This window comes from Spirosoma humi, assembly GCF_054776575.1.
The window spans coordinates 95,605-153,275 of the sequence record NZ_BAAHBR010000015.1 but is presented as its reverse complement, the minus strand read 5'-3'; the positions used below and the strand labels follow the sequence as shown (position 1 = coordinate 153,275).

The 57,671-nt window shown below is 49.3% G+C and carries 50 protein-coding genes (1 of these 50 running past the window's edge); 23 read left to right on the top strand and 27 right to left on the bottom strand.

Annotation, left to right across the window (positions count from 1 at the left end; genetic code table 11):
* Positions 1–251: the beginning of a cupredoxin domain-containing protein gene (locus ACYU8Y_RS16875; RefSeq protein ID WP_460939223.1), read on the bottom strand. Its footprint begins 580 nt before the window's first position; 251 of the gene's 831 nt are visible here — the first part of the coding sequence; its start codon is at positions 249–251; the stop codon falls past the left edge of the window.
* 245 nt (positions 252–496) lie between these two features.
* Between ACYU8Y_RS16875 and ACYU8Y_RS16870 the strand changes: the two genes are divergently transcribed.
* From ACYU8Y_RS16870 to ACYU8Y_RS16860, 3 genes are all read left to right on the top strand, one after another.
* Positions 497–2,035 carry a TolB family protein gene (locus ACYU8Y_RS16870; RefSeq protein ID WP_460939222.1) on the top strand — a complete coding sequence of 513 codons (1,539 nt, stop codon included), beginning with the start codon at positions 497–499 and terminating at the stop codon, positions 2,033–2,035.
* Positions 2,036–2,155: 120 nt separating this feature from the next.
* On the top strand, positions 2,156–3,367 hold the full coding sequence (locus tag ACYU8Y_RS16865; RefSeq protein WP_460939221.1) for a pyridoxal phosphate-dependent aminotransferase: 1,212 nt from the start codon (positions 2,156–2,158) through the stop codon (positions 3,365–3,367).
* Positions 3,368–3,655: 288 nt separating this feature from the next.
* On the top strand, positions 3,656–4,456 hold the full coding sequence (locus tag ACYU8Y_RS16860) for an LOG family protein (RefSeq protein WP_460939220.1): 801 nt from the start codon (positions 3,656–3,658) through the stop codon (positions 4,454–4,456).
* A 95-nt stretch (positions 4,457–4,551) separates the two neighbouring features.
* Here ACYU8Y_RS16860 and dnaB read toward each other — a convergent pair whose 3' ends face one another.
* Positions 4,552–7,176 carry a replicative DNA helicase gene (gene dnaB, locus ACYU8Y_RS16855; protein WP_460939219.1) on the bottom strand — a complete coding sequence of 875 codons (2,625 nt, stop codon included), beginning with the start codon at positions 7,174–7,176 and terminating at the stop codon, positions 4,552–4,554.
* A gap of 360 nt (positions 7,177–7,536) precedes the next feature.
* Here dnaB and ACYU8Y_RS16850 point away from each other — a divergent pair, with 360 nt between their 5' ends.
* Genes ACYU8Y_RS16850 through ACYU8Y_RS16835 form a run of 4 tightly spaced genes read left to right on the top strand, consistent with a single transcriptional unit; the run spans position 7,537 to position 12,451 of the window.
* A complete protein-coding gene (locus tag ACYU8Y_RS16850) occupies positions 7,537–8,502 on the top strand; it encodes a PhoH family protein (RefSeq protein ID WP_460939218.1) in 966 nt (321 codons plus the stop codon).
* The gene (locus ACYU8Y_RS16845) at positions 8,483–9,847 is read left to right on the top strand and encodes a M43 family zinc metalloprotease (RefSeq protein WP_460939217.1); all 1,365 of its coding nucleotides are present in this window, start codon (positions 8,483–8,485) and stop codon (positions 9,845–9,847) included. The genes ACYU8Y_RS16850 and ACYU8Y_RS16845 overlap by 20 nt, the downstream gene beginning before the upstream one ends.
* Before the next feature lie 22 nt (positions 9,848–9,869).
* A complete protein-coding gene (locus tag ACYU8Y_RS16840; RefSeq protein WP_460939216.1) occupies positions 9,870–10,322 on the top strand; it encodes a GNAT family N-acetyltransferase in 453 nt (150 codons plus the stop codon).
* Positions 10,319–12,451: a ComEC/Rec2 family competence protein gene (locus tag ACYU8Y_RS16835; RefSeq protein ID WP_460939215.1), complete on the top strand. Its 2,133-nt coding sequence runs from the start codon at positions 10,319–10,321 to the stop codon at positions 12,449–12,451. Before ACYU8Y_RS16840 ends, ACYU8Y_RS16835 begins: the two co-directional genes overlap by 4 nt.
* 95 nt (positions 12,452–12,546) lie before the next feature.
* Here the strand turns inward: ACYU8Y_RS16835 and ACYU8Y_RS16830 are convergent, their stop codons facing one another.
* A complete protein-coding gene (locus tag ACYU8Y_RS16830) occupies positions 12,547–13,995 on the bottom strand; it encodes a tetratricopeptide repeat protein (protein ID WP_460939214.1) in 1,449 nt (482 codons plus the stop codon).
* A 128-nt stretch (positions 13,996–14,123) separates the two neighbouring features.
* Positions 14,124–14,639 carry a hypothetical protein gene (locus ACYU8Y_RS16825; RefSeq protein ID WP_460939213.1) on the bottom strand — a complete coding sequence of 172 codons (516 nt, stop codon included), beginning with the start codon at positions 14,637–14,639 and terminating at the stop codon, positions 14,124–14,126.
* Between the two features lie 144 nt (positions 14,640–14,783).
* On the opposite strand from ACYU8Y_RS16825, the gene ACYU8Y_RS16820 reads away from it, so the two are divergent.
* On the top strand, positions 14,784–15,440 hold the full coding sequence (locus ACYU8Y_RS16820) for a TetR/AcrR family transcriptional regulator (RefSeq protein WP_460939212.1): 657 nt from the start codon (positions 14,784–14,786) through the stop codon (positions 15,438–15,440).
* A gap of 85 nt (positions 15,441–15,525) precedes the next feature.
* Positions 15,526–16,851 (top strand): ABC1 kinase family protein, encoded by a 1,326-nt coding sequence (locus ACYU8Y_RS16815; RefSeq protein ID WP_460939211.1) that lies wholly within the window; start codon positions 15,526–15,528, stop codon positions 16,849–16,851.
* A gap of 229 nt (positions 16,852–17,080) precedes the next feature.
* Here the strand turns inward: ACYU8Y_RS16815 and ACYU8Y_RS16810 are convergent, their stop codons facing one another.
* Entirely contained in the window at positions 17,081–18,106 is a 1,026-nt protein-coding gene (locus ACYU8Y_RS16810; RefSeq protein WP_460939210.1) for a Gfo/Idh/MocA family protein, read from the bottom strand.
* A 148-nt stretch (positions 18,107–18,254) separates the two neighbouring features.
* Here ACYU8Y_RS16810 and ACYU8Y_RS16805 point away from each other — a divergent pair, with 148 nt between their 5' ends.
* The 5 genes from ACYU8Y_RS16805 to ACYU8Y_RS16785 all read left to right on the top strand — a co-directional run bounded on the left by ACYU8Y_RS16805 (position 18,255) and on the right by ACYU8Y_RS16785 (position 23,267).
* Positions 18,255–20,147 carry a YgiQ family radical SAM protein gene (locus tag ACYU8Y_RS16805; RefSeq protein WP_460939209.1) on the top strand — a complete coding sequence of 631 codons (1,893 nt, stop codon included), beginning with the start codon at positions 18,255–18,257 and terminating at the stop codon, positions 20,145–20,147.
* Between the two features lie 226 nt (positions 20,148–20,373).
* Complete coding sequence (locus tag ACYU8Y_RS16800) at positions 20,374–20,850, top strand: deoxycytidylate deaminase (protein ID WP_460940312.1); 477 nt, start codon at positions 20,374–20,376, stop codon at positions 20,848–20,850.
* Complete coding sequence (locus ACYU8Y_RS16795; protein WP_460939208.1) at positions 20,847–21,449, top strand: acyl carrier protein phosphodiesterase; 603 nt, start codon at positions 20,847–20,849, stop codon at positions 21,447–21,449. Before ACYU8Y_RS16800 ends, ACYU8Y_RS16795 begins: the two co-directional genes overlap by 4 nt.
* The gene (locus ACYU8Y_RS16790) at positions 21,446–21,898 is read left to right on the top strand and encodes a rhodanese-like domain-containing protein (RefSeq protein WP_460939207.1); all 453 of its coding nucleotides are present in this window, start codon (positions 21,446–21,448) and stop codon (positions 21,896–21,898) included. Before ACYU8Y_RS16795 ends, ACYU8Y_RS16790 begins: the two co-directional genes overlap by 4 nt.
* Positions 21,899–22,013: 115 nt before the next feature.
* Positions 22,014–23,267: a neutral/alkaline non-lysosomal ceramidase N-terminal domain-containing protein gene (locus ACYU8Y_RS16785; RefSeq protein WP_460939206.1), complete on the top strand. Its 1,254-nt coding sequence runs from the start codon at positions 22,014–22,016 to the stop codon at positions 23,265–23,267.
* Between the two features lie 253 nt (positions 23,268–23,520).
* Here ACYU8Y_RS16785 and ACYU8Y_RS16780 read toward each other — a convergent pair whose 3' ends face one another.
* The 4 genes from ACYU8Y_RS16780 to ACYU8Y_RS16765 form a co-directional block, all read right to left on the bottom strand.
* Positions 23,521–24,897 carry a GH1 family beta-glucosidase gene (locus ACYU8Y_RS16780; RefSeq protein WP_460940311.1) on the bottom strand — a complete coding sequence of 459 codons (1,377 nt, stop codon included), beginning with the start codon at positions 24,895–24,897 and terminating at the stop codon, positions 23,521–23,523.
* A 296-nt stretch (positions 24,898–25,193) separates the two neighbouring features.
* On the bottom strand, positions 25,194–25,595 hold the full coding sequence (locus ACYU8Y_RS16775) for a hypothetical protein (protein WP_460939205.1): 402 nt from the start codon (positions 25,593–25,595) through the stop codon (positions 25,194–25,196).
* 120 nt (positions 25,596–25,715) lie between these two features.
* Positions 25,716–26,732, bottom strand: coding sequence for a bile acid:sodium symporter family protein (locus ACYU8Y_RS16770; RefSeq protein WP_460939204.1), 1,017 nt, complete (start codon positions 26,730–26,732; stop codon positions 25,716–25,718).
* Between the two features lie 47 nt (positions 26,733–26,779).
* A complete protein-coding gene (locus ACYU8Y_RS16765; RefSeq protein ID WP_460939203.1) occupies positions 26,780–27,319 on the bottom strand; it encodes a hypothetical protein in 540 nt (179 codons plus the stop codon).
* Positions 27,320–28,031: 712 nt separating this feature from the next.
* Here ACYU8Y_RS16765 and ACYU8Y_RS16760 point away from each other — a divergent pair.
* Positions 28,032–30,509 carry a glycoside hydrolase family 95 protein gene (locus ACYU8Y_RS16760; RefSeq protein ID WP_460939202.1) on the top strand — a complete coding sequence of 826 codons (2,478 nt, stop codon included), beginning with the start codon at positions 28,032–28,034 and terminating at the stop codon, positions 30,507–30,509.
* A gap of 84 nt (positions 30,510–30,593) precedes the next feature.
* Here the strand turns inward: ACYU8Y_RS16760 and ACYU8Y_RS16755 are convergent, their stop codons facing one another.
* The 4 genes from ACYU8Y_RS16755 to ACYU8Y_RS16740 all read right to left on the bottom strand — a co-directional run bounded on the left by ACYU8Y_RS16755 (position 30,594) and on the right by ACYU8Y_RS16740 (position 35,151).
* Complete coding sequence (locus ACYU8Y_RS16755; protein ID WP_460939201.1) at positions 30,594–31,916, bottom strand: DUF4270 family protein; 1,323 nt, start codon at positions 31,914–31,916, stop codon at positions 30,594–30,596.
* Between the two features lie 11 nt (positions 31,917–31,927).
* Positions 31,928–32,248 carry a DUF4907 domain-containing protein gene (locus ACYU8Y_RS16750; protein WP_460939200.1) on the bottom strand — a complete coding sequence of 107 codons (321 nt, stop codon included), beginning with the start codon at positions 32,246–32,248 and terminating at the stop codon, positions 31,928–31,930.
* Positions 32,249–32,288: 40 nt separating this feature from the next.
* Complete coding sequence (locus ACYU8Y_RS16745) at positions 32,289–33,362, bottom strand: Kelch repeat-containing protein (RefSeq protein ID WP_460939199.1); 1,074 nt, start codon at positions 33,360–33,362, stop codon at positions 32,289–32,291.
* Between the two features lie 331 nt (positions 33,363–33,693).
* Positions 33,694–35,151, bottom strand: coding sequence for a S41 family peptidase (locus tag ACYU8Y_RS16740; protein WP_460940310.1), 1,458 nt, complete (start codon positions 35,149–35,151; stop codon positions 33,694–33,696).
* Positions 35,152–35,590: 439 nt separating this feature from the next.
* On the opposite strand from ACYU8Y_RS16740, the gene ACYU8Y_RS16735 reads away from it, so the two are divergent.
* From ACYU8Y_RS16735 to ACYU8Y_RS16725, 3 genes are all read left to right on the top strand, one after another.
* Complete coding sequence (locus ACYU8Y_RS16735) at positions 35,591–36,106, top strand: gluconate 2-dehydrogenase subunit 3 family protein (RefSeq protein WP_460939198.1); 516 nt, start codon at positions 35,591–35,593, stop codon at positions 36,104–36,106.
* A 52-nt stretch (positions 36,107–36,158) separates the two neighbouring features.
* The gene (locus ACYU8Y_RS16730) at positions 36,159–37,871 is read left to right on the top strand and encodes a GMC oxidoreductase (protein ID WP_460939197.1); all 1,713 of its coding nucleotides are present in this window, start codon (positions 36,159–36,161) and stop codon (positions 37,869–37,871) included.
* A 100-nt stretch (positions 37,872–37,971) separates the two neighbouring features.
* On the top strand, positions 37,972–38,862 hold the full coding sequence (locus tag ACYU8Y_RS16725) for a sugar phosphate isomerase/epimerase family protein (RefSeq protein WP_460939196.1): 891 nt from the start codon (positions 37,972–37,974) through the stop codon (positions 38,860–38,862).
* A 141-nt stretch (positions 38,863–39,003) separates the two neighbouring features.
* Here ACYU8Y_RS16725 and ACYU8Y_RS16720 read toward each other — a convergent pair whose 3' ends face one another.
* Complete coding sequence (locus ACYU8Y_RS16720) at positions 39,004–39,126, bottom strand: hypothetical protein (RefSeq protein ID WP_460939195.1); 123 nt, start codon at positions 39,124–39,126, stop codon at positions 39,004–39,006.
* Positions 39,127–39,712: 586 nt separating this feature from the next.
* Between ACYU8Y_RS16720 and ACYU8Y_RS16715 the strand changes: the two genes are divergently transcribed.
* The gene (locus ACYU8Y_RS16715; RefSeq protein WP_460939194.1) at positions 39,713–39,925 is read left to right on the top strand and encodes a hypothetical protein; all 213 of its coding nucleotides are present in this window, start codon (positions 39,713–39,715) and stop codon (positions 39,923–39,925) included.
* A gap of 181 nt (positions 39,926–40,106) precedes the next feature.
* Positions 40,107–40,571 (top strand): response regulator, encoded by a 465-nt coding sequence (locus ACYU8Y_RS16710; protein ID WP_460939193.1) that lies wholly within the window; start codon positions 40,107–40,109, stop codon positions 40,569–40,571.
* 827 nt (positions 40,572–41,398) lie between these two features.
* Here the strand turns inward: ACYU8Y_RS16710 and ACYU8Y_RS16705 are convergent.
* The 11 genes from ACYU8Y_RS16705 to ACYU8Y_RS16655 form a co-directional block, all read right to left on the bottom strand.
* Complete coding sequence (locus ACYU8Y_RS16705; RefSeq protein ID WP_460939192.1) at positions 41,399–41,788, bottom strand: hypothetical protein; 390 nt, start codon at positions 41,786–41,788, stop codon at positions 41,399–41,401.
* An 18-nt stretch (positions 41,789–41,806) separates the two neighbouring features.
* Complete coding sequence (locus ACYU8Y_RS16700; RefSeq protein WP_460939191.1) at positions 41,807–42,142, bottom strand: DUF6686 family protein; 336 nt, start codon at positions 42,140–42,142, stop codon at positions 41,807–41,809.
* 139 nt (positions 42,143–42,281) lie between these two features.
* Complete coding sequence (locus ACYU8Y_RS16695) at positions 42,282–43,310, bottom strand: hemin-degrading factor (RefSeq protein WP_460939190.1); 1,029 nt, start codon at positions 43,308–43,310, stop codon at positions 42,282–42,284.
* Between the two features lie 20 nt (positions 43,311–43,330).
* Positions 43,331–44,128, bottom strand: coding sequence for a heme ABC transporter ATP-binding protein (locus ACYU8Y_RS16690; RefSeq protein ID WP_460939189.1), 798 nt, complete (start codon positions 44,126–44,128; stop codon positions 43,331–43,333).
* Between the two features lie 32 nt (positions 44,129–44,160).
* Positions 44,161–45,267: a FecCD family ABC transporter permease gene (locus ACYU8Y_RS16685; protein ID WP_460939188.1), complete on the bottom strand. Its 1,107-nt coding sequence runs from the start codon at positions 45,265–45,267 to the stop codon at positions 44,161–44,163.
* Positions 45,267–46,142 (bottom strand): heme/hemin ABC transporter substrate-binding protein, encoded by an 876-nt coding sequence (locus ACYU8Y_RS16680; RefSeq protein WP_460939187.1) that lies wholly within the window; start codon positions 46,140–46,142, stop codon positions 45,267–45,269. Before ACYU8Y_RS16680 ends, ACYU8Y_RS16685 begins: the two co-directional genes overlap by 1 nt.
* 71 nt (positions 46,143–46,213) lie before the next feature.
* Positions 46,214–47,599: an HmuY family protein gene (locus ACYU8Y_RS16675; protein WP_460939186.1), complete on the bottom strand. Its 1,386-nt coding sequence runs from the start codon at positions 47,597–47,599 to the stop codon at positions 46,214–46,216.
* A 77-nt stretch (positions 47,600–47,676) separates the two neighbouring features.
* Positions 47,677–49,926 carry a TonB-dependent receptor gene (locus ACYU8Y_RS16670; RefSeq protein WP_460939185.1) on the bottom strand — a complete coding sequence of 750 codons (2,250 nt, stop codon included), beginning with the start codon at positions 49,924–49,926 and terminating at the stop codon, positions 47,677–47,679.
* Positions 49,927–50,281: 355 nt separating this feature from the next.
* Positions 50,282–50,596: a transcriptional repressor gene (locus ACYU8Y_RS16665; RefSeq protein ID WP_460939184.1), complete on the bottom strand. Its 315-nt coding sequence runs from the start codon at positions 50,594–50,596 to the stop codon at positions 50,282–50,284.
* A gap of 192 nt (positions 50,597–50,788) precedes the next feature.
* The gene (locus ACYU8Y_RS16660) at positions 50,789–51,136 is read right to left on the bottom strand and encodes a hypothetical protein (protein ID WP_460939183.1); all 348 of its coding nucleotides are present in this window, start codon (positions 51,134–51,136) and stop codon (positions 50,789–50,791) included.
* 158 nt (positions 51,137–51,294) lie between these two features.
* Positions 51,295–51,642 carry a hypothetical protein gene (locus ACYU8Y_RS16655; RefSeq protein ID WP_460939182.1) on the bottom strand — a complete coding sequence of 116 codons (348 nt, stop codon included), beginning with the start codon at positions 51,640–51,642 and terminating at the stop codon, positions 51,295–51,297.
* 305 nt (positions 51,643–51,947) lie between these two features.
* Between ACYU8Y_RS16655 and ACYU8Y_RS16650 the strand changes: the two genes are divergently transcribed.
* A complete protein-coding gene (locus ACYU8Y_RS16650) occupies positions 51,948–53,096 on the top strand; it encodes an acyltransferase family protein (protein WP_460939181.1) in 1,149 nt (382 codons plus the stop codon).
* A 135-nt stretch (positions 53,097–53,231) separates the two neighbouring features.
* Here the strand turns inward: ACYU8Y_RS16650 and ACYU8Y_RS16645 are convergent, their stop codons facing one another.
* Complete coding sequence (locus ACYU8Y_RS16645; protein ID WP_460939180.1) at positions 53,232–54,329, bottom strand: hypothetical protein; 1,098 nt, start codon at positions 54,327–54,329, stop codon at positions 53,232–53,234.
* 634 nt (positions 54,330–54,963) lie between these two features.
* On the opposite strand from ACYU8Y_RS16645, the gene ACYU8Y_RS16640 reads away from it, so the two are divergent.
* Positions 54,964–55,566, top strand: a complete 603-nt coding sequence (locus ACYU8Y_RS16640; protein WP_460939179.1) for a recombinase family protein — start codon at positions 54,964–54,966, stop codon at positions 55,564–55,566.
* Between the two features lie 63 nt (positions 55,567–55,629).
* A complete protein-coding gene (locus ACYU8Y_RS16635) occupies positions 55,630–56,418 on the top strand; it encodes a hypothetical protein (protein WP_460939178.1) in 789 nt (262 codons plus the stop codon).
* Between the two features lie 28 nt (positions 56,419–56,446).
* On the opposite strand, the gene ACYU8Y_RS16630 is transcribed toward ACYU8Y_RS16635, so the two are convergent.
* The coding region (locus ACYU8Y_RS16630; protein WP_460939177.1) for a phage integrase SAM-like domain-containing protein at positions 56,447–57,671 on the bottom strand (1,225 nt) is incomplete at its 5' end.

Sequence of the window (57,671 nt, the reverse complement as noted above, 5' to 3'; positions counted from 1 at the left end):
GATGTAAACTGTTTGACGGTCATGTACCAGCCTTCCAGCTTTCCTTCATCAACGGCGGCCTGATTTATCTTTTTCCATTCACGCTCTACAGGAAGCGCATCCTGAATGGTAAGGCCGGGAGACAACTTATGGTAGATCAGATACATGTATGTTTTTTGAGGGGCTTTGGTCTGCGCATGGCCATGGGGATGGGCAATAACAAAAACGCTGATAAACAGGGTAAGACGGCTCAAAAGGGAAAACGGGTTCATTGACTAGAGTTGGTTAGGGTAAAAGTTGACATAATGCGTGATGGATGCTGATCGCAAATTTTGGCGGGTAAGCTAGCAAAAAACGATTTTTCGGACCAGTCTTGAGCCTACAGCTGTCGTCAAAAAATAATAGACTAGACAATTTTATAGCTCCCGATCGGTAGAATGTTTCCATCTGCTCTTTCGTAGGTAGTAGCCAGTCAAAAAGGGATACTAACTTGATTGTAAGTAGATTATAAACCTTGATGAAAAACTTGAAACGAACGCTGCTGGCCTGCTTGACCAGCTTATCCCTGACGACCAACCTGCCGGTGGTGGCTCAGAAAGCCAATCTTGGCCTATTCGACGGCCACGGCGACATTGGGGCTGTTCTCAAATCGGGTTCAGCCGCCTATAATCCCCAGACGCGCACCTATGCCCTTTCCGGGTCGGGCTACAATGTTTGGTTTGATCATGACGAGTTCCATTATATGTGGAAGCGCATGAAAGGCGATTTTTTACTCTACACACGCGCGGTCCTGGTGGGTAAGGGCGTCGATCCGCACCGAAAAGTAGGCTGGATGGTTCGAAGTAGTCTCGACGGGAAATCACCTCACATCAACGCGGTTGAACATGGCGATGGGCTGACGTCTCTGCAATTCAGACGGACCGAAGGAGGAAATACCGAAGAAGTACGCTCGAAACTAACCGGGGCCGACGTGATCCAGCTGGAACGGAAAGGCAATACCTATACCATGCGCGTGGCCAAGTTTGGCGAACCGTTTGTAACCGAACAGGTTACCGACCTGCCGCTTGGCGATGAGGTGTATGTTGGGTTATTCATTGGGTCGCACAATAAAGATGTGCTTGAGCGGGGCGTTTTCCGGGACGTGCGCATCAGCGTTCCGGCCTCTGACGAGCTGGTGCCGTATAAGCAATACCTGGGAAGCAACCTCGAAATTCTGGATGTAGCCAGCGGAAATCGGCAGGTGATTTTCAATTCACCCAGGTCGTTGCAGGCTCCGAACTGGACGCCGGACGGTAAAACGTTGTTGTACAACAGCGATGGGCTGATGTATACCTTTAATCTGGCCAGCCGCAAGCCGTCGGTCCTGAATACGGGCGATGTAAAAAATAACAACAATGACCATGTGCTGTCGTTCGATGGAAAAATGCTTGGCCTGAGTAGTGGTGTGAAAGAACTGGGCGGGTCGATTATTTATACCGTTCCGACAACGGGGGGGGCACCCAAACAGATTACACCCAAGGGACCATCGTACCTGCATGGCTGGTCGCCGGATAAGAAAACGCTGATTTTTACGGGGCAGCGGAACAACGAATTCGACATTTATGCCGTACCCGCTGCCGGTGGCCCTGAGGTGCGACTAACCGAAGCGAAAGGCCTTGATGATGGCCCGGAGTATACGCCCGACGGGAAATACATTTATTTCAACTCTGCCCGGACGGGAACCATGCAAATTTACCGAATGAAGGCTGATGGTACTGACCAGCAGGTAATTACAAATGGCGAATTTAACGACTGGTTTCCGCACATCTCGCCGGATGGCAAATGGCTGCTGTTCATATCGTTCCTGAAAGAAGAAGTAAAGGCGGATGATCATCCCTTCTATAAGCACGTCTACCTGCGCATGCTGCCTATATCAGGCACCGGCCAGCCCAAAGTGCTGGCGTACATCTATGGCGGGCAGGGGACAATCAACACGCCATCCTGGTCGCCGGATAGCAAACGGGTAGCCTTCATCAGCAACTCGGCTGAGTCGGCGCTCAGCCCTGTCGAAAAATGATGAGTACGGGGTAGTGGTTTATGGCAGTCCGTCGCTAGGGCTGGCTGATTGCCATAAACCACTACCCGTACTCATTTCTTTAGCTACTTTCCGTACTTTTGCGGGATGGAATTACCGGGTATGGAAATACTGAAAAGCGATAGGCTTACGCACCTTAAATATGACATTCGGGGACCGATTTATGAGAAATCCCTCGAACTGGAAAGTCAGGGATACAAAATCATCAGCCTGAACATTGGGAATCCGGCCACGTTTGGCTTCGACGCTCCCGACGAAATTGTTCATGATATCATTCTGAATATTCGAAATGCGCAGGGCTATTCGGATTCCCGTGGGTTGTTTGCCGCGCGAAAAGCCGTCATGCACCACACGCAGAACATTGGCTTGCCGGGCATTGCCATCAACGATATTTACATCGGCAACGGGGTGAGCGAGCTGATCATGCTTTCGATGCAGGCCTTGCTCAATGAAGGCGATGAAGTGCTGGTGCCCTCCCCCGATTATCCGCTCTGGACGGCTTCGGTAGCTTTTTGTGGCGGTAAGCCGGTACATTATATCTGCGACGAAGCGGCCGACTGGAATCCCGATCTGGCTGATCTGGAGCGGAAAATCACGCCCCGGACGCGGGCTATTGTTGTGATCAACCCCAACAACCCAACCGGTGCCGTATATGATAAAACCGTACTGGAAGGGCTTGCCCGACTGGCCGAACGCCATAAACTCATTGTCTTTGCTGATGAAATCTATGACCGGATCCTGTACAATGAGCATGTTCATTACCCGATAGCCAAAATGATTAATGACACCCTCTGTATCACCATGGGCGGTTTGTCGAAAAACTACCGGGCGGCAGGTTTTCGGGGCGGCTGGATGATTCTGAGTGGTGCCCGCCAGCGGGCCAAATCGTATATAGAGGGCCTGACCCTGCTGGCCAGCATGCGGCTTTGCGCCAATGTGCCTACCCAATATGCAATCCAGACGGCGCTGGGCGGTTATCAGAGTATCAATGACTTAGTGATGCCAATGGGACGCCTACATAAGCAAATGATGCTGGCTTACGAACGCATGACCGCTATTCCGGGCATCACCTGCGTGAAACCGAAAGGGGCACTTTACATCTTTCCCAAAATTGATCTGACACAATTTCGGCTGGCTAATGACGATGATTTTGTGCTTAATCTGCTTATTGAACAGAAAGTACTTGTTGTGGCCGGTAATGGGTTCAACTACATCCATAATGACCACTTCCGAATCGTTTGCCTGCCAACGGTTGATGAATTGACGGTCGCGCTGGACCGGATCGAAAACTTTTTGGAAAGCCGACGGTTATAAAAAGCTGGAGACGACGATAGAAACCTGTAATGGCCCGGAATTCCGGGCCTTTTTGTTTGGATTCAACTTTATCCGGATGCGGTCTTAAGTACGTATAAGGAGGTACGTACCTAGGAAAACATGCCCGTCCGGCGATGAAACGTTTCCCGGAAATCAGGCGTTAATTGATTCCCATTTGTAATAAATTTTGTTGGTATGGCTGTCGGCAAAATTGTAAACAGATTAATGAAATTTTATTCAATAGCCTAGTGGGTACGTTTCGCGCCCACTGCTTTTTTTAGTACGTACATGGAAGAAACAAAAGAAAATGTTCACCGCTCTGAAACGCAGAGTACCGAACGCATTGCCAATGACTTACCCAAGCGCGACGAGTTACTGCTGACGCCCGACGAACAACGCATCAAAGAGGCTTTTCAGGATCATGACTGGAACGAAATAAAAACCGCCGACTCATGGGTCATTTTTAAAGTAATGGCCGAGTTTGTGGAAGGATTTGACAAGCTGGCAAAAATAGGGCCCTGTGTATCCATTTTCGGCTCGGCCCGAACCAAACCGGATAGCCCGTATTACAAAATGACCGAAGAAATAGCGGCTAAGTTAGTTCGGCATGGCTATGGTGTCATCACGGGGGGAGGACCCGGTATTATGGAGGCCGGTAACAAAGGGGCCTTCGAGCAGGGTGGTAAATCGGTGGGGCTGAATATTAAATTGCCCTTTGAACAGCATAGCAACATTTACATCGACCCCGACAAGAGCATCAACTTCGATTTTTTCTTCGTCCGCAAAGTCATGTTTGTTAAGTACGCCCAAGGGTTTGTCGTTATGCCCGGAGGTATGGGAACCCTCGATGAATTGTTTGAAGCCATCACCCTGATTCAGACCCGTAAGATTGCCCGTTTCCCGATTGTGCTCGTCGGCAGAACCTACTGGCAGGGACTGATCGACTGGATAACCAACGTCATGCTTGGTGAGGAACAAAACATCAACGCGGAGGATATGAAGCTCATCAGCATTGTCGATACACCGACGGAGGCCGTCAAAGTGATCGACGAGTTCTACAACAAATACCTGCTGAAGCCTAACTTTTAAGGAACACGGACCATCCCGATCCCGCACCTATAGCCATAAACTGACCTTGGTTAGCCAAAAGCTATACGGACAGGAGCGGGGTGGTCCGCCTTAGTTTAAAATGGTGTCTCCTGACTCGGATCGGCGTTACCGAAATTCGACATCGTATTGGCCTTACTCTTGAAGACGCTACCCGCCGATGGGGGCGTTTCGAAGCTACTTAATCCATTGACCTCCGGTGCAAAACCCTGCGCTTGTACGGGCTCGAAATACGAATCGAGGTCACAGAACTTGGTGAACTTACCAATAAATTTAAGCTGCACCGTATCCAGGGAGCCACTCCGGTTTTTAGCAATGATTACTTCCCCGATACCAACCGTCGAGTTTCCGTTTTCGTCGGCTGTAATGTTGTAATATTCAGGGCGATACAGGAAGCAAACCATGTCGGCATCCTGCTCGATGGATCCCGATTCCCGAAGGTCAGATAGTTGCGGTTTCTTGTCGCCCCCACGGGTTTCCACCGCCCGGCTCAACTGCGAAAGGGCAATGACCGGCACATTTAGTTCTTTCGCCAGGTTCTTGAGCGCCCGCGAAATCGACGCGATTTCCTGTTCACGGTTACCGCCCCGACCACCGGATGTATCACCCGACATCAACTGGAGGTAGTCAATCACGACCATCTGAATATCGTGCTGGGCTTTCAACCGTCGGCACTTGGCCCGGAGTTCCAGAATGGACAGGGCAGGGGTATCGTCGATGAAAATAGGCGCTTCGGTCAGCCGCTGAATTTTGTGGTGCAATTGCGTCCATTCGTGCGGGGCCAGCGTTCCTTTTCTGATTTTCTCCGAATCAATTTCCGCTTCGGCCGAGATAAGACGATTGACCAACTGGACCGACGACATCTCAAGCGAGAAAATCGCGACGGGTTTTCCATGATCGACAGCCGCATTTCGCAGGGCACTAACGACAAAAGCGGTATTATGTGTAACGGTCATGTCTTCGAGAAGGAACAACCGATTTCCGTCAATAGAGAAGCCGTAATAATCGTCGACTTTATCGTACTCAACCGAAATGCCAGTGACCCGCCAGTCAGCTCGCGCTCTTAATGCCCGAGCTTTCTTCCGTTCAATACGCACGGGAATTGAATCAAGGTTGCCGAAAATACGAAGTCGGTAAACCGTCGAAACATAGCCTAATTTAGCAATAGTGCCCTGTTTCTCCTTAAGCGAGCAACGAAATCCTAACGTGTCGCACAGATACTTCAGTTGTTCGGCAAGCTCTTTATTCTTCTGCGTAATCTCGTAGCAGTTAAACTCTTCCTGATAGTGACCGTCACTGTCAATGAGGCCGGCTAAAAGCTTCAGCCGGTTTTCGGTTGAGTTGATCAGGTATTTACGGGGAATATGTTTGCTTTCAATAACGGATAGGCCCCGTAATTCAGCCTGTACATTAAATACGGGATTCCGTCCTGACTGATCACCACCACGCTGACCGGATGTAATTCCATAATTATTGGTCCGGTTAGTTTGCTGGTACGTAACCATTTTAAGACCAAGACTGTCTGCGTAAGTTTGCAGATAATCTATAACCTCAGTGTCGGTATTCGTGATACGGGAACTGTAGGAATGGCCATCTCCCAGCCACAGCCCCACAAAGTAGGGGTCGAGTGGTACGCTTTGCTCCGGGAAATCAACCGCAACTTTGTAGCCTTTATAGTTCGTTTTAAACTTGTTCGACTTAGTTAAATAATCTCGAACGGTAATATTCAGAACGTCCCCCTTGGTATGCCCCCCTTCGTTGCGACTTCGCTTAAGCGAAAGAATGTGGCTTTCGTTGACCCGGTAATCAATGCCTTTATTCTGCCTTATCCAGTACATCCGCTCCTGACCACGAGCAATGCTCAGTACTCGTCGGGGAGTCGAGTCATCACCCATCAACAGATCGCCTTCACGCACGTCTTCCACCTTGCGTAGCGATCCATCGAACATAACCACTTTAGTTCCTTTGCCAAGGCATTTGCCCATCGCGGGCCTGGCGGCCAGAATGATCAATTCGGTTGGTTGCCAGCCCGAAGTGACCCGGTCGAGGTTAGTAAAGCCGGATGGAACTCCGGTTAAGCCTTCCTGATTTTTCTTGGTTTCGAGTTCATTCAGCGCCATCCTGACAATGGTGCTCATGTCGGCATAATTCTTCTTGATGTTCGATTCCGAAATCTTGAAGAGCGATTGCTCGGTGCGGTCCAGCAGTTCAAAAACGTCCGTAGTATCCTCGTAGGCGTCGCGTAGAATCGTGGACGACATGGCGATGAGCGCCCGTTTGAGGGCCTGTTCCGACACAATACGCGCGTGGTACTCGATGTTGGCCGCCGAGTTGACCCGAAAGGTAAGCTCGGAAACGAATCCACCACCACCGACCATCTCGATTTCGCCGGTCTTACGCAATTGCTGCGTAACGGTCAGCAAATCGATGGGATCTGAATTTCCGAACAGGGTCAGGATGGCCTGGTAAATCCGCTGATGGGCTTCCTTGTAAAATGTCTCTGGTTTAAGAATATCGACAACCGATGACAGGGCATCTTTTTCAATCATCAACGCCCCCAGAACGGCTTCTTCGAGATCAAGCGCCTGGGGGGGGAGTTTGCCTAGGCCCGTATCGAGCCAATGGTTTCCGGCCTGTTGACGACCCCCGGCAAAGGCCGAAGGTTTACGAAGGTGTTGGTTGGGGCGTGCGTTATTCTCCATCTCTTAGTGCAAGTTTACGCAATCTACCCCCCACAAGGCAAGCCCGTCCTGGTTTACGTATAGACACGGCAATCGCCAAAACGGCCGTAACATTCTGGTAATGTTGACACTATCCTGCTGAAAAAAAAACGGATTTTTTAAGCAACGGTTGCGGGGTGGGTTAGCGTACATAATACAGAAGTGGAGTAGTGATCTGTACATCAGCAAGATAGAGATTATCTGGTATAAAATACTCCTTTTGTGCAAAAAAATATCGGTAAATAAGAAATAGATCCAGATGAATAAATTTTCGATAAAACGCGTTGTACACCTAAAGAAATCGCTTACTTTTCGGAATCACACTTTAACGTAATTCATCGTTTGGTCGAAAAAGTCATCACCCTCGACAATGTATCGCTCATCGACTTCCTGGGCGTGGAGAACCACAATATTAAAGAAGTGGCCGCTGCCTTTCCAATGAGCAAAATTATCTCGCGTGGCAACGAGATTCGTATTAAGGGCACTACGCCCGAAATCAGCCGCATCAGTGATATTCTGGACTCGCTGATGGAACATTATCAGAGATACGGGAAAATCACCCACGAAAATGTCCAGAGCTACCTTAGTCATAGTGGGCTGCCCATCAGTGGGACCGGAATGGCCCCACCCGTGCCGCCCGATGATGACGAGGTACTGGTTTATGGAACACGCGGGGTCGTGGTTCGGGCGAAGACGGACAATCAGAAACGGCTCGTTGAAGCCGCCGAAAAATACGATCTGGTGTTTGCCATTGGACCGGCTGGTACCGGAAAAACCTACACGGCCGTTGCTATTGCCGTGCGGGCGTTGAAAAATAAAGAAGTTAAGAAGATCATTATAACCCGGCCAGCCGTGGAGGCAGGGGAGAATCTTGGCTTTTTGCCGGGCGATCTGAAAGAGAAAATCGATCCTTATCTGCGCCCGATCTATGACGCGCTCGATGATATGATTCCGGCTGAGAAACTGAAGTTTTATACCGAAAATCGAATCATTGAGATTGCGCCCCTGGCTTACATGCGGGGCCGGACGCTGAACAATGCGTTTATTCTGCTGGATGAAGCGCAAAACACGACTCCGATGCAGATGAAAATGTTTCTGACCCGGATGGGCCCAACGTCGAAGGCAATCATTACCGGTGACCGTTCGCAGATTGACCTGCCCAACCGGCAAAAATCCGGGTTGATCGAGTCCGTCGATATTTTGAAAAACATCAAAGGGATCTCTTTCGTAGAACTGGATGGCCGCGATGTTGTCCGGCACCGTCTCGTTCGCGAAATTATTACAGCGTATGAAAAAGCAGGTCAATAGTAACCTGACCGTGGTGAATCAGACCGGCTGGCGTTGGCTGGCCGGTCTGATTTTGTCTTTACTTGTCTCATCAGGCTGGGCACAACCTATCCAGGAGGAACTGACTAATCGTTGTGGGGTGGTCGACCATGAACGCATTTTACAACAACGTGACCCCGGCCGCCTGGATGAACTCAATAAACTAAATCGCCTGATTCAACAGGCTGACGCGAAAAAACAGTCGCTCAGGCAAGCGGACGACCAAACCGTCTACCGCATACCGGTCGTGGTACACGTGGTGCATAGTAACGCGACGAATACCATTGGCGGAGCCAACAACGTAAACATTTCAGACGAGCAGATCATTTCCCAGATTCAGGTTCTGAACGAGGATTATCGCCGGAAAGAAGGGACCAATGGCTTCAATACCAGCCCAATAGGGGCCGACGCGCATATCGAATTTTATCTGGCGACAACGGATCCCGAAGGAAAGGCGACCAACGGCATTACCCGCCACTATTACGCGCAGAAATCGTCGTTCAATGTGTTCAACGACGATGTATTGCTCTCCCAAATTGCGTATTGGCCCAGCAATCGGTATCTGAACATCTGGGTTACTAAAGTGGATACGTACATTGGCTATACGCAATTTCCAACGGCAGCAGACACCTTGAAAGGGCTTCCGACATCGTCAAACGAATTTACGGATGGCACCATAATCGATTATCGTTATTTTGGGAAACGCATCGGAACGGTCAGCTCCTCATCGCTGTACGCGCTGGGGCGCACGGCCACGCACGAGATTGGCCATTGGCTGGGTCTGATTCATACCTGGGGCGATGGAAATGGGTGCGCCGAAGATTACGTAGCGGATACGCCACCCACCGAAGACCGGTCGGATGTGTCCAGGCTGCTTACCTGTACGCAGACGTATTCGACCTGCTTCAACGGGCAGCAAACCCGTGATCTGGTCGAAGATTACATGAACTACTGGCCCGACGCCTGCATGAATCTGTTTACGGCCGGTCAGGTGTCCCGTATGCGCCTGGTCATGACATTGAGCCCTCGCCGGGCACAGTTGCTCAAGTCGGTAGCCTCGCCCCTGACCGAAACGGAAGCACTTACGGTGAATCTGTATCCAAACCCAACAACAACGGACCCGTCTGTCGACGTGCAGCTAAAAGGGTTTCAAACGTTTAGTGTCGATCTGTTCGATGCAACCGGGCGTCAGATGCGAACCTATTCGTACACGAACTCCCCCAGCACCCGTGTCAACCTTTCCGTACAGGGATTAGCGACGGGCATATATATTGTTCGGGTTAAAACCGGCAGCGAAGTAGCCAGTAAACGCTTGCTGGTTCAGTAATTCAGGTTAACCAGTTCATTCTATGATTACCGTTCTACCTATTTCCAATCCCGCAGATCTACAATCGGCCTTTGCCATCCGTCGTCAAGTGTTTGTCGAGGAACAGCATGTCGATGCGCGGGAGGAATACGATGAATTTGAAGAGACTAGTACTCATTTTCTGGCTCGTGCCGATGGCACACCCTGCGGCACGGCCCGCTGGCGCCGGACATCGAACGGCGTGAAGCTGGAACGCTTTGCCGTACTCGCCGACTTTCGGGGCCTAGGCGTCGGGAAGGCGTTGGTGAAGACAGTTTTAGACAGTGTGTTCAGCCAGCAACCCGAGCCTATCGAACGAATTTACCTGCACGCGCAGGTAACCGCCATGCCGCTCTACGCCGGTTTTGGCTTCGTTCCGGTCGGACCGATGTTCGAAGAGGCTGGTATACAGCATTATAAAATGGTATTGCCTGGCTCCGCCTACGCCAAAGAATGAAAGGTAACCCTTTTGTTCGCTATGCCGGTGCCCTGATTGCGGGGATCGTGCTGTACGAGCAACTTCCCAATGGGTCACTGCTTCCGCTGATAGCCTTTTTCCTGGGAATTTGTCTGCTTGGGTGGGGGATGTACCAGCAAGCTGGTAAGCGCGTTAAGCCGATACAGATTACCTCCGGTGCGGGCGGTTTGTTAATGCTTGTGGCGCTCGGCTGGGCCATTACCTACCAGCATACGGCGAGCAATCAGCCGACCGATATCGTTCATCTTACCGATACGCTCAGGGCCTACGAAGGCGTTATTGCTGCTCAGCCCGAAGAGCGAGCCAAAACGGTGCGGGTTGAATTAGCCATCCGGCGCGGAAACTGGAACAATCGGTGGCAACCCCTCAGTGGCCGGGTAATCGTTTATGTCGACAAGGCAAACGGAACGTCGATCCAGCAAGCCATGCCTCGTTATGGCGAAGTCTGGTTGGTATCGGGAGCGCCCCGGCCTATAGATCCGCCGTTAAATCCCGGCGAGTTTGACTACAAACGATATCTCAGCTACCGGAATATTTACCATCAGCAATACCTGCGAACCTACCAGCGAACGGTTTTGGGTGTTGACCCGCCCAGCCGAATAACCAACCTGGCCACGATCGTAAATCGGTGGGCTGACAGCGTTTTTACGCATCAGGTTGGGAGTAAGGCTGAATACGGTCTTGTCAACGCCATGATCCTGGGTGTGCGCGACGATCTGGACACGGAGTTGTACCGGGCGTACTCGGCTGCGGGTGCCGTGCATATTTTATCGGTGTCGGGGCTTCATGTCGGCATTCTGTTTGCGGTACTGACCTACTTAATAAGCTTCCTCATCAAGCGGCCACGGGGTAAACTGCTGATGGCTTTTCTGCAGTTAAGCATGTTGTGGTTCTACGCCCTCGTTACGGGCTTTTCGCCCCCCGTACTACGGTCGGCAGCCATGTTTTCGATGCTCATTGTCGCCAGCGCGACGGGACGTCAGCAGCAGTTGGCCAATACGCTGGGAGCGTCGGCTTTTTTCATTCTTTGCTTTGACCCCTATGCCCTGTTTTCGGCAGGATTTCAATTGTCTTACCTGGCCGTGGGCGGTATTCAGGCGTGGCAATCGTCACTTTACCAATCTCTGACCTTTCGCTATACGTGGGCAAACCGACTCTGGGAATTAACGGCCGTAGCCCTGGTTGCCCAATTAATTACCTTTCCGTTGGGCGTTTATTATTTTCACCAGTTTCCCACGTATTTCCTTCTGGCGAATCCAATCGTAATTGTGCTGTCCGAAATGCTGTTGCCATTAGCGATGGCGACGTTACTGTGTAGCTGGATTCCTTACCTGAGTGATGTCTTGGGCTGGCTGCTGCATAAGGTGGCCTGGATGCTCAATTATGCGGTTACACAAATGGGCCAGCTACCTGGGGCGGCCTGGGACGGTCTCTGGCTTTCGCCAACGGCAACGGTGCTGATTTATGTAATCATTTTTAGTGGGGTGGCTTTGCTGCTAACGCGTAACCGATTGTATCTGTGGGTTTCCTGTGTTGCTGCTTTGTTGCTGGCCGGAGTGACCCTGTGGGGCGATTATCAGCAAGCCCATCAGCAACGGCTGGCCGTCCATTTTCTTCCACACCGAACGGCGGTAAGTCTGACAGATGGCCATAGAAGCCAGTTGGTAACGGATCTTGATCAGACGGATACGCGTTCATTCGATTTTTACCTTAAAAATACCTTTGGGAAATGGGGCGTTTCGGCCCTGAATATTGCCCATGTCAGCCGAAAAAGCAGCGCTTCTGATTCACGCAGTACGATCCCTGGGTACTACCAAACCCCGGACTATAGTTTGTGGGTCTGGCAGGGGAAAACGCTGTTGCTGGTCAACAAGCTGAATGGGCGAAATCGGTGGCGGTTACCGGCTGCGGTGGATTACCTTATCGTGCGCCGAAATGCGCTGCAAGACTGGAGTCAACTCACCGGGCGCGTCGTAGCCAGGCATATTATTTTCGATGATTCAAACAAAACTCCGTTGACCGACCGGCTTTTGGCAGAAGCAAAAGAACGAAAAATTGCCTGCTATTCGGTACGGCAGATGGGCGCATACGTCGCGGAGCTGCGGTGATAAACATAGGCCGGTTATCCGGATATAAGTAAGGCCGTTAGCAAAAGATCAACTTTTGCTAACGGCCTGATCAATTACGTTCCGTAGGGCTTCTTCTACCGAGTATACAGGGCCCCTTTGGCTATGGTTGATTCGTACTCGAAGTTGATCGTTTCCAAAAACTTGCCGGTTACCCAACCTACATCAGCATTTCGGACGAAGACAAATCGCTTCGGTTCGCCAGGCATGGCCGAGTATGTTTTCAGGATGGAGTCCAGCCATAAAGCCCCGGCAATAAGTTGTTTTTCAGTAAGTTGATTCTGAATGGTGCTTATGTCGCTCTCTGCCTGGGCTTTGATCTCCGGATTGGCGATACCGCTCAGATTAGGCTTCGTTAAGTCGCGGTAATCGGTCAAGGCCAGTCGTTTGAAGCGTTCCACATCGTCCAGCGTGACCGCCACGGCCGTTATGCCCGCTTTCTCCGGATGCAGGTACGTGATAAGTGCCCACACGATGTCGCCCCCCACACCCACAGTTCTGCGGTTCTGTAACCCTTGATGCCTGGTGTTCAGACGGGGTGCCAGCTCACGGTCGGCAATCGTTTTGATAACCCGTTGCGCTTCCTTTTTATAGGCATCCAGGCTCATCGACTGCTTGTTGTCGATCTGGCCAACGAGCGAGTTGAGGCCGATGGGAACATCGATGCCATGAAACGTTTTGCTGGCGGATCCGGCAGCCTGTTCGAAGTACCCACCCAAGGTACTGTTGTTGCCTATGTTCAGGGCAGACGTTGTTGGCCAAACTTTGCGGGGAATAGCACCGATCGTAAATAGTTCGGCCTCTCGATTGGCGGTGAGCGAGGTATCTATTTTCAAGGTGCTGGTTGGCAGTACCCGCGACAATTGATCGTAAATCTTCTTTCTGTTCTGCGGATTTCTGGCCAGTTCTTCCCGAACGTCGTTACTGAGCACGATAAATACCCGTTCGTTGGGGATGTTATAGCGTTGAATCGAGTCCAGACAAACTTTCAGGGCATCCTGAGTAGGACGGTAACCACCGGAAGCATCGGCAAAAAACGTAGCCGATGGGTTGGCTATATTGACCGTCGATTTGATTTCTTTTTCGTAGAAATCGGTCTCGTACCTCGTTTTGAGAATCGCCAGTTTAATCGTCGACGTGCCAATTTGAATCCCGGCATACAGATTCTTATTGGACAGATTCCGAACGACCTCATTTACGCCCCAGGCACTGGCCACGTATTTGAGCTTAAGGTACTGGGCGCGGGCTTTCTCCAGATAGCTGATGGCCGTTGTGCTGTCCCGCAAATCCATGTACGACAGACCCAGCAGCTCGTTGGCAACGGCTTCCCAATAGAAATTGGTTTTCTGAACGGCCGGTATCGCCCGTTTGATCAGGCTAATGGCCTCATCCGATTTTTCGACCGCACGAAGGGTGTTGGCTAACTTAATGTATCGGATGGCCTGGGTAGTGCTTTGGGCTGGTTGCGCTAGCCCAATCGAACACCAAAGACAGAATAAAAAGAGGAACGTGGATAAGCGTTTCATAAGCTGGATAAATTAAAATTTGGTATATCCCAGCACTTACGTAATAACTTGATCCTTAGACTTATTAGTTAGTTATAAAATTGGGGTATTTAATGAGAAAACAATCAACTGGCTCACTAACTGGGCGTTCAGTTAGCCGCCCGGCTCGTTGAGTCTTTCTTGGGGGCCGCCGGCCGCCAGCCACCAATATCCTTTTGCATGGCCTCTTTTTTGGATTGGTAAAGCGACCATTGCTCCGGGGTCAGAATCGGCTTCAGTTTCTCTTCCTTTTCTTCATTAAACATCAGCATTACGTCGCGCACCTGCTTGATTACTTCCGGAGAGGGGCGGCCACCGCCCGTGCCGATGATGTCTTTAATGGCATCCTGCTGCTGACTGGCATATTCGTTGTTAAGTTGTTTGACGGATTTAGCCTGCTCTTTCGTTAGCTCAAGATTTTCTTTCAGCCATTTGGTTTCCTTCTGGGCCATGTCGCCGGCAATATTGGGTACCGAAGCTCTTGGTGGACTACTGGGCATGCTTTGGCCCATACCACGACCGCCCATGCCTCGACCATAACCACCCCCATATCCACCATACTGACCAAAGCTATGCAGGCTGATAAACAGCGCCAGGCAACACAACCACATTGTTAATTTATTCATGACAGGTACAGAAAATTAATGAATTAGCGTCCGCGTACCGATTGATTTCTTCGGTAAAGTCTGGCAAAAATACAGGAAGTTATCGGGCTTTCAGATGCAGAAAACCACTAAACTTTTTTTGTGAACGGGCCGTTGTTCTTTTGTATGGAAATGCTAGAAAAAATCCGCAAAGCGTATACGGAGTACGTACTCGAACATGGCAAACAACCTACCTCCGTTTTTCAGTTTGCCAAGAAGCTAAAAATCGCCGAGGCTGACTTTTATACCCAGTATACGTCGTTCGACGCGATTGAAGCCGATATCTGGCTAGCTTTCTTTAAGGATGCCCAAACAACCGTAGAAGCCGACGAAACCTATCAAAGTTATTCCGTTCGGGAAAAGCTGCTGGCCTTCTATTATACCTGGATCGAGTTACTCAAAGCGCAGCGCAGTTTTGTCGTTTATAGCTTTGGTCGGTTGAAGGATCAGAGCAGGGGGAAAGGCCTTCGGAGCCTGACGCCCAAAATTCCTATTCTAAACCCCTTCAAAGACGAGTTCTTCGATTACGCCCGCGATCTGCTGGCCGAAGGTCGGGAGAGTAAGGAAGTTGAACCCCGTCCGTTTGTAACCGACCGTTACCCGGATGCCCTCTGGGGGCAAACACTTTACCTGCTCGATTTCTGGGTACGCGACGTTAGCAAGAATTTCGAGAAAACTGACTCCGCTATTGAAAAATCAGTCAACACCGCATTCGATCTCATTGGCCGCTCGCCATTGGATACCCTGTTCGACTTTGCCAAGTTTATGTACCAAAATAAATGAGTGAACGAATGAACGAGCGAAAGAGTAGTTACCTGCCGGATGCATTCACTCTTTCGCTCGTTCATTCGTTCACTCTTTCCATAGTATGAAGATCCAGACATCCGTTCCGACGAGTAAGGTTGCGCGTGCCAGTCAATTCATGAAAGCTGGGGTAAAGGTTGGTGGTAACTATATAAAACATTATAGTAAAAAACTGCTCGACCCCGGTTTGTCGAAGGAAGAGTTGCACAAGGACAATGCGGCCGACATCTATGATGCCCTGAGTGAGCTGAAAGGGTCGGCCCTGAAGATGGCCCAGATGCTGAGTATGGACCGCGGTCTGCTACCCGTGGCCTATTCCGACAAGTTCACGATGGCGCAGTATTCGGCACCACCGCTATCGGGGCCATTGGTCGTCAAGACATTCAAGATGTATTTTGGCAAAACGCCCACGCAACTGTTCGATAAATTTAGCGTCGAAGCCGTCAATGCCGCCAGCATCGGGCAGGTACACCAGGCCTGGAAGGATGGAAAAAAACTCGCCGTTAAAGTCCAGTACCCAGGTGTGGCCGATGCCGTCAGTTCGGACTTGAAAATTGCCAAGCCGCTCGCCGTTCGGCTCTTGAACCTGAACGAACGGGATATAGACCGGTACATGGGCGAAGTAGAGTCGAAACTGCTGGAGGAGACTGATTATGAACTGGAGCTGAAGCGGTCGATCGAGATTTCAGAGGCCTGTGCCCATATTCCGGGTCTGGTGTTTCCCAAATACTATCCCGAATTCTCGTCAAAGCGTATTCTGACCATGGACTGGCTCGACGGGATGCACCTGAAGGAGTTCATGAAAACGAACCCGTCGCAGCAAGTTCGGGACAAGATCGGGCAGGCGCTTTGGGATTTCTATGATTTTCAAATTCACATCCTGCGCCAGGTTCATGCCGACCCGCATCCGGGTAATTTTCTGATGCGGGCCGATGGGACCATGGGTGTAATCGATTTCGGTTGTGTAAAGGTCATTCCTGATTTTTATTACGACAATTATTTCCGACTGGTCAATCCGGATACCATAGACGACGATCAGTTAACCGAAGAGATTTTCGAAAACCTCGAGTTCCTTACAGACGAAGATTCGCCTAAAGAACGGGCCTTCTTCTCCGAGTTGTTCAAGCAGATGACCCGGATGCTGGCCGAACCATTTGCCGTCGACTCCTTTGATTTTGGGGATGATGCCTATTTCAGTCGGGTGTATGCCTTTGCCGAAGGATTGGCCAACGTTGACGAATTGAAAAACTCTAAAGTTGCCCGTGGATCGCAGGATGGGCTGTACGTAAACCGAACCTATTATGGTCTCTACGCCATGCTGAATGAGCTGAAAGCCCGCGTCACAACGACTAAGCCAGCATGGCTGCGTTCGACTAAGGCGCTGGTCTGATCGCGAAAGCGTACGTATAAATTAGAAGCACAAAGAATGAGGGAAGTTTCTCCATTCTTTGTGCTTCTGTGTTTGTGAGAATTTCACCCCCCAACCCCCTGAAGGGGGCTTTGCTCGACTATTCTCAACTTAAGCCCCTTCAGGGGGTTGGGGGATGAAATCCCAAAAGGCCAAGAGACCTAATTTATAGGTACGTCCCTTTAATGCTTTTTTTTGAGGTAAAACAGCGTCACGCTTTCTCGGCAGACTGATAAATTCGCTCAACGATGGCCTGCAACATAGCACCCTGTTCGGCGGTGCAAACCGTAGATGGTTTCCCGTCGCAGGCATCCAGAAACGCAATTGTATTTTTGAGCTGGATATCCGCTTCCTCCAGATACGGAAATTGAACATCTGCTAACTCCCCGGCTATCTCGGTATGCAGCGAAAAGGGGAAGAGCTTAATGCCACCCTTGCTGCCGAAAATTTCCAGATTTCGATCCTTGTCAGCCTGGGTGTTCAGGGCAAAAGACGCCGACAGCATGATCGATATGTTGTTCGGAAACGAAAGGTAGGCCGTGGCGGCATCTTCAACCTCAAACGCATTTGGGTCCCAGCTACCCATTAGCCCTTTGCCGCCCGCTTTGCCGATTAGGTCATAGGTATGCCCCAGCACCCGGTCTGGCGTTGGGTAACCCAGGACATACAAAGCCAGATCAAGAACGTGAACGCCAAGATCCAGTAACGCTCCTCCGCCCTGCATGGCTTTGTTGGTAAAAGAGCCCCAGCCCGGAATCCCCCGCCGACGGAGAAATTGAGCCTTGATATGGTAAATGTCGCCGAGTAATCCATCAGCCCGGCAACGCATCAGCAATTCCCATTCACTTGTTTGCCGAAGCTGAAAGTTATAGGCCAGTGTTAAGCCTTGCTGAGCGGCCAGATTCGCCATATCCCGCGCCTGTTGAGCCGAAATAGCGGGGGGCTTCTCGCAGAAAACGTGGCAGTTATGCGCCAGCGCTTCCATCGTTTGAGTAAAATGCAGGTTGTTGGGCGTGCAAATGACCACGATATCCGGCGCACACTGCTCATACAGCGAACGGGTGCTGTCGAAGGCATGAGCAATGCCGTGTTTATCGGCCAGCGCGCGGGCTTTCGCTAGATCGCGACCGCAAACGGCGACAAGCTCAACCCGGTCGGCTAGTTGCTGAAGGGCTGGAATGTGATTTGTATCGGCAATGTGGCCGCCACCAATGATAGCTGCTTTTAGTAAAGGCATCGGGATGATGTTATGAGTTGGTCAGGACGAAATTGATCAAAATGGCTGAACATTCCGTCGCGAATGCGTTCAGACTAAACGATTCATGTTCATTCCGTGAATTATTTCGTAATTTCGATGTTTTTCAGGTAGATAATAACATAGACTCATGATTGAAAGACCCATTACAGATTGGTTACCTCTAACGATGAAGGAGGTCGAAAAAAGAGGTTGGGACGAAGTAGACATCGTGCTGGTTTCAGGCGATGCCTATGTAGACCACCCGGCTTTCGGAACCGCTGTGATTGGCCGCATCATGGAGAGCGAAGGCTTTCGGGTGGCGGTTGTTGCACAGCCCAACTGGAAAGATGATCTGCGGGATTTTAAGAAATTCGGTAAGCCTAAATATTTCTTTGGGGTTACGGCAGGCTGTATGGATTCCATGGTGAACCACTACACCGCCAACAAACGGCTGCGCTCCAACGATTCGTACACCCCCGGTGGCGAAGCGGGCTTCCGCCCCGACTATGCGACGACGGTCTACTCTAAGATTCTGAAAGAACTGTATCCGGATGTGCCGGTGCTCCTGGGTGGTATTGAGGCTTCTCTGCGCCGGGTAACGCATTATGATTACTGGCAGGATAAGCTGATGCCGTCTATACTGGTTGATGCCGGGGCCGATATGCTGGTGTATGGTATGGGTGAACAGCCCCTGCGCGAGATCCTGAGACTGACGCGCCAGGGTGTACCCTTCTCGTCTATGCGGAACATCAACCAGGTGGCGTTTATGCATGACGCGAGCGCTCAACTGGGCGACTACAACGACTGGAGCACCGTTGAACTGGCGAGTCATGAGACCTGCCTGAAAGATAAGATCAAGTATGCGGCCAACTTCAAAATTGTAGAGGTCGAGTCGAATAAATGGCAGGCCAACCGCATTACCCAGGAGGTAGGCAATCAGGTACTGGTCATCAATCCGCCCTTCAAAACGATGGAGGAAGCCGAGATCGACAAGTCATTCGATTTGCCGTACACGCGCTTACCCCACCCGAAATACAAAAAGCGTGGTCCGATTCCGGCCTACGACATGATTAAATTCTCGGTGAATATGCATCGGGGTTGCTTTGGCGGTTGCAGTTTCTGTACCATCTCGGCGCACCAGGGTAAATTCATTGCCTCGCGGAGTGAGAAATCCGTGCTGAAAGAGGTGGACGAAATTACGAAGCATCCTGAGTTCAAGGGCTACATTTCCGATCTGGGAGGCCCGTCGGCGAACATGTACAAGATGAAGGGCAAAGACGAATCGATCTGTGCCCGTTGCCAGAGTCCGAGTTGTATTCACCCGGTTATTTGCTCCAACCTTGACACATCGCACAAGCCCTTAACGGAGTTGTACCGCAAGGTCGATGCAAACCCGTCTATTAAAAAAGCATTTGTTGGCTCCGGGGTGCGGTATGATTTGCTGGTCGATGATTTTAATAAAAATAACGACGACGGTAACCACGACGAATACATGGAGCAGCTTGTTACGCGCCACGTGTCGGGTCGCCTGAAAGTGGCCCCTGAGCACACCGCCGACGACACATTGCGGGTCATGCGGAAGCCCTCCTTCAAGTATTTCAAATTGTTCAAGAAGAAGTACGACCAGATTCAGGAAAAACACAACCTCAGGCAACCCCTGATTCCGTATTTCATCTCCTCGCACCCCGGCTGCGAGGAGCAGGATATGGCCAATCTGGCCGCCGAGACCAAAGACCTTGGTTTTCAACTGGAGCAGGTGCAGGATTTTACGCCAACACCCATGACCGTGGCCGAAGTGATTTACTATTCTGGTGTTCATCCATATACGTTGAAGCCTGTTAAAACGGCCAAAACACGTGACGAAAAGCAGGCACAGAATCGTTATTTCTTCTGGTACAAGCCCGAATACAAAGACTGGATCCGGAGCCGGCTGAACAAACTCAATCGGCCCGACCTGGTTGAACGACTGCTGGGCAGTAAACCAGGAAACACGGGTAAAACGACCGCTTCGGGAAACTATTCGGGCAGAAAAAAACGGTAGGGGCGTCTGCGTATCCTGGTTCAATAGCAACTCGTTCACCCTGAAGTTTGGCGACTTAAAACGCAGATTTCGTGGTGAACGATTTTTTTAGACTGATCTTTACCAAATGGTACCAACCACCGACACAACCGTAACAAGTACTAACCCCGACGCCATTCAGGCGAATGCGCCCAAACTAAATCGTGAGAGCGGACCCGCAGCCAAGCCCAGGTTCGACGATATTTTCATGGAGCTGGCCGTTAATCTGGCCAGGCGGTCACACTGCATCAAAGCGCAGGTTGGGGCTGTGCTGGCCCGTGATACCCGAATCATTTCAATTGGGTACAATGGTCCCCCCGCCGGGACGCACAACTGCGACGAGGAATTTCCGGACGTGGGCTGTCCGCGCGATTCGAAAGGCTCGTGCTCACTGGCGCTCCATGCCGAACAAAATGCCATTCTGTATGCTGCAAAAAACGGTTCCGAAATCGAAGGGTCAACGATTTACGTAACGTTGTCGCCCTGTATTGCCTGCGCCCGAATTATTTACAGTATGAAGATTGCCCGGGTCGTATTTCTCAATTCATACGCTGAATACAAGGGGATTGCGTCCGATGAAGGCGTCGATTTTCTCCGTCGGTTTGGGGTTCTGGTTGAGCGGTATGTGCCATCGGAGGGCGTCGCGCTGGCATCTGAGCCATCAGTAGCTAAAAAGACGGCATGAATATACTGGCGCATGGCTATCTGTCGAATCGAAACACGGGCATACTCATAGGAAATTTTATCGGCGATTTTATAAAAGGAGATCCGGCCAATCCTCGCCATCACCTGTCACCCGAAGAGGTTATGGGCGTTCGTATACACCGCGCCATCGACTCGTTTACGGATGCCCATCCGGACGTAGCCCTTGTTCGGGATCTTCTGCATCCGCGCTGTCATAAATACGCCGGTGCAGCCGTAGACATCTTTTTTGACCATTTTCTGGCGCTCAACTTTGAGTTGTTAACGGGCGAATCCCTGCCTGACTTCATCCGGTATTTTTATCAGACCCTGCTGGACAATGAAATGCGTTTGTCGTCAGACGCGGCCCGCATGGCCGATTATATGATACGGCAGGACTGGCTGACCAGCTACCAGTTTATCGAAGGGGTTGATCGGTCGCTCAAAGGGGTTTCGCGCCGGACAGCTTTCCCGTCAGGACTAGAGACCGCTATTCTGGATTTGGAACGATACTATGACCTGATTGGTCGGCATTTCACGTATTTTTGGCCTACCTTAGTTGAACACGTACAACAGACGCGCATCGCGTTGATACACTCATGATGAAACCGACAAAAAACGTTTTCCCCCTCGCTCTGGTAGCCCTGCTGCTCGCTATCTTGATTGGCCAGGCTGGCTGGAAAAAAGCGGAGCCCTGGAGCCCAGATCAATTACTGGAACCCGCTGATTTAGCCCAGGTAATTAATGATCCATCAGCAGAGAAGCCTCTCATTATTAGTATCGGGCCAGCCGCTACCATTAAAGGGTCGGTGGGTATTGGACCGGGTAGCGAAGCCGAAAATCTGGCGAAACTGGAGAAATTGTTAAGTAAAGAACCGAAAGACCGGTCCATCGTGATTTATTGCGGTTGCTGCCCATTCAAAAATTGTCCGAACGTCCGTCCGGCGTTTACGAAATTGAATGAACTGGGTTTCAAGAACCACAAATTGTTGAATCTGGCCAAAAACCTCAAGACCGACTGGCTCGATAAGGGATATCCGGTTGCTGAATAAATTGGGGTCCATGCAGACTGCTTGACAACGGGTAGTCTGCATGGGCTGTGTAGTTCTGATCAATTCTACTTTTAGCTGCCCTATAGCGAATGAGCTAGCGAACCGGGCATGGCCAATGAAGTCCAAATACCGCCTGATCGCCTTCGTGCTGGCGCTCGTTATCATTAACGGGCTCGCGTTCAGCATTGCTCTGGTTGACAAGACCAGCTACAAAAATGCGTTGTTCTATCGCTTCACCCGGCAGCGTTTCGCCTGGATTGTATCGAGTCCACCGCCACAGCACGCTATCAACGCCGGGTGGGCGAAGGCGAGTCTGAACGCGGCTTTTTCGACAACGAAATCGGCTCAGACAGGGCTATCGCCAGCCGACTCGATTTTCACACGGGCTATCGTGTTCGATAACGGAACGACCAAAGCTGCGCTTATTAGCATTGATCTGTTGATGATGCCACCGTTGGTAGCCATTGAGTTGCAGAAACGCCTACCCAAACTTGGCTTCGACTGGAAAAATGTATACCTGGGCGCGACGAATTCGCACCAGAATCTGGGCGGGTGGGCCAACGACTACATGAGCAGAAAGAGTTTGGGTGACTATGATGAAATGGTAGTCGACAACCTCACAAAAGCGATACTGCAAGCTGTTGCGACTGCTCAGAAGAATAGTGCCGTTGTGCAAACGGGTTATGCACAGGCTGAGAACGCCCATTTCCTGAAAATACAGAAAGGATCCGGCGAGTCGGCTATTATTTTCTCGACCAATGCGCCACAACTTTTTGCCGATCTGACCGATTCCTCTACGCAGCGTACCGCTGGCAGTCTACTGGCGACCCAACTGGAGAAAAGTACCGGAAGCTTTTTGCTCTATTTAGCTGGTGGGGTCGATCCGCCGAATACGACTGCTCCTGCCGGGCAGGCCGATAGCCTGCTGGCACGCGTTACCCCCGTGCTGAAAAGCCTGCCACTCCATACAGATAGCGTACTCGTGGCCCAAACGGTACCGCTTATCCAAAGTGATCCACAGGTACGGATCAGTAAAAGCTGGCGGTTAAAACCCTGGCTTGTGAAGGCAATTTATGGTGATTATGGTGCGGATATGAAGGCGCTACGCATCGGCAAAACCGTTTTTGTTGGCAACCCGGGTGCCTTTTCATCAGCGTTGGCATTAGCGCTGCAAGCGACGCCCACCGGCGAACGGAACAACCTGGTAATCACGAGCTATAATGGCGGGATGATCGGCCAAATCGTCCCGGATAGCTATTATTACGATCCCCAAAGTCCATACGATATCCGGGATATGAATCGGTTTGGGCCGCACACGAGTGCCTTCATCACCGAGATGGTTCAAAATCTGGTGAGCAGCCTCAAATGAGGTTCGCTCTGGTTTAGATCGAACCGAATCGGGCAAAAGGCCTGGCCGGTAAGGTCAGTCAATCTCGATGGCCAAATTAATGGCAGTCACCCTGGGTTTCGGTGAATAACGGTTGCATCGTTGGTGAAACGGGTCTGCTTCTTAGCGACGCCGGGATTTAAACTTGATTGCCCGCGCGATTGTGGCTTTAAGCAGGCCATGCAAAGTTTGCGCAACGCAATGAATGTCAACCGTGTTTCACTAGTTCCTAGCATTAACCCACAGCAAGAGGATGAGTGTTTGCCAGGAATTGTTGAAACCAGCGCCCCGATGCTTTGACGATTCGCTGTTGCGTCCGAAAGTCAACATACACTAGCCCGAAGCGGGGGCGATAGCCCTCGGCCCATTCGAAATTATCCAGGAATGTCCAGGCGAAGTAGCCCGCAACCGGGATGCCCTCCTGCTTGGCCCGCAATACTTCCCGGATGTAGTTCTGGTGGTAGTCGACCCGAGCTGTGTCCTTGACCTGTCCCTTTTCTACGGTATCGTAAAAAGCGGCTCCACTTTCAGTAATGTAGATTTTTTTGACGCCCTTGTACTGACTGAACTGTTTGATAATCCGATACATACTTTCTGGATATACCTCCCAGCCCATTTCGGTAATGGTCTGGACATTGCGCCGTAAGGGCGACACATCTTTAGCCCATAGGTAAGGCATAAAGTACGATTGTTCGACAACGGCCCGAAAATAGTGTTGTAAACCGATGAAGTCGAAATCAAACGCCAGTCGGTCAAAATCACCGGGTTTAGCAACTTTTTTGGCAATGCCACCCAGAAATGGAAGTTCATTGACGGGATAGCCTAAGCCAAGGGATGGTTCAATGTACAGCCGGTTCAGCAGGGCATCCACACGGGTAGCTGCAGGTTGATCGCGGGGGGTAAACGGGTCAATGGGCGAGCAGGAAAACGTAGTGCCTACCTGGGCATCGGATACGTTTTGCCGGACAATCCGGCCTCCTTCGGCCTGTGCCAGCGCGGTGTGGTGAATGGCGGGTAAGAGGTTTCGAAAACTACGCCGTCCGGGGGCATGCTGCCCCGTGAAGTACCCCAAAATGGACGAGGCCAGTGGCTCATTCAGAATTATCCAGTGCTTGACTTTATGCCCGAATGCTTTCGTGGCGACATCCACAAAATCGCCGAACCAATCCACAATCTGGCGGTTAGGCCAGCCCCCTTTGTTTTCGAGCGCCTGCGGTAAGTCCCAGTGATACAGTGTAATCCAAGGTGTAATGCCAAGAGCGAGACAATTGTCGATGAGCTGGTTATAGAATGTGATTCCCAACGGATTGATACGACCGCCGTGGCGTGGACCAGTGCCTTCGGGCAGAATGCGGGACCAGGACAGCGAAAACCGAAAGGCGTCGAACCCCAGTTCTTTGTGGAGCTTCAGATCCGACGCATAGCGGTCATAGAATTCGCAGGCTGTATCGCCATGTTCGCCGGTTTTGATTTTTCCTTTCTGGTGGCTAAACGTATCCCAGATGGATGGCCCTCGTCCGTCACGGTCGACTGCGCCTTCGATCTGGTAAGCTGCTGTGGCCGTTCCCCAACTAAAATCAAGGCCAAATTGGGCACGTGTGAGGAGCGGCACCGGGGTTTGTGGCTCGGAAATAAGGCTCTGTTCGGGCAAAACTAAATCAGTAATGACTTAGTGATAACCGCAAAGAAGTCTGTTGAGTTTGGCCGTAACAAAACCTTAATGTAAAGGCACATGTCATCCGAAGAATCTGTACATCAAAAAAGCCGATGCAGCCGCGTGCGTACGGCCTGGAAATAACGCCCGGCCGGGGAAGTCCGGATCTGATGTCATCGCATTAAACGGGCTCCCCCGGTTGATTCTCGCAACCGGAAGGAGCCCGTCAAGGTCAGTTGGAAAGCTAATTAACCCTAGCCTCTGCGGCCGTAGGGAGTAGGGCGGTTGTTGTAGCGATTGGATTGCTGAACGGCGAATAAACGGTCACGTTGTGCGGAGTTTAACACGGCCAGCATATCCTGACGTTTGCGCAGCTGAAGCTGACGGTAGCCATCGGGCGTCATACGGCTGCGGGCCATGAGCTGGTCGTAGTTATTTTCGATTTTGCGAAGCTGCTTTTCCTGGCGACGGCTCAAGCCGACAATGGCATCGATACGATCGATTTTTAATTCGTCCTGGAGCCGGTCGTTGTTGTACTGAGCGCCTTGCACGGGCACCGGACGATTCTCAAAAGGTCTTGAATAAACGCCTTGAGCGAAGGTAGCACCCGAAGCGAGGGTGAATAAAGTAAGGGCGGCTGCGATTGTCTTTTTCATGATCCGTTGGTTGTTTTTATGTGTTACTTGATCGTTAGAGACAAATCGCAGAGCTGCGTTTAATGGAGGAGTCGAGGCATGTTGCTGAGTGCCCGGTTTTACTTCCCGAATAGCCTCAATTTACGGCCGAATGGCCTTTTCTTTTTCCAACTGCCGATGCGCCATAGATTGGGCCAGAATGCTGGCCACAATAAGTTGAAGCGCGTGATACATCATAATGGGTAGTAGGACGACCCCCGCAACCGATCCCGGAAACAAGACATTCGCCATGACGCTTCCCTGTACCAGTGATTTCTTGGATCCACAAAACAGGGCTGTGATCCGATCTTCACGACTAAATTTCAGCAGACGGCTAAGGGCATGAATGAATCCATAGATAAGAAAAAACAAAGCCAGCATCATGCCCGCCAGTTCTACCAGATCCGCCGGTGAATAGCTGGCAAATAAATTAAGCGAAAACGACTCACAAAAGGCAGTATAGACAATGAGCAGAATGGTAAATTGATCAAAGTAGCGCAAATACGCCTTGTACCGTTCGGCAAACCAGCCCAGCTTACGGTTCAGCAAAAGCCCCAACACGACCGGTACAATGACTTGTAGCGTTAGTTTGCCGATAACACTGGTCAGGTCATAGTGTCCGTTCGAGCTGGAAAGCAGAAAACTCATCCAGAGGGGTGTGATGAATACGCCGATCAGGCTGGAAATGCTCGCGTTGAAAATGGCTGCCGGTATGTTGCCATTCGCAATGGAGACCATCACCACCGACGACGACACGGTGGAGGGCAGGGCTGCCACGTAAAAAATGCCCAGCCAGAGGAGTTCAGTATCGGGGGTGATGAGTAACGAGCGAGCCGCCAGTACTACCGCCGGAAAAATAATAAACGTGGTTATATGGATGACCAGATGCAGCCGATAATTCCTTAAACCAGCCTTCAGGTCATCGAAATTCAGGCGCAGCCCGTAGAAGAAAAAGATTAACGAAACTCCGTAACCAGCCAGAGACGATAGGGACAAGGGGCCTTCCTGAATGCCGGGACCGGGCCACACCTTGGCTAGCCCGATCATGCCCAGTAGAGCCAAAATAAACCAATCGAGCCCGACGCGGGCCAGTAGCGAACCTAGCGATGATCGTACCATAGAAAGAATAACCGCTCCGGGTTCAATTCCGTTTTGATTTAGCCGGTTTACCTTACTTTAATAATTTCGCCAAAGTAGTTCATCGTCACCAGGTAATCGGACGTTTTTCTGCTTTCAGGCTCAACAAGGCGCATCGAAATAGTTATGTACCGCTGTCCGTTGAAGGTGGGCTTGTAGGTAACGCTCTGGAGAATGGCCTGTTCAACGGGCTTGTCATTTTTGGTAAAATACAGCAAGTCATCTTTTAGCAGCGTTCGCTTGAACACCTGAGTCCCTGTTTTCTTCGTTGCCTGAATCGTTACCGTATTGTTGAAATAGCACCCGTCTGCTACCCGCATGGAACTGGTATCCTGATTGACCGTTATCGAAACGGTCAACGCTTTCGCCGACTCCTGATAAACATCCGCTTTGCCCAGTTTATCCGCTTTTGTTACCGACTGACAGTTGTCTGTTTTGGGCGATGGGGGAGTTGACGTGGAATCGACAGAAGCCTGAGCCGCTTGGGTGGTGTTCTCCTGTTTACTTTCTTTTTGTCCGCAGGCTTGTAACAAACAAACGGCAAACAGCGCTATGAATACGTTTTTCATGCCGTAAATTTCTTATTTATCCCCCAACAAAACAGCATTAGGCGCTTCATTTTAGCTTCAGCACAAGAAATAAGTACGTGCGTTACTTTTTGAATCACCACCAGTCAAAACAGTTCATTTGGCCGAAAGGGTTATCAATAAGCCACTGGTTTAGGGGGCCTTTCTTACTTAAAACAAAATTTATTCATTTGAACAAACCTAAACGGGCTTATTTTTCGTTTATTGAACTATACTGCTTTTAATTTGCACTGATATGAAACGGTTTCGCTCCATCTCGCTTGATCCAATTAACACCCTTGCCTGGACGGGTATCCTTGTCCTTTCAGCTTTATTTGCTTTTGGTCTCGCTACAATCCTGTTCTAGCTGGTTAACAACTAGTTTTTACGAACAAATTTTGCTTGCCAAGTCCGATGCCGCCAGATGGCTGGCAGTGGGTCTTATTTTCATGGTAAGATTTAATCACTAGCCAGTCAACTCCACGTATTGATGTGGATGAATTTGTGCATTTCTTACCTGATGCGTAGGCATCAGGTTGAATCACCGTATTCCAGGCGAAGGATCACTTATGATCAAAAAACAGATTAGTTGTTCCCTTTTTTACAAAAACTCTTCACGTCTTTCAGGGTAAAATCAAGGATGTCTGCTTCTTTACGGACTGACTGGCTATATTGAAGCGCTAGTTTAGTCCTGTTTAACATTCATTATCCTGACATGAGGCCAAATCACTGGTTATTTTTCTTTCTGTTTCTTTCGCCATCTCTGTTTGCTCAATCAAATCTTAAGCTCTGGTACAATCAGCCGGCAGCCGCCTGGACTGAAGCTTTGCCTGTTGGCAACGGACGTATAGGGGGGATGGTATTTGGAAATGTTGACAATGAATTAATCCAGCTCAACGAGAGTACGCTCTGGTCGGGTGGCCCGGTAAACGGAACTGTCAATCCAGAATCACCTTCGTATTTGCCAAAAGTTCGTGAAGCGCTGGCTAGGGAGGATTACAAGCAGGCCGTTGATCTGGTGAAACACATGCAGGGGCTTTATACCCAGTCGTACATGCCGCTGGGCGATTTGTCGTTGAAACAGAATTTTAATGGCGCAAAATCGACGAGTTACTATCGGGATCTGGATATCCAGAAGGCCGTGGCCACCACCCGATTTACTGTGAATGGCGTAGCGTATAAACGGGAAGTATTCGCTTCGGCTCCCGATGGTGTGCTGGTTATCCGGCTGACAGCCAGTAAACCTGGCCAGCTTACGTTCGATGCATCGACCAAAAGCCCGTTGCGCTTTCAGAATACTACGGGCACAAATGGTGAGTTGCTGATGAAGGGCAAAGCCCCGGCCCAGGTTGACCCTAATTATTATAATTCAAAAGACCGGCAGCCAATTATTTACGAGGATGCCGACGGCTGTAAAGGCATGCGCTTTCAGGTACGCCTGAAAGCGCTCAACAAAGGGGGCAGTGTCCACACCGATAGCGTGGGCATCCATGTTCGAAAGGCAACGGAAGTTTTGCTGCTGGTGGCAGCAACGACCAGTTTCAATGGGTATGACAAGTGCCCTGATAAGGACGGGAAAGATGAGAACAAGCTCGCCGATGACATCATCCGGCAAGCCAACAAGCGTGATTATCAGACGCTGCTCGCCCGGCATATGGCCGATTATCAGGCCTATTTCAACCGGTTCTCGCTTCAGGTAACTGATACAACGACCAGAAATGCCAATGCTGTACTGCCCTCCGACCAGCGTTTGCAGGGATACAGCGAAGGGGCATATGACCCCGGAGTCGAAACGCTTTATTGCCAGTACGGGCGTTATTTGCTGATTTCCAGTTCCCGTGTACCAAATGTGCCCGCCAACCTACAGGGAATCTGGAACAAGGAGCTACGCGCTCCGTGGAGTTCTAACTATACGATCAATATTAATACCCAAATGAATTACTGGCCGGTCGAGGTCACCAATCTTTCGGAGTTGCATCGGCCTTTGTTGGGTTTTATTGGGCAGCTGGCCAAAACGGGCGCTTTGACGGCCAAGGAGTTTTATAACATGAAGGGTTGGGTAGCGCACCACAACACCGACATCTGGGCGATCGCCAATCCCGTCGGCGACCGGGGGCAGGGTGATCCAAAGTGGGCAAACTGGAACCAGGGAGCCGGTTGGTTGAGCCAGCATCTCTGGGAGCACTATCGGTTTACGGATGATAAAAATTTCCTGCGTGAAACGGCCTATCCTCTGATGAAAGGAGCCGCCCAGTTTTACCTGGATTGGCTTGTCGAAGACAAAGATGGGTATTTGGTGGTATCGCCATCTGTATCGCCGGAAAATGATTTTATCGACTCGAAAGGTCAGCCAGCCTCCATTTCGGTAGCCACAACCATGGATATGTCGATCATGTGGGACCTGTTCACCAACCTGATCGATGCCTCGACTGTTCTGAATACCGATGCCGAATTCAGAACGTTGCTCATGGAGAAACGGAAGAAATTTTACCCGTTGCACATTGGTCATAAGGGTAATCTTCAGGAGTGGAGTAAGGATTGGGAAGATGTCGATCCACAACACAGACACGTATCTCACCTGTTTGGATTGCACCCCGGCCGACAAATTTCGCCCATCACAACCCCCGACTTTTCAGCCGCTGCCAAAAAGACGCTGGAACTTCGGGGTGATGCCGGAACGGGTTGGAGCCGGGCCTGGAAAATTAATTTCTGGGCCCGGCTGCTCGATGGGAACCATGCATACAAATTACTGCGGGAGTTGTTACGGTTTACCCGCGAAACCAAAACCAATTACGGCAGTAAGGGTGGGGGTGGTACATACCCCAACTTTTTCGATGCCCATCCTCCCTTTCAGATCGATGGTAATTTTGGCGGGACCGCAGGTATGGCCGAAATGCTGATTCAGAGCCACTTAAGTGACATTCATTTACTGGCTGCGCTACCCGATGTCTGGAAAGATGGCCAAGTAAAAGGTCTGAAAGCGCGTGGCGGATTTGAGGTGGATATGAACTGGAGAAACCACCGGTTAGCTACGGCTACGATTAAGTCTACCTCTGGAAAGCCCTGCAACGTGAGAACCAGCCGCCCCATACGCATACAGGGGGTTAAAACAACGTCAACTAAAACCGATATAGGGTATGTAACATCCTTCACGACGCAAAAAGGTGCTGTTTATACGCTGACGGGTTTATAAACCAAAGGTTAATTGGTGCAAAAACGAAGCGGGATCTGATTGTCTAATCAGGTCCCGCTTCGTTTTTGCATTATCATCGTTTACCTACGAACCCGACGTTATAAACAGTTGTAATTTCATCTGGTCATTCGGGCGGAGCTGATCACCAAGCGTCACCCGTTGAATATAAGGAAGAAGAGTATTAAAACCGGAGGATGTTGGAACCGTTAAAATCAACGGTTGGCTTAACGCTTTTTTCTTGATAATTTGACCGATATAGTAGGTTAAATCAATGGTGTAGCTATCGGTCAATAAAATTGCTTCGGGATTTGCAGAGTAATTTGCTCCAGCCGGGTCAGTTCCTACTGCTCCCCCCGGAACCGTAGCAACTATTTCATTCAAATTGTTGGTTTGATAAAGCTGTAGACTCGCAGGAGGGTTCATATTGTCGCGTAAATCGCGACGAACAGGGCTAATGACCAAAAGTGCCCGGTTAATATCGGCAAAAGTCGCTGGTCTAAAAAAGTCGTTCAAATACGGAAATTCGATACGGGTCTGAATCCCAGCACCAAGTGACACAACCGTGGTTTTATCTGTAAGATCGCTGGCAACCATATCCGACCGGTTTTTCAACGCGCTTAAAATTGTACCGGACCGGTCATTTTTTAGATTGGTAAAGTGCAGCGACGAGATCGAAAATAAAAGATTCGATGGCGTTCTGTTGATATCCGTATCATGGTAATACATACGAATGCCACTTACAGAGGCACTGGTAGTAAAGCCAAGAAAGGTATTCGACGTTGATTTGCCTAGAAGTGAAAATCCAGGCAGAAAATCGTTCAGAGTGGTATTGTCAGCGATTTCACCGCTACTGATTTTCTCGAATAAGGTCTGGGCAAGTTCCGCCGGTAAACGAATCTGTACTAACCGTGTGTTACTATACTGGTTCGGTCTGAACGACTGCTTCACCAGTGGCTTCGCAGCGTAGGCAACGGTGCTGGTGTTGTAGTAAAACTGAGATTGAAGGGGTCTGTTAAGCTGGTAAACCTCTAGATCGAACGTTGACGTTGTGTCACCATACGTAAACGAATAACCGAGTTCCAACACTAAAGAATCTAATTGAAAGTTAGTCTGGGAAACTAACGAATTCGACGGGTAGTCGATGGCTGCAAAAGCCTGCGCCGTTTGCAGCCCGGTGTATGTATCTTTCCATTGACCCACAACCATATCGGCGATCGTAGGTCCTGATGTGACGAACGAGTCCGTCCGCATTACCGTCGAAGTCTTCACCGTCATCGAGTCAACCGATTGAATCTGCAATTGCTGCGGATTGATAACAGACTGTCCCACGTTGAGGTCACCCGATTGGCAAGCAAATAGCACTATACCGGCCAGCCAAAGCAAACCGGCGTACCAGAGAGTACGCATAAGCAAATAATTCAGGGAATTTTTACACCTAACTGGCGTAGTTCGTCATTCGTCAGGGTAGGCAGGGCCTTCTCCCGTTGTATTTTCTCAACCACCCGTTCACCAACCCGCTGGGCTTCTGCTTCGGAAGCAAAGCCTACAATTCCGGGCTGACCTGGAATTGTAGGCTGATAAATGAATGGTTTTCCGTTGTTTAGTATTGAGTAACCCCAGCCGCCTTTTGTCGCGAAAGCCTGAACTTGGTAGTGATTTTGCCGCTGGTAAATGAGCCAGCCTGTGAGGATGGCTAGTATCAGCAAAACAATAATCAATCCCTTGCGCATCAGATTCATTCCTGACGGTTGACTGGTGTTTAACGTCGCATGATGCACCTTACAACACCTGCTCTACGGTTGGATCGAAATCCCACAAATCATCAAACGGAGTCGTACCGTTCAGTCCTGTCGTTACGTAGCCTTTATTGCCAATAGCAAAGCCAACGGCATAATTACGGGCGGCACCTTCAAAGGAACCCAGGGTTGTCCAAGTATCATCAGCAGGATTGTACTGCCATACCGCCGTGTTTGCATCACCAAGGGTCACATAGCCTTTCCCGTTGATCGTGAACGCAACGGCGTTACTGCGCTGTACGGCCTGGTCCGTCAGGAAATCAAGTTTCTGCGTCCATACATCCGTTGCTGGATCGTAGACATACCAGTCTCTTTGGGCTGTATTATTATTATTTCCTGTGCCCGCATAAGCCTTTCCGTCAATAACGAACGCTACGCCACTGACGCGTTTCTCTCCACCATAGCTGGCTACTTTAGTCCAGGCGTTGGCCGCTGGATCAAAAGCCCACATGTCTTTCAGATAGTTACCATCATTACCTGTCCCAACATAACCTTTGTTGCCAATCGAAAACGACAGCGCACCATAACGGGCAGTGCCACCAAAATCAGCTACTTTGGTCCAGGTATTGGCCGTTGGGTCGTAGGCCCAGAAATCTTTCAGCTTATCGCTGTTGACATTGATGCCCGTACCGATATAGCCTTTGTTGCCCACGGCAAAGCCGATACCCGAGTAGCGAGCAACACCCCCATAATTGGCTTTTTGTGTCCAGGCATTCTTGGCGGGATCATAGGCCCAGAAATCCTGTAAACGTTCATTGCTGGCGTTACGGCCAGTACCCATGTACGCAATATTATTAATAACGAAGCTGGAAGCACCCGAACGACTTACGCCTTCAAATGCAGACTTTTTTGTCCAGTCGCCCAGTACAGATACCGTAGATGAACTATTACAGCCCACCAGCAAACCAGCCCAGCCAATGGCCACCACACCGAGTGCCCAGTTGATGCGCTGCTGATTTTTGGTTTTCTTAGTTGCAGAAGAGAACGAGGTCTCGGAAGCTACGGATTGCGGCTGGGAATTAGTTGCCGAGAATAATCGGAATGGTAAATGAATCATGAAAAAGAGCGTAAACGAACGAACTAAAACGTAAAGTTATACCAATTTGAGTTAAAAACGACGATTTTGACATCCCGACCGGGAAGAGTCAACCCATAAAGAAGTCTTTGGGAGTCACCCGCAAGTCGGCTTTGAGCGAACCTGGGTGATGGAGTGGTCAAATTCGTCACACAAAATTACGTCAAACCAGTCTTACATACCAACGTACCCATCTCATAAAAATTCTTAATTATTGCCATATTCCTGAAAAGGTTGCTGCCGAACGAAAACGACGACAACACAAAGACCCGCTTCGTGTTGTCGTCGTTGGAATGAACATCGAAAAAGCAACTTATAACTTTAAGTTCTTCAGCGTACGGATCATGGATTGACCGCCAGCCTTTTTCTGGAGAGAAGACCCCAGTTGTATAAGTGGGTTCCGTACGGCCGCTGCCCGACGGCCACTGGCAACATTGCCCGAAATCTGGTACAGTGCTTCGTTGAGGAGTGGCTCGTTAACGTCGCCCAGGGGCAACAGGTTGATGGGTTCCTCGACCTCGACCGTGGGCGTAAAGCCAGTCGAGTAATCCGATTGTCCCGCGCTGTTATACGACTTGAACACGATGGGCTGCAGACCCCACTTGATCTTGCCCGTTTCGTCGTAAATGGTGGTCGATCCTACATTTTTACCGTACGTGGTTGTCCCTATGGTCGTTACGGGCATGTAGGGACGAAGTCCATTGATGATCAGCTCGCTGGCCGAAGCTGTATGGTCGGTTGTCAGGACGAATACCCGGGAGAGGTTGCTACCTATATTCTGCGACTTATCAAGAAAGTTCTGAATGAAAAAGCTTGGACCGTAATCTGGGTCATTCAGAAGTATTGGCGTAATCGTCTTGTTCCACTCTTCACGGAAATAAAGCTGACTGGAACTGATGCCTTTGCCAATCAAACTGGCCAGATTCGCCGATGAGGACGTGTAGCCGCCGGGATTGTAGCGTAGGTCCAGTACGAGTTCATTGACGCCCTGGGCCTTGAAGTTGCTGAATACGGCATCCATCTGGGCATCATATTCCTTGGCATTGCTGCCATTGGCACCCGGCACAAACTGATTATACACAAAATAGCCGACTTTCTTGGTACCAATTGTATAGATAGAATCAAGAAAAACCGGATTCTCCTGAAATACCGTAGCCGTTACGTTCCTTGTCTGATCGGAATCGACCAGTGTTGACCCGTCAACGGTTGCCAGACCAAAGGTATAGGTGTTGCCCGTCGATAACAGATCCGAGTAATTTGTTGTGTTGAGCAACTGGCCATTCACTTTAGAGATGATATCCCCCCGCTTCAAGCCTGCTTTCTGAGCCGGAGAGCCGGGCAGCACATACAGCACCTGAGCAATGACACCCGTTGATCCCGTTGCCCGCAGGTAAAGGTTGTAGTCCATTCCCGTTGTCACCGACTGGCCGCTTAATTCGGCTTTCAGCGAGGTCGCGTCGTTCTCGATCCATGAGAAACGGTCGCCTGTTGGATTGGTGGTGGCGTCAAACTTATTTAGGAGCGAGTCGAAAAATAAATCGGGCGTCAGCGTCGTATCCGGATTGGCCGGGATCTTGTCGTTCCAGTAATAGGCTTCCCGCATTCTGCTCAAAATCCAATCGTTGACCGTTGCATTTTCACTGGTCGTTGATGTCGTCCCGGACTGGGGGCTAACATCATCTGTCGTTTTTTTACAGGAGGATAGCGACAAAATAAACCCAGCCATCACTAACCACGGCAACGACGATTTTTGGGTAAAAAACGGATTCATAGTAGCCCGTCTGGCCTTGTTCACAACGTGTTGTATCATAAATAGATTGGGTAAGCAGAAAGTGACTTACCTACCTATTTTACGCTCATCAAACGCTAAATGTTGCAGGCGAAGATGAGAAAGTGAGGATTTAATCGTCATTTAATCAATATTTTCTATAGAGTAAGTTAATAAATTGGAAAAGGGTTGATTCGTTTAAAAGTGTAGCGATGAACGGGCATATTCTATAAATCGTCAGGGTTTATTTTGTATCTTTGACATAATAAACCCTGACGATTTGTAGCGTTCGGCTTTTGGCGATTCTTCAGGTTTTACTGATTTGTTTATCAGTTGAGTAATTTCCTGAATATCACTTCGCCACGCACCTGACCGCCAGTCATCAGTATATAAATTCAGTTGACGTAACATTCCAGTGGAAAGACGTAATGCGTTAAAAACAATGGCTGGGGCTCTTGGTGGGCTGATCAGCCTGCCAGCCTGGGCCAACGGCTGGTCAACCGATACGGTCCAGTCGACCCGACAAATTCTTTCTGTGGGTCAGGCCGAGCAACTAGCCGAGCTGGTCGAAACCATTATTCCGGTTACCGACACACCGGGTGCCAAAGCCCTGCATGTGCACCAGTTTGTGCAGAAAATGGTGGCCGACTGTTATGATAAAGCCACTCAGGAAAACTTTCAGAAGGGCCTTGATTCACTCGATGGCCTGGCTAAGGCATCCTTCAGCAAGCCGTTTGCCGAAGGAAATACCGCACAGCGCACGGCCCTGCTGACGGAATTGTCGAAATCGACCGATACAGCCCAGAAAGACTTCTATGCGCTGGTGAAGAACCTGACCATTCGGGGCTACCTGACATCGGAATATGTTATGACCAATCTGACGCATTACCAATTCATTCCTGGCCATTATTATGGCTGCGTTCCTGTCAAAGCTAAGACCACTTCTCAACCAAAATAGGTGTTTGGTCGGCGGTGATCCGTGGCCACAACGAATAAAACCCACTCGATAAATGTCATACCTGAATATAGACGCTCAGGCGCTCAACACATACGACGCTATTGTTATTGGATCGGGCATCAGCGGTGGCTGGGCCGCTAAAGAATTGACGGGGAAAGGCCTTCGGACACTCGTTCTGGAACGGGGGCGCGATGTTCGGCACGTAACCGATTACCCAACTACCAACATGCAGCCCTGGGAGTTTGAACACCGTAACCAGCTTAAGCGGGACGTGCGGGAAGCGAACCCCATCATCAGTAAATGCTATGCTTTTTATGAAGGCACGGAGCAGTTTTTCGTCAAAGATGCCGAGCATCCGTATATCCAGGAAAAACCCTTCGACTGGATACGGGGCTATCAGGTGGGCGGTAAATCCCTGATGTGGGCGCGGCAAACCCAGCGGTGGAGCGATTTTGATTTCGACGGCCCTGCCCGCGATGGCTTTGCCGTGGACTGGCCAATCAGATATGCCGACATTGCTCCCTGGTATAGCTATGTAGAAAAATTTGCGGGTATTTCGGGAAACAAAGACGGGCTGGCTACCCTGCCCGATGGTGAGTTTTTGCCTCCTCATGAATGGAACTGTGTCGAAAAACATTTTCAGCAAAAAGTAGCGGGTAAGTATAACGATCGGCACGTGATCATGGGTCGGGCAGCCCACATCAGTCAGGCCAAGCCCATTCATTTTCAACAGGGCCGGGCACAGTGTCAGCACCGGACAATTTGCGAGCGGGGTTGTCCCTTCGGTGGGTATTTCAGCAGTAACTCGTCTACCATTCCCTGGGCGGCCAAATCGGGTAAAATGACGCTTCGGCCTAACTCGGTCGTTCATTCCATCATTTATGATGAAAAGAAAGGCCGGGCTACGGGTGTGCGGGTCGTGGATGCCAACACGAAGCAAATGACGGAATACTACGCCCGTATTATTTTCCTGAACGCAGCTGCGCTGAACTCCAACCTGGTCCTGCTGAATTCAACATCGCACCGCTTCCCGAACGGTCTGGGTAATGACAGTGGTGTGCTGGGTAAATACGCAGCGTTTCACAACTATCGGGCGGGTGTATCGGCGGAGTACGACGGCAACCTCGAGTCGACGACCGACGGACGCCGTCCCAACAGTCCATATATTCCCCGTTTCCGAAATGTACACAAACAGGAAATGGGCTTTCTGAGGGGATACGCGGCTGGTTTTTCGGCCGGACGTGGCTCGCGGTCTGACCAAAGTGGGGTGGGAGCCGACTTGAAAGAAAGCCTGCTGAACCCTAAACTGGGTGGCTGGTATGTAGGCTCTCATATGATGGGCGAGACGATACCGAAAGAAAGCAATTACCTGGCACTCGATTCCGCGAAGAAGGATCCGTTCGGTATTCCGCAACTTAAAATTTCCATTGCCTACGACGACAATGACGATAAAATGGTGAAGGATTACCAGGAGCAACTGACCGAGATGTTTACCGAAGCGGGCTTTAAAAACATCCGCGTTCGGGATAGTCACGCCAGCCCTGGCCTCGACATTCACGAGATGGGTGGTGTTCGGATGGGACGCGACCCTAAAACCTCTATGCTCAATAAATGGAACCAATTGCATGCCGTTAAAAACGTATTCGTAACCGATGGTGCCTGCATGACGTCCACATCGACACAAAATCCGTCACTGACATACATGGCCCTCACCGCCCGTGCCGCCGATTATGCCGTGAAAGCCATGAAACAGGGCCTGGTATAGGGGCTGCTATCAGTATGACTACTGGTTCGGATGCTTCTGTACCTTTACGAACAAAACGCACGGGTGCGATGCTCGTTTTCTTACTCATTTTCACTATCGTATGAATCAGTCTTCTAAAATTACCCGCCAGCAGTTCCTCAAATTGGGCGCTCTAGCTACGTCGGCGGCTTTATTGCCCCAACTGAATGCGTTTGCGGCATCGGCTAAAAAAGTGGGCCTGCAGTTGTATACCCTGCGCGACCTGATGGCGAAAGACCCTGAAGGCACGCTGCGGAAAGTAGCTGAAATTGGCTACAAAGAAGTAGAGCCTTATGGGTATTCCGATGGCAAATTTTTCGGCAAAACGCCCAAAGAATTTGCTGCGTTGATCAAAGAGTTAGGCATGACGGTACCAAGTGGCCATTACACGACCGGCAAAACGATGCCGAACATGAAAGGTACCCTGACAAATGACTGGAAACGGGCGGTTGATGACGCGGCTGCCATTGGTCAGAAGTACATGGTATGCGCCTACCTGTTTCCAAACGAACGAACCAAACTGGATGACTACAAACAGTTTGCCGACCTGTTCAATAAGTCGGCAGAGGTGTGCAAATCGGCTGGTATTCAGTTTTGTTACCATAACCACGACTTTGAATTCAAGGAAATGGACGGTAAAATGCCCTATGACGTGTTGCTAAATGGCACCGATAAGAATCTGGTGAAACTCGAGCTGGATCTGTACTGGGCAACTATGGCGAATCAGGATCCCGTCGCTCTGTTTAAAAAGCATCCCGGACGTTTCCCGCTCTGGCACGTGAAAGACATGGAAAAAACGGCCGAACGTGCTTTTGCCCCCGTTGGGACGGGTTCGATCGACTTCCAGCGTATTTTCGACGCGAAGAAAACGTCGGGCATGACGCATTACTTTGTGGAACAGGATGTATGCAAACTGCCGCCTTTGGAGTCCATTGCAATTAGCTATAAAAACATTCAGAAGTTAACAGTATAGTACGAGTAAAGCGTATCTAGATTCGGAGTCCTTAACAAAGCTGCCCGTTAGAAACCAAGTGAGTTTCTAACGGGCAGCTTTGTTAAGGATAAAGCTTAAGGCATGACTACCCTACAGCCGAGTATGATTTAGAACCACATATTACAGCAGCTTGACAACGCCATACCAGAAGAGAGCGGATGTAGACAATAGAATAGACCAGGCTGCTAGGTTCTGAAGGTCAGTTGTCGTTAAGCTGGTTGTTACAATAATACGGATTTTCATGGCTAAAAAGCTTGGTTAGTATAATTAACTACGCTTGTGCAAACACTATGCCAAAAAAGAGAAACCATGTTAGCATTCGAGTTTTACAGAATGAGTGAATTTGTTAAATAGCAGACTCATTTGTGGGAAATAAACTCACCGTTTTTACAAAAATTTATGCTGTATATTCTATAATTAGGTAAAGGCTAAAGTTGTTGACTGTCAAGAATTTACAAATAGTCAGTATGGCCTAATTTAAGCTATCTTTTAGTGCATTTATTAAAATTATTAAATATTTTCTAATATTATGCAAAAGTAGATAACTAGTTTTAAAAAAAATCAATAAAGTATATTATTGTATACCCTATTGATTTTAGCATTTAATTATATCAATAGATGTGTTTGCTTTTTTAATAAATTAGTTTCTGTTGTTAAATAGAACGTCAAAAACGGTGTTTTATGGTAACTATTTAATGATGGATAGCTTAATGGTTTATTGCAAAATCATTGCGTAGACTTGTACAAATACTTTTATTCACCAGACACTTTCCATTCGCAAGATCAGCATTTATAGTCATAAGAATAGGGTTGTCTAATTTGATAGTGCATGAAACATCTGTCCGATTTGGGCCTTGGTTCGGCCTCCCCCGACCACAGGCAGCAGGAGGAAATGTCGGGGAGCCTATTTTCTCAGCGGCCAGTTCCCACTCCTCGTCACATCCATCCCCAACTGGATTTCGCCCAGCTTTTCGCTCGCTACAAACGGGCAGGTTATGAAGCGGTTGAACATTGGGAACAAACTCAGCGCGTAAATAAGTAAACGGCATTAAAGTTTCACTGGCTTCGGTGCTGTTGATACAGACAGGCTGTTCGCATCAACGGCAGTAGCCGGCCGTTTGGCGCAGCGGGTGTATTCAGTGCAATGGGCTGATATTTAGATCAGTATATTAAACGGCGATCAATTTCTATCCTCAATAACGATCACTAAAAACTACTTGTACATGGCTATGACGATTGCACCCAAGCTCCGGAAAGTTCGCCGGACTCCAGTTTTAGTTGTAGAAAGTAACCCTGATCAGTGGCTTATTATTCGGGCAGCCCTGGCTCAATCCTTTCCGGAAGTTGAACCTATCTGGAAAAATCACCCGCTTCAGGTATTGTCCTTTCTGGATGAGTGTACAGCGGATAGTCGTTCTGTTCCCCGCCTGATCCTGATGGAACCGTATTTGCCTACCCGGAAAGATGGACTGGACTTACTGGGAAAAATAAAAGCCCATCCCCGACACCAGCTGATACCTGTGGTTATCATGAGCCATTCTGACCGAGTGGAAGATATTACCGAGGCTTATTCGCTAAATATCGCGTCCTATATTACCAAACCAACGACCTACCACAAGTGGGTAACCTGTTTTCAGACGCTCCGGCGCTATTGGTGGGAAGTAGTAAGCTTTCCGACATCCGTTTAACAAACGCACCCGTCTGTAACATCTATGTGTAAACTAATACAGTCAGAAAGGGTTGTCTGTCGTTGTTCAGCATACATACGTTACCAAATTCTGAAACGTATTCTGGTGGCCGTTACGACTAGTAACCACCAGAATACGTTTTCTGCCTGTGTTGACTAACGACGCTTAGTGTCAATGGGCTTGTTCCGCCGATATCCGGGCCGTATTGTCCAAACAATGCTTTCTCGGCCAGGCTGCCTGGTGAAACGCCCGCTTGCATACGCTGATTTCCTGTTGTCCGATCGGGGTCGTGACGCGTTTGGTCACACCCTGAAACGTCAGACCCTTGAGCCGCCTTTTGCTGTAAGTACTGGTCGTATCTTCAGCAGTCAGTTCGTTAACACTGGCGATCACTTATAAATCATCCTGAAATTCGTCGAGTCCTTTTTTACCTGTAAGAAATAAATGGTATGCGGATGAGCATAAATACTTTATATAGTATATAATTTTCTTCATTGGCTAACTATACAATAGGGCCGTAAAGATAATGCTGAAAGGAGGCAAATTGCTGATATCCACATTAAAATAACCAGTAGGAACATTAATGCCAACTCAGTGTAGCCTGTTTTTATGATGAGTACTATTGCTTATGGGTAATAGCGTTGGTTCAGACAAAAGAGGTGTCAAGTCTGATACAAAGCTTAACATTTGTCAACCTGTAGGAGGAACCTAAACAAATCTAATTTACTATAAAGAGGCTGAATGAGAAATTTCCCGATGAGCGGGATGGGCGTTCTCTCGGATTTAGATTAAGGAGAAATGAGAAGTCGTGGTACGCTCAATCAGCGTTACTCTGCCTCGGCCCGTTCAACCGTTACGGTTGATGACTTGGTTGCCGGATTGACTTTCCCTATCCGCACCTCACGTATCGTGACCGCTGATCGGGGCTCTATCGGCTGAGCAACAACGTACTTCGCTGAGTCGATGCGGTGGTATTGGGCATCGTAGTAGTTGAAGCGAATTTGTATCTGGCTGTAGCTATGCTGAGCGGAGGTGTTTGTAATGGTAAATGTGTGCTGATTGACCAACGTATCCGGGTGACCGTTTGTGGACAGTGGTTTCCAGAAGACCCGGTCAATGAGCAAATCACGAACGGCGGTGGATTGGGAAGGTTCATGACGATGGCCGCCTTGGCAAGCCAGTGCCATCGTCAGAAGAAATAAATAGCTTGCTCTCATGAGTACCAGGGTGGTGCATTACGTCTGGCGATTCGTAGCCAGAATACGCTCAGCTTCCATAACGGGAGCTGCTTCAGACAACAGCGCACAAAACTGATCTAGTTCCACATGGGAAAAGAGCAGGAAATAATTTGGCATGGGCGTCGGTAAGAGAAAATCCTTCCCATGAGTGGTCGAAACGGGACGCATCGCTACCCGCTCGAACACCATCTCATTGAATGCGTTGAACTGACTGATGGCCAGACAAAACAGAGAATTTTGAAAGGCTATGTTAACGGTGCGGCACACTTCGCAGATGCCGACATACCCTTGTTCGCTTTCCGCGATGGTATGAAAGTGATGACTGTGCGACATGGTTGACAATATGGATTGATACGTTTACAGAACGTTGACGCAACTTAAAAGCCGGAGAGTGAGCGGGCTGTCAGAAAGACGGTGGGGCGCAATCGCTATGCTCTGATCTGCGCCCGCCCCTTTTTCCAGTTACAATTGGTTATTGTACTCCAACTACTTCGTTTACAGCTACCTGCCACTCTTTCAATTCAGGAACACCCGGCTTACGCTTGCCAAATAGTAACGCAATGCTATTGCCTTGCTGGTCGAATAAATCGATGCCCGTCACAATGCCGTCTTTCGTTGGTTTGCGGGTTACCCAGATGTGATGCACCTGATCTAAACGCAAATGCATATTAAATTCAGGGTCCAGCACATTATACCAGGGGCCCATGGTGACCAACTTCTTGACCGGCCCGGTATGAATCTGGATACAGCCAGCGCTTGAGGCAAAAATCATAATGGGTAGTGCCCGTTCGGCCACCGTCTCAAAGATCGTTTTGAGCTGGTCGGCTGAAATCAACTGGGCGTATCCGTTCGGTGCCAGCCGAAGGCCCTGTTCGCGTTCGAGTTTATAGCTGCGCAAAAGGCCGAAGAACTCATGCGTATCCTGCATGGCTAACCAGGCAGCCTGGAACCCCTGAACATCAATGTCTTCGTCGGGGATACCGGCTGCTTTTTCGGGGTAGGGTAGTGTAACGATTGGGGTTGTCTGATCGGTAGCCAGGTATTTTTTTACCAACAGATCATACGCCGTTTCGTCCGATTTGTCCGTCAGGTATATTTTGTGGACGGCGGACCCATCAAGGTCAAAGAACTGAAGGCTCTTTCGGTCATTTTCGTTTACGGCAAACCCAAAATGCCAGCGCGACATAAACAACCGCAGGTCGATATCGGGACCCAGTACCAGCCCTGTCTGATCCTTGAACGATACTTTTTCGTATACGCCCTTACGCTCATGCACGATGCTGTCGTTGCGGGTTAGCGCCATAACATAGCCCAGCGTTGATACCTCTTTCAGCAGATCCCGAAAGTCACCTTCCAGTCGCAGCACCGATTCGCCAACCTGCGTTTCCAGTAATTCAGCTTCGCTTACGCCCAGTTGTTTTGCCGCATCGCGGATTCTGGTTTTTGGGTTTTCCAGCTTGAACGCGGTCCAGCGCTCGTGGAGGCTTTGTGTTGTAATCATGGTATATTGTTACGTTACTATTATTGTTGACTATCCGTAAATTGATGATGTTGAGGAACGATCATGGGGCAGTTCATTTCGGGGTGTTCCATGAGCCATACGTTCAACTTGAATACGCGCAGAATGGTGGCTGCCGTCATAACATCCCGGGGCGTTCCGGCGGCTTCGACCTGGCCTTCCCGCAGCATCACGATCTGATCGGCATACTGAGCGGCCAGGTTCAGGTCGTGCAAAATGACAACCACGCAAAAGCCTTTCCGGGTAAACTCGCGGGCTAGTTCCAGCATCTGGTGCTGATGCAGCAAGTCGAGGCCTGTGGTCGGTTCATCTAGAAACAGGATGCCCTGTTCCACATCCCAGATTTGTGCCAGCACCCGCGCCAGCTGTACCCGTTGTTGTTCGCCACCCGATAAGGTGGTAAAAATGCGGGAGGCAAATGGCCACATGCCCACTTTTTTGAGGGCCATCTCGGCAATGCAATAATCGTGTTCCGATGGGTGAAATTCGAAGTGAGGATACCGGCCCATGAGCACCAACTCACTGACCAGAAAGGGAAAGACAACCGAATTTTGCTGCGGTAGAACGGCCCGAAACAGAGAAAGATCTTTGGCTGAATAGGCATTGATAGCCTGGTTACATAGCCGGATCTCGCCGTCCGAAGCGGTCAGCTCGCGGGTGCACAACTTGAGCAGCGTCGATTTGCCGGCTCCGTTAGCACCAACGATGGCCAGCAATTCGCCTGGTCTGGCCTGGAACGAAACGCCATCGAGCAATTTTCGATTCTGAATACGGTAGGACAGGTTGTTGACCTCTAGCATAATCGGTAGATGAATTGAGTCGTGAGGGTGGGTCAGGCTACTTTTCGGCTTCTCTCCCGAAATAGAATCCATAAGAAAACGGGTGTCCCGACCAAAGCGGTCAGGATGCCAATGGGCAGTTCGGCAGGCGCGACCAGTGTACGGGCGAGCGAATCGGCCAGGGTGAGGACAATGGCTCCGCCCAGGGCCGAGCCCGTCAGCACACGGCGATGATCGGACCCAACGCCCATCCGAATCAGGTGCGGAATCACCAATCCAACAAAGCCAATGATGCCCGCCACGGCTACCGACGTACCCACGGCCATCGTAGCAAAAACAATAACCTGCCGCTTGACACTGGTCAAATTTACGCCGAGCATACTGGCCTGACTTTCGCCCAGCGCCAGCAGATTCAGCGATTTTGCCAACCGGGGGATGCCCGCCAAAGCCACTACCGTAAAGGGTAAAATGCCCAAAACGGATGTCCAGCTGGCGCCCCCCAGACTACCCAGACTCCAGAACGTAATGTTGCGAAGTTGCTCATCCGTGGCCAGATACGTCATAATGCCGGTCAACGCCCCGGACAGGGCGTTAATGGCGATGCCCGTTAGCAACATCGTTGTAATGAGGTCTTTTCCGGCCATGCGCGCAATTCGATACACGAAGAAAGCCGTTACGCAGGCACCCGCAAAGGCCACCACCGACAAGGCATACATTCCCAGGATGCCCGTGAGGGTTTGGAAGAAGTTTACTTCCAGCACAATCATCGTGACGGCAGCCAGTGATGCGCCTGCCGAAATGCCGATCAACCCCGGGTCGGCGAGGGGATTCCGGAATAGACCCTGAATAGCGGCTCCTGAAATGGCCAGTCCGGCACCAATCAGCACGGCCAGGCAGACGCGTGGCAACCGAATCACCAGCAGAATGGCTTCCTTTGTCCCGTCGACTTCCACCGACTCACCAATCATTTTGCGGAGAATGAGGCCGATTTCGTAGGGTGTTACCCGCACGGCACCCACGCCAACCGACAGGATAATCGTTACCGCTAGCACAGCCACCAGCGCGGGAAGCAACCACGGATTAGGGGTTGTTCTAAGGACGGATTTCTGGATTGGTCGCAGGGTTTCCGGCGAGTTGATCGCGGTGCTGGTCAGGCTCATTACGCTTTCGGTTTCAGGGTAAGTTTCTGAGCTAGTTCCTGTAAGGCTTTTCCTAATCGGGGTGAAAATCCGCTCAGTAAGTGGCCATCCATATCGATGATCCAGCCATTTTTACCGGCATTCGTCTGGGCAACGCCCTGCACTTTCAATAGCCCATCCGCACCCCCCAGACTGGTAAGGCCACTGTCGAACAGCAGGATCACATCGGGATTGGCCGTTACCAGAGCTTCGGCCGTGAGGGGCTTGTAATTCTCGAAATCAGGCGTGGCATTGACGCCCCCGGCCAGTTCGATCATTTTGGCGACCTGCGTCCCCCGGCCCGATACCATCATGGTACCCGTTCCCCGAGCGTAGATGAACAGTACTTTCGGTCTGTTGACCGCTTTCCGGACCTGGGCCAGATCAGCGTCCAGCTTCTTGATAATCGGGTTGGCTTTGGAACCAACCTGGCAGGTGGTGGCTACGTCCTGAATAAGCTTTTTTGCCCCGGCAACGCTGTATTCCTGCTGGAAGGAAATAACCTTGATGCCAGCGGCTTTGATCTGGTCGATCACTTCCGGCTTTGTCCCTGCATTCTGGGTCGTCAGCACCAGGGTTGGTTTCAGTGAAATGACCCCTTCGGCCGAAATGCTACGGTTGTGGCCCACTTTCGGCAGACTCTTCAGCGACTCGGGGTACGTACTTGTGACATCCACGCCGATCAGGTGCGATTGCAGGCCAAGGTCGCACAGAATTTCACTGACCGTGCCATCGAGCGACACAATGCGAACGGGCTCATCTTTAGGCGGCCGAGTCGCAAGCGCCGGTGAGCTACCAACAATAAGGGACCACAAAAGGCAGAGAAGACCCGATATAAGCAGAAATGATTTAGTCATGGAGATTTCAGAGTTACAGAATGTTCAGGGTACAGGCCGTTTCGTCGTTAAACGACCTGTATAACAACGGGTTAGCTGCCTTGTTTAACCAGCTTGAATTCGAATTTTGGGTATCCGCGGGTACCGCCATCATTGGACGTGAAGCTGAGGAACTTCAGTTTATACACAGTTCCGGAAGCATCCTTTATGACATAGAACCGATCTGTTTTTACACCAACGGTACCGGTCGTTGCCCGCCAGTTTGAGCCGATGACGGAGCGGTCGCTTTTGAAGGTTGTGGTGGCAATGTTGCTTTCGACGTATGCATCGTAGGTAACCGCGCTGGTCAGCACTTCTGCCGCCGTCACACCGGCCAGGAAGTTGATATACACCTGATCGGAGAAATAATACGGAATGTTGTTGGTGCCATCGCTGGTCAGGTAAATGCCACCGGTCCATTCGATATCCCACCGGGCTTTGGCTGGTTCAACGGCAATGGCCGCTCCCGTATCGAACGACACATAGTTGAAATTGTAGGCAGCGTCTTTGGTAATCGAAACGGTCTTGAACGTCGTTTCTTTAATGCCGGCATACTGAAGCGTGTAGCCGGTCGTGCCATTGCGCAATACCCTGATTTTCATCCAGCCTCTGGCCGGGGTTGAGCCGCCCGTGCCCCGGTTGATAATGTACACTTTGTTGTCTGCGTCGGTAGCTGAGATGGCTGGAATTACCGTTTTTGTCAGATCACCCGATACATCGTCTATCAATTTCAACCCGGCCGGATTAAAATCACTGGTACTCAAGACAAGCCCGATTGTATCGGCCGCCGTCACCTGGGTTAGATCATTTTTGGCCAGGGCAATGGCTGCCGCCCCCGTCATATTGTTGAGGATAACCCGGAAATCAGCGCCCGAATAGAAGCCTAAATCCCAGCTCGACCGCTTCACGGAACTTTGGGCGTTATTGCTCAGATCGACAAATACCGCATTGATGGCACTGGAGCCACCCGTTCCACCATCCAGCGTCAGAGTGGTGCCCGTTGAAACAATAGACGTGAATTTAACCGTAAGCTGTTTTGTCGTTCCAACCAGAACCGGGCTGCCCGCCGATGCAATGGCGAACGCAACGGTTTCCGTCCCGGCCAGGAAAAGATTATCCGCTTTGGTCAGTTTAAACGAAGTTTCGCTAGCACCCGCTGGAACGGTCAGGGACAAGGTATTCCCCGTGATGGCGGGCGTCGTCGTAAACTGGGTGCCGCTGGAAATCCCGCTAGGGGTCACTTGCAGGGTTACGGGCGTGGCAGCATCAACGGCCCTTGATAATTTGAGTTTGATGGTCGCTTCTTTGGTCGTCGCATCCAGCCCCTGCTCCGCGCTTTCAAACTGCACCAGATTATCCGGGAGTGGCGGATCGGATTCTTTACAGGCATTTAATGTACTTACCGCCAGCGCGAACATGATGATGAAAACTTTTTTCATGGGATTATTGACAATTGACAGGATTAAAAGACAGTGATGGGGTTTGTTGGTGAGGGGGTTCATAAACCCTGTAGGCCCTAGTTTTTATACCATTGAAAACTGAGTCCCAGAAAGTAAGAGCGCCCGTAGCTATAGGGTACTGGACCGCCCGTACTATGGGCGCTACCCGTATCGGTAGAGGTATTGGCCAGACGGGTAACATTGAGCAGGTTTTTGACGCCTGTGTTGAGGGTCAGGTACTTGCTGAGGGTTTTGGTGAGGGTGGCATCCGCCCAGTGAAACGCTGCGATCTCGGTCAACGTGGCCGATACCTGATTGTCGGCCGTTGCGGTCGCCGTATAGCTTGGTCGCCGACCCGTGTATTTATAGAAAACGCTCAGCTTCGTGCCGATTTTTTTCAGGTTATACGTGAGGTTCGTATTCACCTCCGGCGACCACATGAACGTAGGCAACGACCCGTAGGCGGTGGTGTCGGCAAGCAGATTATTGTAGCGCCCAATGTAGGAGAGACCGACGGTAACCTGCAGGTCTTTCCAGGTGAAAATGTTTTCCAGGGTAGCCCCCGTCGTTTTAAATCGATCGATGTTAATGGTCATCGAGATACTTGGGTTGGTCGGATCGACACCGTAGGCAATCAGATTGTTGAAATCATTGTAGAAAAAACCGAGTGTCGATCTGAATTTCGAGCTTTTCTGCCAGGCTAATGAGCCGTTGAAACTGTTGGAGGTTTCGGCTTTCAGGGCAGGATTGCCGCGAATCGAGTGGCTGGCATCGAAAAAGTTGAAATATAGTTCGCGGAGAGCCGGTGAGCGAAACCCACGGGCGTAGGCTAACCGAAGATCCAGCGTGCTGCTCAGCGCAAATTTGGTATTGAGGGAAGGAATAACCGGGGGCGCATCGTACACCGAATTCCTGATGAACCGTAAACCCGGCCGAATGTTGATGCGAGCCGTTGGACTAATGGTCGACGAAACGAAAAACGCGTAATCGCTGATGGTCGGTGACCCCGAAATCCGGGCACCCGCAGCTCCGTCCAGGTTGATGTCGATGCCGGGTTGCAGCGAAAAAACCGGAGAAACGGTGTATTGGGCCGTTGCCCGGTACGTCTGGCTGGTAAATGTCGAGACATCCTGTTCGCCCGTTCCGAGCGACAGCGTACGTAAGCCGGTGTTTAAATCCAGAATCGTCGTTTGCGTCCGGCGCTGGTAATCCGTGTAAGAAGCCTGCCCGGTAAACTGCAATCGGTTGTTCAACTTCCAGTCGCCCTGCAACTGATGCACGTAGCGATTGGTCATGTATTTCTGATCACGCGCCTGATTCGTATTTACATTTTCAGGGCCTTGACTAAGCAGGTTTTCTTTCAGGGCATCCAGGCGATAATAAATGTTTGCCGTTGCTGACCGATAGCCAAATTTGCCGTGGCCAAACAGTTGATCTTTAGGCAACCAGTCGTTTACGCGTCCTTCTGATTGGCCCTGCCAGCCGCCGAACGTGTTATTGGTCACGCCCGCCGATACATTCCAGCCTTTTTTTTGCCAGGTAGCGCCTACATTTTGTAGATGAACGCCCTGTTTGGTCAGCACCGTATAGTCGGTGCCCGCTGTTTCTTCCTGAATTCGGGCTGTAACCCCAAGGCGTTCGGCACCCGGTTTTTTGGTGATAATGTTGATGACGCCTGCCAGCGCATCCGAGCCGTACGAAACGGACATCGGCCCCTCCACAATTTCAATGCGTTCGATGCTGTTTATGTCGATCTGGTTCAGACTTTCCCGCGTATCACCCCGGTCAACCATGGGCAAACCGTCCAGCAGAATTTTCACATTGCGCCCCGACATCCCCATGAGCTGGACATCGGTTGTTCCCAGCGTAAGGTCATTGGAAAACCGGAAACCCAGTTCGTTATTGAGCACGCCCATTACGTTTAGGGCACCCCGTAAACGAATGCGCTCGCTGTTGATCACCCGTACCTGATACACCGATTTTTTAATCGATTGAGGTTCATACTGCCCCGTCACGACCACTTCATCGAGTGCGTTACTGGCGGCTTTCAGGCGAATGGTCATGGTGGCTGGTTTATTAGTGTCAACCTGAATGGATTGACTAACGGAAGTGTAGCCAACCATTGACAGGGTTATTTCGTGTTTACCTACTGGAATATCGACTATGCTGAACTGGCCGTTTCCATTGGCCAGGGTGGCTTTCTTCAGGCCTTTGATCTGCACCGTGGCAAAGGCGCCGGGTGTTCCATCGGCCAGCAAAATTGTTCCCTCTACGCTACCCACAGCTTGTTGCGCCCAAAGCGTCGTGGTATGCGTGAGCAGGAGCATAAGGTGAACTGTACAAAGCAAATAGGTACATGTCTTTTTCATAGTAACCAGAGCAGAATCGTGGGAAGCCAGTGGGCTCAATGTTGTCTATTGCACCTGCCGTTCGTATGAACGCCTGACAGAATAAAAAGAAGTAGTCATCGATGTCGACGCCTGATTGTCAATGCAAAAACGCCGAAACGAGTGTAATTTTTATTTAGACAAATTATTAATAGTTTGCAAATGTAGGGAAGTAGGTGTTGTTTACAATCGTTATTTAGAATTTTTCTGAATAATAGGGTTTATTTCTACGAATGCTCTTCTATCGAGAGCTGCTGACTAGAGCTTCTTCTATTCCTGAAAAGGTTATAAAAGGTCAGCGGATTGCATACAAGGCCGTTTGGTGTCCGTCCACTTTGTCCATCTTCTTATAAACAAAACCGGCCTCAACCAGCCAGATCAGGGCCTTGTAAACAGTGGCTCTACTAACCTGAATACGCTGTTCGCGCATAGACAACCACAATGTATCGGCGTCTGTGTAGCCAGCTTGGTCGCTAAGTGCCATAGCCACCGCAGTCCGCTGGGACGACGGCCAGTAGCCTGTATCCTGACAATAGCTCGTTAGCCGTTCTTTCCATTCGCTGGGGTCAGCGGCTCGTTCATCAGTCGATACAGCCTTTTTTTCCATCATTAATCAAAGCACCTGGTTTCAGTACGGTAGGAAGAGTGAGGACTAATGTTAGCCTCACGCGTACTGGTTTTCAATTAACGGTTTACTATATACGTAAATGTAATTACAGCACGATCTATCTTAGATAAGCGGTCGTCTCTAAATATGTGAATCAGCCGTCACCGGCTTCTATAGTCTATTGATGTGCATTCATCAATCACGAACCTGGAGTTGATTGTCGCGCAGGAAATCATGTAAGTCCGTCATTGCCAGTGAGCCATTCACCAACGCCTGCAAGTCGAGTAATTCATCGAACGAGAACGCATACATAGCTCCATCAGAACCCGGTGGGCACAGTAGAAATGGTTGCGACAATGCCCTGTCATGGGTTCGCTCCGATACGTTCACCAACTGGTTTACCTTGCGGGCCAACTGCCGGAGCCGCTCGTGACAAACCCAAAGCAGCATATCGCCAAAATCAATCCTTAACCCGCCACTGTTCCGGCAAATGGTAGACTGCCCGTAACAACTTCGATAGAGTATTTCGTTGGTCTGGTTCATTGTTGGTCAGGTCAGCGTAGGCGTCAGTTGTCATAATGGTTAACGGATTTAGGAAAGTCAGTTTATTGAGTTCAGTGCCCGTAGGCGGTCAATTTTCAGCATAGGCCTGGTCTCAGATGGTCGTCTGAAGAACAGGCCGCATGGGGTTGGTCGCCGGATCAGTTAACGGAATGCTGAGCTCTCGATAAGCACGTCACCATCAGCGCGGCTTTGCCCATCAGGTTTTTCAGCTCCAGAAGTTCACCGCGGTTCAGCAGGCCAAATAAGGAAATCATGATCGCTTTGGGCGAAGACGTTTCTTTATCCAGTCGGCTGGGTTGTGTAGATAGCTCATCCAGGCCGACGCTAAGCGTGGAGTTATGAATCAGGTGGAATTGCTCAGCGGTTAACAGTCGGTGTAAGGTGCCAAAACGCATGGCATACCTGAATTCGGCATCAGTATGTAATACGACTTCGCCCTGTCGGGTACGGGCAACCAGTAGGGGATTTTTTATCCAGTTGTTCATAATTACCTGATTTTATGCCTGGGCAGGCGACCGATATAAGGTCTGATTTCGCCAGCGGTACGACGAGTAAAACAGTTTATGACTGCTTAATACGCTACAAACGTACTCCTTGTTTATATTCATTCCAAATAGAAATTTACATTATTTATAATTTTTCTAAATTGACGGTGGCAGATTAGGGTATGATGACGCCTACAACGACCAAGCTGAAGGCCGACTAATCCATCAGCCATATCCTGGTCAAAGCAGTTGTTTATCTTTATCACTTTTTGTCTAATCTTGTGAATCGCTCTTAAATAGCCGCCATGCCAACCGCTGTCTTTTCCCCGCTGGTCAGTAGCGCCCAACCAAAAATTCGCTATATCGATCACATCAGGGTACTGTTAACCATACTGGTCATTCTGCACCACGTTAGCATTACCTATGGGGCTCCCGGTGGCTGGTATTATCGCCAATCCACTACCCAAGTAGCGGCTAAGTTTGGTCTGACGCTGTTTGTGGCCACCAACCAATCGTTTTTCATGGGGCTTTTCTTTTTGCTCTCGGCTTACTTTATCGAACCCGCTTACCAGCGCAAAGGAGCCACCTGGTTTGTGCAGGATCGACTCAAGCGGCTGGGTATTCCGATCGTATTTTACTCCTTTGTGCTCTCGCCAATCATGAACTTTCTGGTTTACCGCTACGGGCAGCATCAACGGGCCACCTTCTGGCAATTTCTATTGGGTTACGACGACTGGATCGATCCGGGCGTGCTATGGTTTACGGCGGCTTTGCTGGTATTTACCCTGATCTACGTGGTTCTTCGGCAGCGTTTCTCGCTCCAGTATACCGTCAAACTCCCCCCACTGAGCGGTATTCTCTTATTTGCCACGACCATTGGGCTGGTTAGTTTTCTGGTTCGATTGGTTTTCCCGGTTGGCTGGGTAGTGCCTGGACTGGGTTTTCAGCTTGCTTACTTTCCGCAGTATATAGCCCTGTTCGCTGCGGGTGTACTGGCTCACCAGAATACCTGGCTCGATCAATTAACACTCCGGGAAGGAAAGCGGTTTGGCTGGTTAGCTTTGGTTCTGGTTGGGGCCGGATTCCCGTTGTTGTTTGTGGTAACGACTAAACTACAACTGCCTCTTGGCAACTTTAGTGGCGGCTGGAACGGACAATCCCTGGCCTTGTGCCTCTGGGAGCAGCTAACGGGTCTATCCCTTAGCCTGGCCTTGTTGAGCTACGGTAAATACCATTGGGATACAAAGAATGCGTTTCTGGACAAGCTCGCTCGAAGTGCTTACGCGACCTACGTTCTCCATCCACTGGCCATTATCGGTTTATCCCTGTTGTTAGCCGAGGTACCCCTGGATCCCTTATTGAAACTCATCTTCGTAGCCCCAGTAGCCGTAGTCGGATCATTCGCTATTGGCCAACTCGCCCTGAAAATTCCCAAGGTCGACGCGTTTCTCTAGCCAAAATTTTAAGCCGGGAAGAACAATGACCAAGTTTTGTCAGATGAATACGTTAAGGAGGTATAAACGTTTGCCGAGGAGGTGATTACCAGCTAAAGGCCATCATCCAATAAAATTAATATTTTAAAAATAAGGTTAATGCCTGCCCAGGTACACGTCAGGTTTTCTCAAAGAGGCTTTTTTTATCAATTCCAGTACTTCTGACATATCCATGTTGGCTATATCCATTTTGCCGTAATTAGCAGTTGGCCCCGCCTGAGACCGATGGTCAATATAGGCATCGTCCATTTCTAAATAACTATGTTGTGAATCATATTCACGAAGCTCCGGAGCTAATAAGAATGGTTTACCCACGTGCGCTTCAAGTGAATAGATTTTTCCACCAGAAGCGCCAAAAGACGTTTTCGCATGGTGACCATATCCGAATTTAGCATCCGAGATATAGAATAATGTATCCTTACTTGGTCCAGAATCTATTAAATCCTGAAGAGCAATTCTTATTTGATTATCATCTAATTGCCCACGTTGTATCTCATTCCATAATTTTGCCATAGGTGCTACCTCTAATTCACCAAGAAGCCTACTGGCAAATTTTCCGCAGTCGTTAGGAACAGTTCCACCAAACACAATAACACCCAATTGCTTTTGTTGCTCCGTAATTAAGGAGGGAACTGGGCTGTCTGGGTGTAAATTTCGATACTGATTTACTAGACCATACCGCAAGATACTTTCCTCATCATTTTGAATCAGATGATCTCTTAGCGTATAAATGGCAGTTGTAAGTTCCCCACGCCATTTGTTAAGGTTGTTCCGGTACTCAACTCCGTCCTCACTTTCATCTGTGAGCTTATAGTCGACAAAGGCATAAAGATCATTTGCCTTTTCCGCATAAGCCTCCAGCTGATCTAAAGTGGTTGGTACTTCGCTAAATTTCAACTCATTAAACAAATGAGTTGTCTCAGCAAGTTTGTCGTCTCTGATAAATTCTAACATTTCTGAGACAATTTCTTGGAGGGGTTTAGCCGCATTATCTCTCCCGCCGTTTCTCCGATTTGCTATATCATGCATGTGTTGTCCCTTCTCAACAACACTGCTCTTTTTTTTGAAAAAACTAAAAAATCCTCCTCCTTTCGGCTTAGTTTCTTTTTTACCAGTATTATCTTCCGGCTTCTTGGTATTGAACCTTGATTTCCCGGCATCTTTAATCTGCTTACCTTTTAACCCGTCTAGCATATACATTATGAGTTTAAATAGTTAAACCAAATTAGTAAACAGTCAAATCAATCGAATTGTCGGAAAATGCCCTTCCTTATCAAAATCGGTTATACCTAAATCTTGCTTGAAGTTTGTCATAATTGTCATTCATAGCAACCGCTTTCTAACAACTGGTACACTAAACTGAACACCCGGTCTGAAATTCATTTGGGGTTGTGATGAACAGTGGATCGAACAACTTCATGGGGGTCCTCTAAACAGCCCTGCTTTGTTGCCTACAAATGACCGCTCACTCAATAAATCGGTAAGCGTTCTTCGCTATCCTTATTCTACAGTTATCCGTTCAACCCGGAACAAGTCGCTGACTTTCCTTTCGGTGGGCAGAATGCCTCTAATCTGCTACCTAAACCCCCAATTCATCAAAGCTAATTAGATGATATTGTTTCTCTTTGCCCTATACCAAGCTATTCCGACTGAAGTAAGTTTAGCCCGGATATAAGCTTAATGGCAGTATCCAAAAACGGTTCCTATCGGATACCACGCTTATCTGGAAAACCTTGTCCATATTTTCCCGGAAAGCGGTATACAATTGTTGTTTACCTAATCAAAGTATACTAAATTGGGATTTGTACCCTTTAACTATACCGTTCGCATGATTATTGGCTACGGTCGTGTGTCTACCACAGACCAGAATTTACACCTGCAAACCGACGCACTCACCAAGGCGGGCTGTGAACGCATCTACTCCGAAAAATTTACCGGTACGACCAAAGATCGTCCAGAATTAAACAAGTTGATCGAACATCTTCGTCAGGGCGATACACTTATTGTCTGGCGGCTGGACCGGCTAGGCCGTTCGACAAGTGATCTGATTGATCTGGTCAACACATTTGAAAAAAAGGGAGTCGTTTTCAAAAGCATCATGGAAAATATCGACACGGAAACGGCTTCAGGTAGATTGTTTTTTACCTTCTTTGCGGCAATGGCTGAATTTGAGCGAAACCTGATCCGGGAGCGAACCAACGCAGGATTGGCAGCGGCTCGTGCTCGCGGCCGGGTGGGTGGCCGCAAAGCCGGGCTATCTAAAGAAGCAGATATTAAGGCAGCTGCGGCCAAAACTCTGTATGAAAGTGGCAATACTGTGCAAAAAATCTGCACAATGCTCAACATTGGCAGCAAGCGTACTCTTTACAAATATCTCAGGGCAAAAGGGGTGAAAATTGGAGTCGAGCAATTCGCTTTAGATATGGGGTAGACTTTACTTGATGAATAGCTATTTGTTAAAATTTAGAAATATCTAAGATATAATAATAAAATAATGGCACAAAAGTGGTACGAAAAAGCTTCAGTTCAAGCAACCATACCAGCGTCCGTAATAGCAATAGGGGCCATAGTTGTTCAAATTTGGTTGGCAAAATGGCAAATTAATCTAAGTATAGAAACAGCAAAAAAACAAGCGGAAAAAGATAGCGTAAATTCGGTCGAATCTTCAATAAAATATCATAATGATAGCTCTTTGGCAGCTAATCAACTAGCATTAAATAAGCTACAGTTGAAAATAGCTAGTCAAAAAAGAACAGATGACATTGAATTAAACTCACGTCAAGAAAGGATAAGTAGAAATGAGCTTATTATATCTGAAAGACAATTCTCGATTCAAAAAAGGCAGATTACTTTAAAGAAATACAATGATTTAATTGAGTTGGGGAAATCTATAAATAGATTAATAATTCTTGGTTACAGTAACCATTTTGCAGATCATAGGAAAAATTTTGACGGTACTAATACATGGGTACAAGATGTTATTAACGTAATGGAAAAGGAATTGACTAACCCAGTGTTAATAGAAAATAAAGAAGCTTACTCAAAGTGGTCAGATGCTTTATCCAAATTGAAATACCAGCAATGGATGTTTAGTGTGTTTTTAAAAGAGATACATCCTAGTCAGATTCAGGAAAGACTTGCAGAGGATAATTATAAAATAGAAAGGGACCTTGAACAAGTATCACTAAATTATGGGTCTTGGTTATCGTTTATGAGTGTATACTACCAGGTTAAACTAGAGTCTGATTTGCCATCTTTGCAAAGGCAATTGATAGAGGATTAATACTATTTAATATTAATCCTCTAATAATTTAATTTTTTTTACGCTTTTGAAGTACTTTGCTTTGTTCCATTTCGCCAATCACCCGACGCTCGTCTGGACGGCCATAGACTTCAAGTCCTTTATCCGTTTTGCGGCCTAGTACTACTTTTACCGAGTCGGTGCTTAGCAGCAACGTGTTATAACACCAGTCGGTAAATGTCTTACGACCGGCTTTGCTGGAGAGGTCTTCGGGTAGGTCCAGCTTTGCGGCTATCACTTTTAGCCAGGCATTAAATTTGGTCAGGGAAGTTAGTGGTAGCTTTTCCCAACCACCGTATTTGTCGATGATTGTTTTCACTTCGTCAAACTGGGGCACTCTGATCGATACCTCAGTTTTAATCCGATCCTTTATTAGCCAAGTTTCACCGTCGATGCCTTTCCGGACAGCCGTTTTGTTTTTTTGAACAAAATCCTTCAAGTCCCCATAGTGGAAGCCAGAGCGGCATAAAATGACAAAAATGTCAGCAGCCTGCTGAAGATGAATGTTATCAAACTTGTGCGATCGCAATGTCTCAAATTGATTCTCGCTCAAAAAAACTGGATCGTCATATTCAGCATTTTTAATGCGCATTCCGTCAAGTGGATTACTATCAGCTATCTTTTTCAGCTTTGCCCAGGTTACCACATTCTTAATGGTTTGAGTGTGTTTAACGACGTAAGAGTCAGCGTGGCCAATCTGCTCGCCATCGAGAGGAAACTGCTTCATCCAGCGTCGGTACTTTTTTACCCAGGTTAAATCGAAATCTTCTACTAATAAATCCAGTGAATTTTCGCTGATCAGGAAGTCGACTAGTTTTTTTCGCACATTATCGTAAACGGTTATGCTGGACTTCTTTAGATTTCGCTCCGGATCATGGGCACTGTCAATCAGATACATCTCGAAGGCTGAAAGGAGGGAAACGCATTCGCTACCGCTAAGAAATATACGCCTGATTTTGGCAGCGGTTATCTTTTCTTTTCGTCGGAACAGATCATTAAAGATGGCCCGGAGCTGGTCCCTCATGATACCAATCTGTTCATTTTTGAAAAAAGCTTCCGGATCCTGATTGGTGATTTGCTTACCGTCCCAGTGATCGTGCCAGGCCGTAATGCCGGTACTGCCTACATCCACCCGGTCACCCCCAACCGTGACTCGGCAGTAAATTTGAATTTTGTCCTTCTGCCTGCTTTTGCGACGCCAGAAGCTAATTTCCATACGTTTGACAATTTTCATT

What these genes read in the sequence shown, in the direction of transcription:
- ACYU8Y_RS16870 (WP_460939222.1), top strand. Translation starts at nt 497, where the DNA reads ATGAAAAACTTGAAACGAACGCTGCTGGCCTGCTTGACCAGCTTATCC.
- ACYU8Y_RS16865 (WP_460939221.1), top strand. Translation starts at nt 2,156, where the DNA reads ATGGAAATACTGAAAAGCGATAGGCTTACGCACCTTAAATATGACATT.
- ACYU8Y_RS16860 (WP_460939220.1), top strand. Translation starts at nt 3,656, where the DNA reads ATGGAAGAAACAAAAGAAAATGTTCACCGCTCTGAAACGCAGAGTACC.
- dnaB (WP_460939219.1), bottom strand. Translation starts at nt 7,176, where the DNA reads ATGGAGAATAACGCACGCCCCAACCAACACCTTCGTAAACCTTCGGCC.
- ACYU8Y_RS16845 (WP_460939217.1), top strand. Translation starts at nt 8,483, where the DNA reads ATGAAAAAGCAGGTCAATAGTAACCTGACCGTGGTGAATCAGACCGGC.
- ACYU8Y_RS16840 (WP_460939216.1), top strand. Translation starts at nt 9,870, where the DNA reads ATGATTACCGTTCTACCTATTTCCAATCCCGCAGATCTACAATCGGCC.
- ACYU8Y_RS16835 (WP_460939215.1), top strand. Translation starts at nt 10,319, where the DNA reads ATGAAAGGTAACCCTTTTGTTCGCTATGCCGGTGCCCTGATTGCGGGG.
- ACYU8Y_RS16830 (WP_460939214.1), bottom strand. Translation starts at nt 13,995, where the DNA reads ATGAAACGCTTATCCACGTTCCTCTTTTTATTCTGTCTTTGGTGTTCG.
- ACYU8Y_RS16825 (WP_460939213.1), bottom strand. Translation starts at nt 14,639, where the DNA reads ATGAATAAATTAACAATGTGGTTGTGTTGCCTGGCGCTGTTTATCAGC.
- ACYU8Y_RS16820 (WP_460939212.1), top strand. Translation starts at nt 14,784, where the DNA reads ATGGAAATGCTAGAAAAAATCCGCAAAGCGTATACGGAGTACGTACTC.
- ACYU8Y_RS16815 (WP_460939211.1), top strand. Translation starts at nt 15,526, where the DNA reads ATGAAGATCCAGACATCCGTTCCGACGAGTAAGGTTGCGCGTGCCAGT.
- ACYU8Y_RS16810 (WP_460939210.1), bottom strand. Translation starts at nt 18,106, where the DNA reads ATGCCTTTACTAAAAGCAGCTATCATTGGTGGCGGCCACATTGCCGAT.
- ACYU8Y_RS16805 (WP_460939209.1), top strand. Translation starts at nt 18,255, where the DNA reads ATGATTGAAAGACCCATTACAGATTGGTTACCTCTAACGATGAAGGAG.
- ACYU8Y_RS16800 (WP_460940312.1), top strand. Translation starts at nt 20,374, where the DNA reads ATGGAGCTGGCCGTTAATCTGGCCAGGCGGTCACACTGCATCAAAGCG.
- ACYU8Y_RS16795 (WP_460939208.1), top strand. Translation starts at nt 20,847, where the DNA reads ATGAATATACTGGCGCATGGCTATCTGTCGAATCGAAACACGGGCATA.
- ACYU8Y_RS16790 (WP_460939207.1), top strand. Translation starts at nt 21,446, where the DNA reads ATGATGAAACCGACAAAAAACGTTTTCCCCCTCGCTCTGGTAGCCCTG.
- ACYU8Y_RS16785 (WP_460939206.1), top strand. Translation starts at nt 22,014, where the DNA reads ATGAAGTCCAAATACCGCCTGATCGCCTTCGTGCTGGCGCTCGTTATC.
- ACYU8Y_RS16775 (WP_460939205.1), bottom strand. Translation starts at nt 25,595, where the DNA reads ATGAAAAAGACAATCGCAGCCGCCCTTACTTTATTCACCCTCGCTTCG.
- ACYU8Y_RS16770 (WP_460939204.1), bottom strand. Translation starts at nt 26,732, where the DNA reads ATGGTACGATCATCGCTAGGTTCGCTACTGGCCCGCGTCGGGCTCGAT.
- ACYU8Y_RS16765 (WP_460939203.1), bottom strand. Translation starts at nt 27,319, where the DNA reads ATGAAAAACGTATTCATAGCGCTGTTTGCCGTTTGTTTGTTACAAGCC.
- ACYU8Y_RS16760 (WP_460939202.1), top strand. Translation starts at nt 28,032, where the DNA reads ATGAGGCCAAATCACTGGTTATTTTTCTTTCTGTTTCTTTCGCCATCT.
- ACYU8Y_RS16755 (WP_460939201.1), bottom strand. Translation starts at nt 31,916, where the DNA reads ATGCGTACTCTCTGGTACGCCGGTTTGCTTTGGCTGGCCGGTATAGTG.
- ACYU8Y_RS16750 (WP_460939200.1), bottom strand. Translation starts at nt 32,248, where the DNA reads ATGAATCTGATGCGCAAGGGATTGATTATTGTTTTGCTGATACTAGCC.
- ACYU8Y_RS16745 (WP_460939199.1), bottom strand. Translation starts at nt 33,362, where the DNA reads ATGATTCATTTACCATTCCGATTATTCTCGGCAACTAATTCCCAGCCG.
- ACYU8Y_RS16740 (WP_460940310.1), bottom strand. Translation starts at nt 35,151, where the DNA reads ATGAATCCGTTTTTTACCCAAAAATCGTCGTTGCCGTGGTTAGTGATG.
- ACYU8Y_RS16735 (WP_460939198.1), top strand. Translation starts at nt 35,591, where the DNA reads ATGGCTGGGGCTCTTGGTGGGCTGATCAGCCTGCCAGCCTGGGCCAAC.
- ACYU8Y_RS16730 (WP_460939197.1), top strand. Translation starts at nt 36,159, where the DNA reads ATGTCATACCTGAATATAGACGCTCAGGCGCTCAACACATACGACGCT.
- ACYU8Y_RS16725 (WP_460939196.1), top strand. Translation starts at nt 37,972, where the DNA reads ATGAATCAGTCTTCTAAAATTACCCGCCAGCAGTTCCTCAAATTGGGC.
- ACYU8Y_RS16720 (WP_460939195.1), bottom strand. Translation starts at nt 39,126, where the DNA reads ATGAAAATCCGTATTATTGTAACAACCAGCTTAACGACAACTGACCTT.
- ACYU8Y_RS16715 (WP_460939194.1), top strand. Translation starts at nt 39,713, where the DNA reads ATGAAACATCTGTCCGATTTGGGCCTTGGTTCGGCCTCCCCCGACCAC.
- ACYU8Y_RS16710 (WP_460939193.1), top strand. Translation starts at nt 40,107, where the DNA reads ATGGCTATGACGATTGCACCCAAGCTCCGGAAAGTTCGCCGGACTCCA.
- ACYU8Y_RS16705 (WP_460939192.1), bottom strand. Translation starts at nt 41,788, where the DNA reads ATGAGAGCAAGCTATTTATTTCTTCTGACGATGGCACTGGCTTGCCAA.
- ACYU8Y_RS16700 (WP_460939191.1), bottom strand. Translation starts at nt 42,142, where the DNA reads ATGTCGCACAGTCATCACTTTCATACCATCGCGGAAAGCGAACAAGGG.
- ACYU8Y_RS16695 (WP_460939190.1), bottom strand. Translation starts at nt 43,310, where the DNA reads ATGATTACAACACAAAGCCTCCACGAGCGCTGGACCGCGTTCAAGCTG.
- ACYU8Y_RS16690 (WP_460939189.1), bottom strand. Translation starts at nt 44,128, where the DNA reads ATGCTAGAGGTCAACAACCTGTCCTACCGTATTCAGAATCGAAAATTG.
- ACYU8Y_RS16685 (WP_460939188.1), bottom strand. Translation starts at nt 45,267, where the DNA reads ATGAGCCTGACCAGCACCGCGATCAACTCGCCGGAAACCCTGCGACCA.
- ACYU8Y_RS16680 (WP_460939187.1), bottom strand. Translation starts at nt 46,142, where the DNA reads ATGACTAAATCATTTCTGCTTATATCGGGTCTTCTCTGCCTTTTGTGG.
- ACYU8Y_RS16675 (WP_460939186.1), bottom strand. Translation starts at nt 47,599, where the DNA reads ATGAAAAAAGTTTTCATCATCATGTTCGCGCTGGCGGTAAGTACATTA.
- ACYU8Y_RS16670 (WP_460939185.1), bottom strand. Translation starts at nt 49,926, where the DNA reads ATGCTCCTGCTCACGCATACCACGACGCTTTGGGCGCAACAAGCTGTG.
- ACYU8Y_RS16665 (WP_460939184.1), bottom strand. Translation starts at nt 50,596, where the DNA reads ATGATGGAAAAAAAGGCTGTATCGACTGATGAACGAGCCGCTGACCCC.
- ACYU8Y_RS16660 (WP_460939183.1), bottom strand. Translation starts at nt 51,136, where the DNA reads ATGAACCAGACCAACGAAATACTCTATCGAAGTTGTTACGGGCAGTCT.
- ACYU8Y_RS16655 (WP_460939182.1), bottom strand. Translation starts at nt 51,642, where the DNA reads ATGAACAACTGGATAAAAAATCCCCTACTGGTTGCCCGTACCCGACAG.
- ACYU8Y_RS16650 (WP_460939181.1), top strand. Translation starts at nt 51,948, where the DNA reads ATGCCAACCGCTGTCTTTTCCCCGCTGGTCAGTAGCGCCCAACCAAAA.
- ACYU8Y_RS16645 (WP_460939180.1), bottom strand. Translation starts at nt 54,329, where the DNA reads ATGCTAGACGGGTTAAAAGGTAAGCAGATTAAAGATGCCGGGAAATCA.
- ACYU8Y_RS16640 (WP_460939179.1), top strand. Translation starts at nt 54,964, where the DNA reads ATGATTATTGGCTACGGTCGTGTGTCTACCACAGACCAGAATTTACAC.
- ACYU8Y_RS16635 (WP_460939178.1), top strand. Translation starts at nt 55,630, where the DNA reads ATGGCACAAAAGTGGTACGAAAAAGCTTCAGTTCAAGCAACCATACCA.